General features: G+C 61.0%; 36 protein-coding genes and 1 tRNA gene. 15 read left to right on the plus strand and 22 right to left on the minus strand.

All coding sequences use genetic code 11. The annotated features are described in order from the left end of the window. Nucleotides 1–987: 987 nt before the first annotated feature. From VGI36_08505 to pgsA, 3 genes are all read right to left on the minus strand, one after another. Nucleotides 988–2,190 (minus strand): tyrosine-type recombinase/integrase, encoded by a 1,203-nt coding sequence (locus VGI36_08505; GenBank protein HEY2485177.1) that lies wholly within the window; start codon nucleotides 2,188–2,190, stop codon nucleotides 988–990. Between the two features lie 166 nt (nucleotides 2,191–2,356). Then, nucleotides 2,357–2,432 (minus strand) — tRNA-Gly (locus VGI36_08510). Between the two features lie 49 nt (nucleotides 2,433–2,481). Next, entirely contained in the window at nucleotides 2,482–3,069 is a 588-nt protein-coding gene (gene pgsA / locus VGI36_08515; protein HEY2485178.1) for a CDP-diacylglycerol--glycerol-3-phosphate 3-phosphatidyltransferase, read from the minus strand. Between the two features lie 185 nt (nucleotides 3,070–3,254). On the opposite strand from pgsA, the gene nadB reads away from it, so the two are divergent. Further along, nucleotides 3,255–4,856: an L-aspartate oxidase gene (gene nadB, locus VGI36_08520; protein HEY2485179.1), complete on the plus strand. Its 1,602-nt coding sequence runs from the start codon at nucleotides 3,255–3,257 to the stop codon at nucleotides 4,854–4,856. 88 nt (nucleotides 4,857–4,944) lie between these two features. Here the strand turns inward: nadB and clpA are convergent, their stop codons facing one another. Together clpA and clpS are read right to left on the minus strand one after the other, a co-directional pair. Further along, on the minus strand, nucleotides 4,945–7,317 hold the full coding sequence (gene clpA, locus VGI36_08525; GenBank protein ID HEY2485180.1) for an ATP-dependent Clp protease ATP-binding subunit ClpA: 2,373 nt from the start codon (nucleotides 7,315–7,317) through the stop codon (nucleotides 4,945–4,947). Beyond that, on the minus strand, nucleotides 7,296–7,676 hold the full coding sequence (clpS, locus tag VGI36_08530) for an ATP-dependent Clp protease adapter ClpS (protein HEY2485181.1): 381 nt from the start codon (nucleotides 7,674–7,676) through the stop codon (nucleotides 7,296–7,298). The genes clpA and clpS overlap by 22 nt, the downstream gene beginning before the upstream one ends. A 381-nt stretch (nucleotides 7,677–8,057) precedes the next feature. On the opposite strand from clpS, the gene VGI36_08535 reads away from it, so the two are divergent. After that, nucleotides 8,058–9,248, plus strand: coding sequence for a GNAT family N-acetyltransferase (locus tag VGI36_08535; protein HEY2485182.1), 1,191 nt, complete (start codon nucleotides 8,058–8,060; stop codon nucleotides 9,246–9,248). 103 nt (nucleotides 9,249–9,351) lie between these two features. Here VGI36_08535 and rmuC read toward each other — a convergent pair whose 3' ends face one another. Beyond that, entirely contained in the window at nucleotides 9,352–10,614 is a 1,263-nt protein-coding gene (gene rmuC, locus VGI36_08540; GenBank protein ID HEY2485183.1) for a DNA recombination protein RmuC, read from the minus strand. A gap of 105 nt (nucleotides 10,615–10,719) precedes the next feature. On the opposite strand from rmuC, the gene VGI36_08545 reads away from it, so the two are divergent. From VGI36_08545 to VGI36_08565, 5 genes are all read left to right on the plus strand, one after another. Further along, a complete protein-coding gene (locus VGI36_08545; protein HEY2485184.1) occupies nucleotides 10,720–11,961 on the plus strand; it encodes an ArsA-related P-loop ATPase in 1,242 nt (413 codons plus the stop codon). Between the two features lie 255 nt (nucleotides 11,962–12,216). After that, nucleotides 12,217–13,011, plus strand: coding sequence for an adenylate/guanylate cyclase domain-containing protein (locus VGI36_08550; GenBank protein ID HEY2485185.1), 795 nt, complete (start codon nucleotides 12,217–12,219; stop codon nucleotides 13,009–13,011). A 203-nt stretch (nucleotides 13,012–13,214) separates the two neighbouring features. Continuing rightward, nucleotides 13,215–13,751, plus strand: coding sequence for a dual specificity protein phosphatase family protein (locus VGI36_08555; GenBank protein ID HEY2485186.1), 537 nt, complete (start codon nucleotides 13,215–13,217; stop codon nucleotides 13,749–13,751). A gap of 1 nt (nucleotide 13,752) precedes the next feature. Beyond that, nucleotides 13,753–14,520 carry a CDP-alcohol phosphatidyltransferase family protein gene (locus VGI36_08560; GenBank protein ID HEY2485187.1) on the plus strand — a complete coding sequence of 256 codons (768 nt, stop codon included), beginning with the start codon at nucleotides 13,753–13,755 and terminating at the stop codon, nucleotides 14,518–14,520. Nucleotides 14,521–14,525: 5 nt separating this feature from the next. Further along, the gene (locus tag VGI36_08565; protein HEY2485188.1) at nucleotides 14,526–16,274 is read left to right on the plus strand and encodes a hypothetical protein; all 1,749 of its coding nucleotides are present in this window, start codon (nucleotides 14,526–14,528) and stop codon (nucleotides 16,272–16,274) included. A gap of 53 nt (nucleotides 16,275–16,327) precedes the next feature. On the opposite strand, the gene VGI36_08570 is transcribed toward VGI36_08565, so the two are convergent. The 6 genes from VGI36_08570 to VGI36_08595 all read right to left on the minus strand — a co-directional run bounded on the left by VGI36_08570 (nucleotide 16,328) and on the right by VGI36_08595 (nucleotide 23,977). Continuing rightward, complete coding sequence (locus VGI36_08570; GenBank protein HEY2485189.1) at nucleotides 16,328–17,233, minus strand: P-loop NTPase; 906 nt, start codon at nucleotides 17,231–17,233, stop codon at nucleotides 16,328–16,330. Between the two features lie 150 nt (nucleotides 17,234–17,383). Then, nucleotides 17,384–17,836, minus strand: a complete 453-nt coding sequence (locus VGI36_08575) for a TraR/DksA family transcriptional regulator (protein HEY2485190.1) — start codon at nucleotides 17,834–17,836, stop codon at nucleotides 17,384–17,386. A 24-nt stretch (nucleotides 17,837–17,860) separates the two neighbouring features. Continuing rightward, nucleotides 17,861–19,201: a 30S ribosomal protein S12 methylthiotransferase RimO gene (rimO, locus tag VGI36_08580; GenBank protein ID HEY2485191.1), complete on the minus strand. Its 1,341-nt coding sequence runs from the start codon at nucleotides 19,199–19,201 to the stop codon at nucleotides 17,861–17,863. Between the two features lie 107 nt (nucleotides 19,202–19,308). Continuing rightward, nucleotides 19,309–19,881 carry an outer-membrane lipoprotein carrier protein LolA gene (locus VGI36_08585; protein ID HEY2485192.1) on the minus strand — a complete coding sequence of 191 codons (573 nt, stop codon included), beginning with the start codon at nucleotides 19,879–19,881 and terminating at the stop codon, nucleotides 19,309–19,311. Between the two features lie 180 nt (nucleotides 19,882–20,061). After that, nucleotides 20,062–22,227 (minus strand): DNA translocase FtsK, encoded by a 2,166-nt coding sequence (locus VGI36_08590; GenBank protein ID HEY2485193.1) that lies wholly within the window; start codon nucleotides 22,225–22,227, stop codon nucleotides 20,062–20,064. Nucleotides 22,228–22,303: 76 nt separating this feature from the next. Further along, a complete protein-coding gene (locus tag VGI36_08595) occupies nucleotides 22,304–23,977 on the minus strand; it encodes a ribonuclease J (protein ID HEY2485194.1) in 1,674 nt (557 codons plus the stop codon). A 445-nt stretch (nucleotides 23,978–24,422) separates the two neighbouring features. On the opposite strand from VGI36_08595, the gene VGI36_08600 reads away from it, so the two are divergent. Then, on the plus strand, nucleotides 24,423–24,863 hold the full coding sequence (locus tag VGI36_08600; GenBank protein HEY2485195.1) for a single-stranded DNA-binding protein: 441 nt from the start codon (nucleotides 24,423–24,425) through the stop codon (nucleotides 24,861–24,863). Between the two features lie 816 nt (nucleotides 24,864–25,679). Here the strand turns inward: VGI36_08600 and VGI36_08605 are convergent. The 5 genes from VGI36_08605 to VGI36_08625 form a co-directional block, all read right to left on the minus strand. After that, the gene (locus VGI36_08605) at nucleotides 25,680–26,036 is read right to left on the minus strand and encodes a DUF309 domain-containing protein (protein HEY2485196.1); all 357 of its coding nucleotides are present in this window, start codon (nucleotides 26,034–26,036) and stop codon (nucleotides 25,680–25,682) included. Between the two features lie 268 nt (nucleotides 26,037–26,304). Then, nucleotides 26,305–28,002: an amidohydrolase family protein gene (locus tag VGI36_08610; GenBank protein HEY2485197.1), complete on the minus strand. Its 1,698-nt coding sequence runs from the start codon at nucleotides 28,000–28,002 to the stop codon at nucleotides 26,305–26,307. 121 nt (nucleotides 28,003–28,123) lie between these two features. Then, nucleotides 28,124–28,666: a carboxymuconolactone decarboxylase family protein gene (locus VGI36_08615; protein HEY2485198.1), complete on the minus strand. Its 543-nt coding sequence runs from the start codon at nucleotides 28,664–28,666 to the stop codon at nucleotides 28,124–28,126. Nucleotides 28,667–28,906: 240 nt separating this feature from the next. Beyond that, nucleotides 28,907–30,613, minus strand: a complete 1,707-nt coding sequence (ilvB, locus tag VGI36_08620) for a biosynthetic-type acetolactate synthase large subunit (GenBank protein ID HEY2485199.1) — start codon at nucleotides 30,611–30,613, stop codon at nucleotides 28,907–28,909. A gap of 102 nt (nucleotides 30,614–30,715) precedes the next feature. Next, nucleotides 30,716–31,165 carry a hypothetical protein gene (locus VGI36_08625; GenBank protein HEY2485200.1) on the minus strand — a complete coding sequence of 150 codons (450 nt, stop codon included), beginning with the start codon at nucleotides 31,163–31,165 and terminating at the stop codon, nucleotides 30,716–30,718. Between the two features lie 203 nt (nucleotides 31,166–31,368). Here VGI36_08625 and VGI36_08630 point away from each other — a divergent pair, with 203 nt between their 5' ends. Further along, nucleotides 31,369–32,727 (plus strand): DUF1329 domain-containing protein, encoded by a 1,359-nt coding sequence (locus VGI36_08630; GenBank protein ID HEY2485201.1) that lies wholly within the window; start codon nucleotides 31,369–31,371, stop codon nucleotides 32,725–32,727. Nucleotides 32,728–32,802: 75 nt separating this feature from the next. Here VGI36_08630 and VGI36_08635 read toward each other — a convergent pair whose 3' ends face one another. Next, nucleotides 32,803–34,434, minus strand: a complete 1,632-nt coding sequence (locus tag VGI36_08635) for an FHA domain-containing protein (GenBank protein HEY2485202.1) — start codon at nucleotides 34,432–34,434, stop codon at nucleotides 32,803–32,805. 145 nt (nucleotides 34,435–34,579) lie between these two features. Here VGI36_08635 and VGI36_08640 point away from each other — a divergent pair, with 145 nt between their 5' ends. From VGI36_08640 to VGI36_08655, 4 genes are all read left to right on the plus strand, one after another. Continuing rightward, nucleotides 34,580–36,682 (plus strand): hypothetical protein, encoded by a 2,103-nt coding sequence (locus VGI36_08640; GenBank protein ID HEY2485203.1) that lies wholly within the window; start codon nucleotides 34,580–34,582, stop codon nucleotides 36,680–36,682. A gap of 59 nt (nucleotides 36,683–36,741) precedes the next feature. Further along, nucleotides 36,742–37,398, plus strand: a complete 657-nt coding sequence (locus VGI36_08645) for a hypothetical protein (GenBank protein HEY2485204.1) — start codon at nucleotides 36,742–36,744, stop codon at nucleotides 37,396–37,398. A gap of 153 nt (nucleotides 37,399–37,551) precedes the next feature. Next, complete coding sequence (locus VGI36_08650) at nucleotides 37,552–38,757, plus strand: HlyD family secretion protein (protein ID HEY2485205.1); 1,206 nt, start codon at nucleotides 37,552–37,554, stop codon at nucleotides 38,755–38,757. A 55-nt stretch (nucleotides 38,758–38,812) separates the two neighbouring features. Next, complete coding sequence (locus VGI36_08655) at nucleotides 38,813–39,937, plus strand: phosphotransferase (protein ID HEY2485206.1); 1,125 nt, start codon at nucleotides 38,813–38,815, stop codon at nucleotides 39,935–39,937. 94 nt (nucleotides 39,938–40,031) lie between these two features. Here VGI36_08655 and acnA read toward each other — a convergent pair whose 3' ends face one another. The 4 genes from acnA to thiO form a co-directional block, all read right to left on the minus strand. After that, the gene (acnA, locus tag VGI36_08660) at nucleotides 40,032–42,788 is read right to left on the minus strand and encodes an aconitate hydratase AcnA (protein ID HEY2485207.1); all 2,757 of its coding nucleotides are present in this window, start codon (nucleotides 42,786–42,788) and stop codon (nucleotides 40,032–40,034) included. Between the two features lie 303 nt (nucleotides 42,789–43,091). After that, nucleotides 43,092–47,588 (minus strand): DEAD/DEAH box helicase, encoded by a 4,497-nt coding sequence (locus tag VGI36_08665; protein ID HEY2485208.1) that lies wholly within the window; start codon nucleotides 47,586–47,588, stop codon nucleotides 43,092–43,094. A gap of 251 nt (nucleotides 47,589–47,839) precedes the next feature. Further along, nucleotides 47,840–48,220, minus strand: a complete 381-nt coding sequence (locus VGI36_08670) for a hypothetical protein (protein HEY2485209.1) — start codon at nucleotides 48,218–48,220, stop codon at nucleotides 47,840–47,842. Next, the gene (gene thiO / locus VGI36_08675; protein ID HEY2485210.1) at nucleotides 48,217–49,362 is read right to left on the minus strand and encodes a glycine oxidase ThiO; all 1,146 of its coding nucleotides are present in this window, start codon (nucleotides 49,360–49,362) and stop codon (nucleotides 48,217–48,219) included. The genes VGI36_08670 and thiO overlap by 4 nt, the downstream gene beginning before the upstream one ends. Nucleotides 49,363–49,477: 115 nt before the next feature. Here thiO and VGI36_08680 point away from each other — a divergent pair, with 115 nt between their 5' ends. Both VGI36_08680 and VGI36_08685 read left to right on the plus strand, forming a co-directional pair. Then, a complete protein-coding gene (locus VGI36_08680; GenBank protein HEY2485211.1) occupies nucleotides 49,478–50,644 on the plus strand; it encodes an aminotransferase class I/II-fold pyridoxal phosphate-dependent enzyme in 1,167 nt (388 codons plus the stop codon). 393 nt (nucleotides 50,645–51,037) lie between these two features. After that, on the plus strand, nucleotides 51,038–52,255 hold the full coding sequence (locus VGI36_08685) for a DUF1329 domain-containing protein (GenBank protein HEY2485212.1): 1,218 nt from the start codon (nucleotides 51,038–51,040) through the stop codon (nucleotides 52,253–52,255). Nucleotides 52,256–52,670 lie beyond the last annotated feature (415 nt).

A 52,670-nucleotide genomic window follows, 5' to 3' on the forward strand; every position in this document is an offset into this window, starting at 1 on the left:
AACAACAACCTTACTGGCTTCCTCGATTAGTTGCACGATCTCATCGGGGTGAGTGGCCACGGAAGCATGGCTCGTTTGCAAGGTAATCGTCTTCCTCGGGCTGGATGCGCTGCGCCATCCACTCTTCGGTCTCCGGACGAATCAACCGGTCGTTGGCCGAGATCTGATACCAACTGGGCTTTACTTTCCACGCCGGTGCTCCCGACTTCTCTTCGAAGCAACGAGCCGCTGTTGGCTTCTGTGTAAGAGCCCATACTAGCGATTCTGTTTCGTCATCGAGATCGTGGCAGAAGGTTTCATGAAACTTCTCGGGTGCGATCCATAGAAACCCGTCCTTGTCTTTACGTACGTCAGATGTCCATTGGGGCGGCGACCAGCGCGCGAGAAGGCTCGTGAGGCTCTCTCCTCATCGAGAGCCGGTCCTGCCAGATAGACGAGGCCCACGACATTTGGCATGTGGCCAGCCCCCGTGATGACGGCGCAACCATAGGCATGGCCGACTAGCAGCGTAGGAGTCTCCTGTGCGGCTGCCAACCTGCTTGTTCTGTCGACATCGTCAGTCAACGAGGTGAGGGGGTTTTGCACGGCGAAAACCCGGTAGTTCTTCTTATGGAGCGGAGGAATGACATGACGCCAGTGCGAACCATCGCCCCAAGCGCCATGCACGAGTAGGATATTTGGTTTCTCAGGCATCGTCGAAATCTCCCTCGTTGTTGAGTTGCTTGGCTGGACTTCCGTTCAACATTTGCTGGCCAAAACATCTACTCGGCCACTTCGAAAATGACTTCCAGTTCAACGGCGCCGCCGAGCGGAAGACTTGCAGCGCCCTGGACCAGGCGGCATGGGTTTTTGTCTTTTCCGAAGACGTCTTGAAGCAACTCCAGGCTGTAGATAGGATGCACCTCCCCGCTTAAGGTTGCGCGCCCGCTGACAGAAAACGAGGCCCAAGAGGCACCTTCAGGAACTTGGCTCGGCGTGAGCGACTCTTCAACCGCTCTTTAGGAGACCCATGGATTGTTCGTACCGGGTCAGCGCCTGTCGAACTGGCTCGAGCTCGGCGCGTGTGTAGATCAGGGTCGCCCTACTATTGCCCGTGTGTCCAAGAGCACGGCCAATCACCGAGGTTGGAGCACCGAGCAAGCCCAAATGAGTTCCGAACGTCCGCCTCAAGTCATGGATGGTCAGATCGCGAATCTTTGCTCGCGCGAGAATCTCTCTCCACGCTTTTTTCGGTTCCTGCATGTGGCCACTCCCAGACCGTTGACGAGGCGCGGGAAAGAGAAATTCCGATTTTTCCAGGCTTGGCAGCTTCCGGAGCATCTCTATGACTCCTTCCGTCAAGGGAAGAACCTTCGGTTTCTCGCTCTTCCCACGGCCGCCGGGCAGAGTCCATATTGCCGTCTCGAAATCGAAATCCTCCCAACGAGCCGTAAGCAACTCTCCTTTTCGGCAACCCAGCGTCAGGACCAACGTGAAAAAGTCGCGCCAATGGCGACGCTGTTCTGCGCGGAGGGCCTCCAAGAGCGCCACAATCTCGTTCGGGCGTAGATATCTCTCCCGCGAATACTCACGGTTGCGCCTTACGGCGTCGGCCGGATTCTCTGTCACCGCGTGGTGGCGCATACTTCGAGTCCAGTTCCATGCGGTTCTGATCGCCTCAACCGTTCGATTGGCGGTGACCGGACCGTTGGAAGCGGTGATTTTGTTATGCAGCGCTACCAGATCGGCCGGGATGATCTCCGAAATCCTCCTCTTCCACAGGTCTTTGTATACGGCCCCCGCCAAATCGAACCGGGCCTTGTCTCGTTTCCAGGATCGCCGGTGCCTCTCTGCGTATTCAGAAATAAATCTTCCGCATAAAGTCTCGAGGGTCATCTCGCCAGAGGCTCTCTGCCGCAATTGGACTCGTTCTGCCGCGGGATCTCGCTGCGCGTAAGTGTCCCCTTTCGCCTTCTTCGCCAGAGTGCGTGCCGCATCGACACTCAAGTCGGGATACCTGCCAAGCTTGAGCCGACGGAAACGGCGATCGACAGGACTTCTGAATTCCAGGAAGAAAGTCTTCAAACCGGAACGCGCGACACGTAGTCCGAAACCCTTTAGCTCACCATCCCGCAAGAACTGCTCCCGGGAAGAGGGCTTTGCACCCTCTGCCAGCCGGTTGGTCAAACGGACCCAATCAGCGGAACGCATACGTGGACGATACTCCGCACCTCTCTATTTTGGAAGAATTTTGGAAGAATGATGCACCGAATTCGGGCGTAAAAAGCCGGATTTCAGCGTAACGTTTGCGGAGTGAAAAACAGCACTATTTCTTAGGAAAGAATGCCGATTTTATTGGATTTTCTGATGATTCTTATGGAGCGGGTGATCGGTTTCGAACCGACGACCTCGTGCTTGGCAAGCACGCGCTCTACCAACTGAGCTACACCCGCTCGCGAGGCCGGACTAAATCGTTTATCGGGCGTCTGGTCGCAAGTCAAATCAAACCGCCGCACGCTTGCCAGCCGTGCGCACGTCAGGCGGTCTCAACGCGCGGAGCACTTTCAAATAATAATCGATCCCGGACCAGACTGTGACCACCAGCGCGATCCACAGCACGAACATCCCGAATGCGAAGCAATCGACGTGAAAGTACGTGTAGTGAATGAGCAACCCGTGAATCGCGATGACCTGGAGCGCCATCTTGTACTTGCCCAGCTCGTCGGCGCCCATCACCATTCCTTCGGTCGCTGCAACTGCGCGTAGACCGGTCACCATGATCTCCCGGATCACCAGGACCACCACCATCCAGGCGGGGACATTGGGCGAGCGCGCCATCCCGGCGAGCATGATGAGGGCGGTCGTAACCACCAGCTTATCAGCCATCGGGTCGAGGAACTTCCCGATCGCGGTCACGGAGTTGTAGCTGCGCGCTATGTAGCCATCGAAGAAGTCGGTGATGGTCGCGAAGAAGAATACCGCCGCCGCGATCGCAGAGGGCAGCGGGCCGGTCTGCATCAGCAGCCAGACAAGAAGAGGCACACAGGCGATTCGGAGGAGAGTCAGGACATTTGGCGTCGTCAGTTCCACGCCTCGCTCCGCAGCGGTCTTCTTTTGAGAATAAGGCAATCGGATAACTGGCGCAAATTGGCTGTTTCCGTACCAGATCGGGATGAGACCCGCCGACATTGTTGTTGACTGCTAACAGTTCAGCAACGTAGCGTCACTTTAGCAGTCCCCGTGTCAGCAGCGGACCAAAGAGTGGACAGGGTTGGATGAAGCATCGTTTCCAAAGCGATTTTCTCGTCATCGGTGGCGGTATTGCAGGGCTGATGTTCGCGATTCGGGCCGCGGAATTCGGCACCGTCACGGTGCTGACCAAGGCCGAGAGCACTGAAGCCAATACCGCTTACGCGCAGGGCGGCATCGCCAGCGTCTGGAGCGTGCACGACTCGTTCGAATCACACATCGATGACACCTGGCGCGCGGGCGCCGGGCTGTGCGATCGCGCCGCCGTGGAGAGCATCGTCCGGGAAGGTCCGGACGTGGTGCGCGAGTTGATCCGGCTCGGTACCCAGTTCAGCAAGCTCGAACATGGCGACGAGGATGAATATGACCTCGGGCGTGAGGGTGGCCATAGCCATCGTAGGGTGCTGCACGCACAGGATTTGACCGGGCAGGAAATAATGCGCGCTCTAACGGAGGCGGCGCGCGCCAACAAGAATATCCGAACGCTGGAAAATCACGTCGCGGTCAACTTGCTGGTGGAAAGTTCGTTGGACGGTAAGCCGGGTGCGTGCTGGGGCGTTTACGCCTATGACCGGAAGGCGCAGACGGTAAACAGAATTCTGGCGCGCGCGACTCTGCTCGCTACCGGCGGCGCGGGCAAAGTCTATCTCTACACCACGAACCCGGACATCGCGTCGGGGGATGGCGTCGCGATGGCGTATCGCGCCGGTGCCACCATCGCGAACATGGAGTTCTACCAGTTCCATCCGACCTGCCTGTTCCATCCGGCGGCAAAATCTTTCCTGATCTCCGAAGCCCTACGCGGCGAAGGTGCTATCCTGCGGCTGCCCGACGGAACGCCCTTCATGAAGCACTACCACCCGGACGCGGAGTTGGCGCCGCGCGACGTGGTTGCACGTGCCATCGACTCCGAGATGAAGCGGCACGGCTTGGACAACGTTCTCCTCGATTTGAGTCATCGCGATGCCGACTTCATCCGCGGCCGCTTCCCGAATATCTACCGGCGATGTCTCAACTTCGGCTTCGATCTTACCAGAGGTCCGATTCCGGTGGTTCCGGCCGCGCACTACATGTGCGGCGGCGTGCAGACCGATTTGAATGCCTCGACGGAAATTCCTCGTCTCTACGCGGCCGGCGAAGTAGCCATGACCGGCTTACATGGAGCAAATCGTCTGGCATCGAACTCTCTCCTGGAAGCGGCGGTCATGGGGCGGCGCGGGGCGACTGCCGCAGTCGAGATGATCAAATCGGCGAAGGGCGCTCCGCCGGAGTTTCCGGAGTGGGACCCTGGCCGCGCGATTCGAAGCGAGGAGCGGGTGCTGATCACGCAGAGCTGGGACGAGATTCGCCGCCTGCTGTGGAACTACGTCGGAATAGTCCGCAGCGATCGGCGCCTGGAACGGGCGTTGCGGAGGATCGAGCTAATCAAGGAAGAGATTCACACTTACTACTGGTATCACACGATCGATTCCGACTTGATCGAGCTGCGCAACCTGGCAACCGTGGCCGAACTCATCGTCCGCTCGGCGAGGGCGCGCAAGGAATCGCGCGGGCTGCACTACAATATCGACCATCGCGACACCGGCGGAGACGAGTGGCTTCATCCGACCGTCCTTCGTAGAGAATAGAACCAAGGGCTTGATGCCGGATCTTGGAGTCGGTTGCCCGGCGCGGAAGGGATCCAGAAAAGAACCAGGGCTGGCCGAGAAACGCGAGCTAAGAGACAGACACCGGCTGGCGAGTCGGGGTTTCGGCGTAGGAGTATGACAGCCGGTCGCCGTCAAGATCCACCGTTACACGGCCACCCTTGGTGAGTCGGCCGAACAGGACTTCGTCCGCAAGGGTGCGGGCAATTTCGCTTTCGATAAGGCGTGCCAGCGGGCGCGCCCCGAAACGCGGTTCATAGCCGTGTTCTGCCAGCCACTTCTTTGCGGCAGCCGTTGTCGTCAGCACGACCTTTTGCTTGTCCAAGCGGTCCTGAAGCTCGCCCAGAAATTTGTCTACCACTTTCTCGACGACTGGAGCGCTCAGCGGAGCAAATTCAATCGTCGCCGACAACCGGTTGCGGAATTCTGGACTGAACATCCGCTCGATCACGGTTTTCGGCGTGCCGGCGCCTATCCCGCCGTGAAAGCCAATCATCGAACGAGCCAGTTCCTGGGCACCGGCATTAGTGGTCATAACCAGCACAACGTTGCGGAAATCCGCCTTGCGGCCGTTGTTGTCGGTGAGGGTCGCGTGATCCATCACCTGCAGCAGGATATTGAACAGGTCCGGATGGGCTTTTTCGACTTCATCGAGCAACAGCACGGAATGCGGGGTCTTGTTGATCGCATCGGTGAGCAGCCCGCCCTGATCGAAACCAACGTAGCCGGGAGGCGCACCGATCAGACGCGAAACCGTATGCCGCTCCATATATTCCGACATATCGAAGCGCAGAAACTCGACTCCCATGGTCTTGGCCAGCTGACGCGCGACTTCGGTCTTGCCAACCCCGGTTGGACCCGCGAACAGGAACGATCCCACTGGCTTGTCCGGATGACTGAGGCCCGAGCGCGCCAGCTTGATCGCGCGTGCGACCGCCTCGATGGCGGTGTCCTGACCGAAGACTGCCAGCTTGAGGTCTTCCTCGAGGCTCTGCAAACGTGTCCTATCCGTTGAGGAAACCGTGCGCTCAGGAATCTTCGCCATCCGCGCGACGGTGCGCTCGATGTCGCGGACGCCGACCGTGATGGGATCTGGTGAGCCTTTGCCACGCAGGTGCCCTGCGACTCCAGCCTCGTCCATCACGTCGATCGCTTTATCGGGGAGGAAGCGATCGTTGATATAGCGTCCTGACAACTCCACCGCCAGGCGGAGTGCTGGTGCGGTGTAGCGAACGTTATGATGTTTCTCGTAGTAAGACTTGAGTCCATCGAGGATCTGTACGGCTTCCTCTTGGCTCGGCTCGAGCACATCGATGCGTTGAAACCGGCGCGCGAGCGCTTTATCGCGATCGAACGACCGCTTGTATTCCTGGTAGGTCGTCGACCCGATGCATCGAAGATCGCCGGAGGCGAGTGCCGGCTTGAGCAGATTGGAGGCATCCATGGTCGAGCCGGAGGCCGCCCCTGCTCCAACGATGGTGTGAATCTCGTCGATGAATAAGATGCGCTTGGGGTTTCCCACCACCGCCTTGATAATCGCCTTCAGGCGCTGCTCGAAATCGCCGCGAAAGCGCGTGCCCGCGAGGAGAGCGCCCATGTCGACCGCATAGATCTCGACGCCCTTCAGCGCGGGCGGCACTTCGCCGTGATGTACCGCCAACGCCAGCCCTTCCGCGAGCGCGGTTTTGCCGACGCCCGCCTCACCCACGAACACCGGGTTATTCTTGCGGCGGCGGAGCAACACGTGAATCGCCCGCTCGAGCTCATTCTTGCGGCCAACCAGCGGATCGATTTTGCCCTGCGCGGCGCGTTCCGTCAGGTTGATGGTGTAAGTCTTGAGCGCCTTTGACGGCGATACCCTGCGCTCGCCTTCTTCGTCACCGCCGGCGTGCGCTTCGTGCCCCTCTTCGTCGTCGCCCTCTTCTTCAGTGCCGCCGACGTCATGGTCTTCATCGGGACCGGCCTTCGAGACGCCGTGCGAGATGAAATTGATCACGTCAAAGCGACTGACGCCATTCTCCTGGAGAAAGAGAATCGCGGGCGACTCGGTTTCGTGGAACATTGCAACCAGCACGCTCGCGCCGTTGATCTCGGTACGTCCCGCGGACTGCGAATGGACCGCGGCCCGCTGCAGTGCGCGTTGTACGCCAATCGCGTAGCGCGGCGCGACTTCCTCCCCTTTGGGCAGCCGCTCCATTTGCTCATCGAGATAACGCTCGAGCTTTCTCCTGAGGACCTCCAGGTTGGCGCCGCTGTGCTTGAGCACATTGCTGGTAGTGACGTCATGCAGCATCGCGTAGAGCAAATGCTCCAGGCAGACATATTCGTGGCGGCGATTGACCGCCTCGGTCATCGCCAGCTGCAGGGTTACCTGAAGCTCTCGGCTGATGTTTATAGAGGAAGGCATGATCGGCGAGGCCTTTACTCCTTCTCCATCGTGCACTTCAAGGGATACTCCGCCTGGCGGGCAAGTTCCTCGACGGTTCCTACCTTGGTCTCCGCGATTTCGAACGGGTAGACGCCGGCGACTCCCATGCCATTCTGGTGCACGTGGAGCATGATCCGGGTCGCTTCGGCGTGAGGCTTGTGAAAGACCGCTTTCAGCACCTCGACCACGAATTCCATCGGCGTGTAATCGTCGTTCAGCAAGATGACCTTGTAGAGCGGGGGCTTGGCGGTTTTGGCCCTGGTCTTGGTCCGCCGTTCAGTGACGGTGCCACCCTGCCCACCGTCGTCACCATCGCCGTCGCCGCCCGCGGTCTTGGCAAGCATGGTCCAGCGATATTTGCTGTCACCGTTCATAAACCTTCCTGACGTAATAAAGATAGCAGATCGGCGGCGATCAAGGAGCAGGCAAGACACCCTCACGGACTCCTAATCCGGTGTCTACTTCACTTGCTTCAAGCGGCCCGCGGTGCTCCGACGTGGTTTGACAATTCCGAAGCAGAACTAGGCGATCTCTCGCACGTCGCTATTTCGCCTGCGCATAGCAAATGGGAGCGCTCTCGCTGCTCCCATCGCCCGACGAGTGAACCGTGAGCCATGGTTTGTTGGGTGCGCTAGGATTGTTAATCTTCATTCCGCTCGAGGAGCGCTGCGTGGATCAGAATCATTACCAGCTTGGGTCGTGCCGGGTTCTTCGAGTGGGTTCGCGCTCCTAAATTCCTTGGCGAGACACGAAGAATGAACGACGCCGCACAACAATACGAAGCGCAGATCGTCGAAGGAATCGAGAAGGTCCCGCGCGACGATTGGGACGCGGTGCTGGCGCCCGATGACTCGCCGTTTGTGGAATGGGATTGGCTGCGCGCGATGGAGAAATCGGGTGCGGCGGCGCGCGACACCGGATGGGCGCCGTTTCATATCGTCATCCGCCCCCGCGGCGGGCGCAAAATCATCGCCGCGTGTCCGCTCTATCTTAAATCGCACAGCATGGGCGAATTCGTCTTTGACCACGGATGGGCCGACGCGGCCGAGCGCGCGGGGATTCGCTACTACCCCAAGGTGGTGGTTGCGGTGCCTTTCACACCCCACACCGGACGGCGACTGCTGACCGCGCCCGGGGCGGATCGCGTGACCCTCTGCGCGATCCTCGCAAACGCCCTGGTTAAACTGTGCGACGACAATAAGCTGTCTTCGGTGCACGTAAACTTCTGCGCCGAAGACGAGGCCGCGTTGCTAGCGCGCGCCGGGTTCCTGGAGCGGCACGGTTATCAGTATCATTGGCAGAATGCCGGGTTCGCGACTTTCGACGACTACCTGGCGCGCCTCAAGCACAAGCGGCGGACCGCGGTGCGCCACGAGCGCAGCCAGGTTCGCGACGCGGGCATCGAGGTGCGGGTATTGGCGGGAGAGGAAATCGCCGATGCGATGTTCCCGACCATGTTCAAGGTCTACCTGGCGACCATCGAAAAGTTGTACTGGGGGCGCCAATACCTGACGCAGGAATTTTTCGGCCTGCTTCGGCGACACTTCAAGCGACACTTGAGGTTTGTTACAGCCCGAGATCGACGCGAGATCATCGCGGGCGCGATCTGTCTGGAAAAGGCGGGCGTGCTCTACGGGCGGTACTGGGGCTGCTTCCGCGAGGTCCGATTTCTGCACTTCGAGGTCTGCTACTACGCAGGGATCGAACATGCGATCGCCAACGGACTCAAACGATTCGAGCCCGGTGCGGGAGGTGAATACAAGTGGCTGCGCGGGTTCGATCCGGCCCTGACGCGCAGCATGCACTACGTGTCGCCTCCGGGGTTGCGCAGGGCGGTGGGAGATTTTCTGCGGCGCGAGCGCCAGGAAGTTGCGCACTGGATTACCGCGGGAGGCGAGCGCAGTCAGTTGAAGCCGCCGCCACCAAGCGATGAAGAGCAGCAGTAGGCGGAAACGGCAGGACTTTGCTTACCAGGGTCAAGGACCGGGATACTCGGCTGCACGCTGGTTCCACTGAAAGCGCGGTCTTCCACCTGCCCGGTGGTCAGGTCTATTTGCCTTTGCCGCCGACCACTGCGATCGCCGGGGCTTCCGGTTCGGGCACCGGCTCACCGGTGAGGTTCACCACCTGATTTCGATACTTGGTTAAGTGCCCGCGCGCTACCTCGTAAGCTTGCTGTGCCCGACTGAGAGATTTGCCGATTTCCTCGAAGCGGTCCTCGAAATAGCCGAACGCGCTTTGCGCCTTCTTCAGTTCCTCGGTCGCGCGTTCGTAGCTCTTGGCGAACTCGTACATCTTGAAGACCATCTGGATGGACTGAAGTGTGATGATCAGCGTGTTGGGGGACACCGCGAACACCCGTAGTTTGTTGAGGTATTCGCTCAGGTCTCCGTTCAGGACCGTTTCCATGTAGAGCGTCTCGCTCGGCAGATACATTAGCGCCATATCCGTGGTGCCGCTTTCGGGCCGGATGTACGCAGCGATGCGGCGCGCCTGCTCCTTCATGACCCGAGCAAATTCGACTCGCGCGGCGTCCAATGACCGCGGATCGGAGTTGCTGAATAGCGGCAGCACCTGCTCGCGCGGAAACTTTGCATCGATGGGCAGATTGCGCTCGGGAAATTTTACGATCGCGTCGGGACGCCCGGAAATGTCGACTCCCGGCGAGGCCTGCAATTCGTACATGTGTGCGGGCAGGAAATCCTCGAGCAGACGCTCGAGGCTGGCCTCACCGAACTTGCCGCGCAGATGCGGCATCTTGAGCAGGTTGTTCAGGTCATTGATCGAAGCGCCGATCTCCCCGACGTTGCGCAGTTGCTCCTCCGCGGCCAGCAGGTGCTGCTGAACCTTCTCAAACTGCGCGAAGCCTTCTCTAATATTCTGGTCGAGCTTGCTTTGCACCTGGTTGGTGATCGCCAGCAGTTTTTGATCGATCTCGAAGCGTACCGATTCCAGTCCGTCGCGCATCTGCGAAGTCAGCGCCGCGATCTCCAATTTTAGACCGGCCGCCTGTTCCTCGCGTCCGGCCTTAAGCTGCTGTTCCAGGTCGTTTTTCAGAGCGAGAAAGCCTTGCGCGATTCGATCGGCGGTTTCTTGGCGCAAATCACCCTTGGTATCGCTCAGGCGCTCGGCCATGTCCGCGGTCGCGCGCACGAACTTGCCGTCCAAGTCGCGCGCGACCACGTCGAGCTGCTTCACTAGTCTGTCGAAGGAATTTGCCCCTGCGTACGAACGGACCCGGAAAATCGCCATTGCCGCGATCGCAACCAAGCCCGTTACTATCACCGCCGCGACCAGCGCCGCCTCCACCATGTCCACCCCTCACCAGTAATCTTATCGTCCCCCGATTCGGCGGTCTAATCGCGGCGATGCGGGTTTGCACAACGCCTGATATGTTGCCCTGCACGGACCGTGGGCGTGAAAGACCTGCTTAAAAAGGGCTCCATCCTCATCGTGCTTGGCACCGGGGGAGTAGGGAAAACCACCGTAACCGCGGCGCTTGGGATCGCCGGTGCAGAGCGGAATCTGGACACTGCGCTGATCACGGTCGATCCCGCGCGCAGACTGCGCGACGCGCTCGGCTTGAAGCGGCTCGGCGGGCGCCCCACGCGCCTCTCGCGCGGCCACCTCGCGGCCGGCGGACTTGATCCCGCGCTCAAGCTGTCCGCGATGATGCTCGACGTGAAGGGGGCGTGGGACATGATGGCGGAGCGGTTTGCACCCGATGCCGCCACGCGTCGTCGGATTCTGCAAAATCCCTTTTACGAGCGTCTCACCGCAGAATTCGCGGGGGCCGAGGCTTTCGCGGCTTTGCAGCAACTCTACGACTTGCATGAAGCGGGAAAATTTGAGCTTAAAGTCGTTGACACTCCCCCGGCGGCCCATGCATTTGAATTCCTGGAGGCGCCCGCGCGTTTCACACGCCTGCTCGACTCGCGCGCGGCGCGGTGGATTTTTACCCCGTCGCTTTCCGCCGGACGGCTTGCGGTCAAACTCGCCAGCCAGGCGGCGCGGTTCGTAGTACGCGAACTGGAGAGATTCGCGGGCGGCCGGGCACTTTCGAGTGTGTCGGATTTTTTCGCGGCGGCCTCGGAAAGCGTCGATGCGGTCGTCGATCAACTACGCAAGACTGAGGTCCTGATGCGTTCGGACGCGGTGCGGTTCGTGATGGTAACGACGCCGGAAGCGGATCGCCTAGTTCGAGCGCGGGAGCTGATCGAGGAAATGAAGGCGGATGGGTTAGCGCTATCGGCGATTGTGATCAATCGCTTCCTGGGCGAGCGATCCTTGCGTCAAGCTGCACGTGGTTCAGCTGGGGCGGGGTTGGAATATCTCGATGAAATTCGGAGCCTGGAAAGCGAACTCGCCGATGATATCGCGAAGAGAAACGGTACCGGCGCCGTGATGACACACCTGGTTCGTCATCGCGAACAGACCCGGGCTGCGGTGGTTCGGGTTGCCGAATTCGCAAGTCAGATACCGCCCCAGGTAAAGTTAGCAGTCGCGCCTGAACTCGCCATGGAAGCGATGCACGACCTCGGCGGGTTACACCGAATCGCGGGATTTATTACCAGCGGGATCGATATCGTGGAGGTCTTGGAGAACGCGGTTTCGGGTGGGAGCGCGACGCGGCGATCACGGCGCGCCGTGCAGCGATGAACATTCGAGGCGAAGAGTGTCTAGCGTGGGGGACTACAAAAACCGCGCGCAGCTCCTCTCCCCACCTCTCTTCCGAGCTCGGACCCCTCGGTCTGCCGCGGCTACAACTATTTCTGGTGGCGCTTTTGCAGATACACTGACCTTCAACCGAGCGAGCTTGGAAATAACGTCGGCGGTCCGTTGCATGGGGCGGCCGCGTGATCAACTTTACTTCTTCGTCGCTCGGACATTGGCTTCGACCCGCGACGGACGGCAATGGCGAAGTTTCTCCGCATCGGGGTCCATCATTCGAATGTGTCCGGATATACGTCCAAAGCATGGTCAGTCCGGCGGATCGGCAGCACCGTGCTGCTGAAATGGGGCGTGGTCGAGGTGCGCGGAGTAGGCCGTACCCGGCGGGTCTACTGGACGGTCCCACCTCGAGAAAAGACCGTCCGCTGCCGCACAGCGCAGAGCGCCCGAGCATACGTGAAAAAGGCTATCGCACGGAGGGTTAACCATCGGTACGAACGGCTAGCAGACAATGTGCCCATCCGGCGGCGACCTGCACGCGCGAGCGTCGAGTTCGCTCGGGCTCTCGCCACTATCTTGTTTGTCGACATCGTGGGTTCGACCGCGAAAGCCGCGCGGCTCGGCGACCGTCGCTGGACGGAAGTGCTTAATCACTACTACGCGGCAGTTCGCGGAGCGCTTCGCGCCAACCGCGGCACAGAAATAATCACCACCGGCGACGGGATGCTCGCCACCTTCGAGACGCCAACCGCGGCAATTCGATGCGCGTCCGCGATCCGTCATGCCGTCCGCACGCTGGGTCTGGAGATCCGAGCCGGGCTGCATACCGGCGAATACAAAATGATGGGGAACGACGTCGTCGGCATTGCTGTACATATCGGCGCACGAGTAGCTGCCATGGCGGGCGCCAGCGAAGTAATGGTCTCGAGCGCGGTGAGGGACCTGGTGGACGGGTCGGCAATCAGATTCAAGGACCGAGGTGTTCACAAGCTCAAGGGAGTGCCCACCGGGTGGCGGCTCTACCTGGTCGAGTCATAACCGGGTATTTTCACGCGCGGTGATGCCAATCTTTTCCCCGCCGAAGTCAGCAAGGGCACCCGGCCACGCTCAGCTCGTCACCTTTTGCTTCGAGTTCCAGGCGGTCGAAAACCCGCGTTACCAGGCGACCGCGGATTCTCTTTCCCGCGACTGGTCAGGGCCACGATGAGTGAGTAAATTTACTAGTGGATTAAGACCTTTCGATGGACTGGTTCAGTAAACGAGACGATCACGACCACCATCGCGCGACCCGCGGCGGACAGCGTCCCTCGGTCAGCGAAATATCCGATGAGTTGCTAGTCGGCGAATATCCCACCCGCGGCGACATCGAATGGCTCAAAGACACCTACAACATCGCTGCGGTACATAACCTTCAGGACGATGACGACCTACGCCACAACGGCCTCGACCTTAAGCAGCTGCGGGCCGAGTATGATGCTCGGGGCATCCGGTTTCGGCGCACACCGATTCAGGATGGCAGCGCTGACGCGATGGCGGACCGGCTCGCAGTCGCCCTCGCCGACCTACGCGAGCTGGTCGATGCGCATGGCCGGGTTTATCTGCATTGCAACGGTGGATTGAATCGGGCCCCTACCCTTGCCATCGCCTTCCTGCGCGCCCATCGGGGAATGTCTCTGGAGGAGGCGCTGGCGCTGGTCAAGGCGCGGCGGGCGTGCGGACCATTCATGACGGTGCTCGAGGACTATTTCGGGCCGCGGGATTTCAAGCCGGATCGATGAAATGAGCGCCGCGGCGGGAACCTTATCCGGACCGATACCGAGGCATAGACTTCTCACCGCCTTCGCTTGGGGTGTGCATCTGTACACCGCGCTCGGCGCCGCTGTCGGACTGCTAGCGATCTACTACGCTTCCGGGGGCGATTTTCGTGCCTCGTTTCTCGCGATGGCGGCCGCGACCCTTATCGATTCCAGCGACGGACCCTTGGCCCGCTGGATGAAGGTCAAGCAGCGCATACCCTCCTTCGATGGCACCCTCCTCGACAACATCGTCGACTACCTCACCTACACAGTCGCGCCGGTCTTTCTGATGATCGAAGCTGCCATCATTCCCTCTACCCATCTAGGCCTGTTGCTCGCGTGCTTCGTGATGCTCGCGAGCGTTTATGGTTTTTGCCAAACCAACGCCAAGACCCCGGACCATTATTTCCTGGGCTTTCCCAATTACTGGAACCTTGTGGCCTTCTATCTCTTCTGCCTGGATGGATCAGCGATTTTTAACTGGGCAGTCCTCGCGCTGCTCGCGGTGATGGTCTTCATTCCGATCCGTTATATATATCCAAACCGCACCATTCCGCTGCGGCCGGTGACTCTCACACTCGGAATAATCTGGGCGGTAGTGACCCTGGTGATGCTGTTCGAGCTGCCCGTGGTCAATCCAATCCTGCTTGCGGTTTCGCTCAGCTTTATCGCCTATTACCTGGTCGCCTCTTTCGTTCTGCACGCGCTCGCGCTGCGAGTTCGCCCGGCGGTAGTGCCGGTCGTCGAATGAGAGCGGTGACGGCATCGATCGCCGCGCCGGAGCCGTGGCTGGAAATAATCGAGGGGGGATCCCCCTTCCTTCTGATCGCTCCCCATGGCGGGCGTGCCGGAAAAGCTGCACAGGCAACCCTTCATCCCAAGGTCAACGACCTTCACACTGCTGAAATCACTCGCGAACTGGCGGCGCGCCTCGACGCATCCGCGCTTATCAATTCTGCGATGGACCGTAACCTCATCGACTGCAACCGCATCCCGCAGCTCGCGGAACGGGCTCCCTGGGTGTTGGAGATTATCGCCCAGCACCTGGCCGTGATGGTGGAGCGCTTTGGTCGCGCCACGGTGCTGCTCGTTCACGGATGGAACATCATCGAACCAAGGGTCGATTTTGGACTCGGCGTGCGCACCTATGGACGGGAGCTTCGACCGGCGGGTTCGGCACGGGTTTCCGCCAGCGACGATTTTATCAACGGTCCGCTGCTCTCACTTGCGAGGAACCTGCGCGCCGCCGGAATCACTCCGACTTTTGGGCTGCGCTACCCAGCCGGCGGCATCCACAACTTGGTCCAGGCCTTCACCGAACGGCATCGCGAAAGTCCGCTAACTCCGCTCAGCCGTATCTCCGCCATCGCGGCACAGGGACTGGTGGATGCGGTTCAGCTCGAGTTGTCGGTTTCGGTAAGATTGCTCGGCCCGCCTCGCCAACGATGTGTGGAAGCCATAGCCGACACTTTCTCCGGCCAGCCGCAAGCCACTGCCCCGTCCGATTCGAATCTCTCAGTCGTTCGCACGCCGCTCGCTTCACGCCGTGTTTCGACGACCGCGCCAGTGCGGGTCGGGATGGAATTCTTTGACGCCGCGTCAGGGATCGGCGCGATGGCCAGCTTTGATCTCGGTACGCCCGGCTTCGGCGCGCGAATCATGATGGTGCTGGGGGAGCGGCGCGTAATTCTTTGCACTTGCGAAGGCACCACCAGACGCGACGCCGACCGGCTTTCGCTCGGACCTCTTTCCCTGGTAATTCGCGGGAGCTCGCTGGTCCTGGAGTTCGCGGGCACCGCGGTGGTGGTCCCGGACGGCTCGACCTATTTGAGCATCGAGCGCGCGCTCGCGACCGGCATCCTGGATCCACACGCGCGCGTGACCCTGCAGCTGCCGCTCTCCGGCGACGGTCTAGATCCCTCAGCTCTGTTCGGCCACGGAGCGTTCGACAGCGCAGCGCGAAATATCCCGCCCGTGTTTTCCATCGCCACGGGCGAGGCTACCCTGGAAGGTCGGCGCTACAGCCTGCGAGCGAGCACGCGCGCCGGGGTTTCGTTTACCGGCCTCGGCTCCCAGAAGTTCAACGAGCGCAGGATGATCTGGGCACTATTCCACGGAGACGATCAGGCTCCGGATGCAATTGAGCTGCGTCGCGTCGATGGCGATAGCGAACAGCAGATCGCGCGATTGTTCTCCGATGGTAAATGGTCGACATTGACCCTGAGCAGTCTTGCAATCGAAGCCGGCGCGCCAGAGTTAATGCCGCACCGGCTCGAAGCCACAGTCGCCGCGAGCGCCGGAGATTCTTTTAATCTGCTCGGAACGCCGGTTGCTTTTGTTCCACTTTCACGCCCGGGATTGAATGGCAGCCGAATCTACACCTCGCTCGGATTCGGGACTTTCAAATTGGGTACCCGCTCCGCATCGGGCATGTTCGAGTATTCTCGCCGGGTGGAGCCAGCCTCGGCGAACGATGGAGACGGCGGCGACTCAGACAGCGATTAGTGGGGTGGCGGAGCGCTCAAAATCCTGCCCGGCTTAAAGGGCGCAGTTGGGCACTATGCTCGACGCTGTGCGGCGGCTAGACGCTCGATGGTCGTGGCAATCTCACTCAACAGCTTCGCCAACGGGCTGTCGGCGAATTCATGAATGAATAGCCTGCCGCGATCGGACGCTTCGGCAAGGCGCGGATCGAACGGAAGGCGTCCGATCACCGGCAGTTCCAGGTCACTCGCAGCGCCCGCGAGATTGCCCTCGGGCATCAGTGGGCGCACTGCACGGCATCCGTCGCAGTTGAAGCCCGCCATGTTCTCGATTAGTCCGACCACCGGGACGTCGATACGACGCGCCACCCGCACCGCCTGCTGAGTCGCTTTGACCGATTGCGCCGAGGAATGGCTCACCATCACGATCCCATGCGGCTGCACCATGCGCGCGACCGCGTACAAGTCCTCAATGCCGGGAGCAAGGTCGATCAGCACGAAATCGAGCGACCCCAACCGCGCCTGGGTTAGCATCTGAAACAGCGCATCCGACTCCCTGGTTGCGGTCGGCCGGGCCCGGGGCGTCGGCTGAGGCTCATTTTCGGGCTCGACAAACGCGACCGGCGGCGGCTCGGCGTTGGCGAGCAGATCGCTTGAAACCACGCGCAACCCGTGGGGTCCGGCCGCGGGTTCGATACCTTCCACCAGCGGCAACCCGCGCGGCTGCTTCATGCCCAGCATCCCGATGATACTGGGGGAGTTCAGGTCGGCGTCCACGATCGCAACCTTCTTGCCGCGACGCGCGAGCGCCGCCCCTACATTTGCCGTGATTATGCTCTTGCCCACGCCGCCCTTGGCGCTGGCAATGAGCAAAGTGGCTCCGATTTCGGCCAGGTTTTCCCGGATGCGATCGGAGCGGCTCTCGGGGCGGTACGTTTCGCCCGAATCCGCGCCGTCTGCGAACTCGCTGAAGATTCTCATCTCGGCCATCGGAAATCAGTGGCGTCAGACCGACCACCGCTTCCCCCCAAACTGCTTTGTCCAGAGTGATGCCCCACGATCATACGCGCGAGCACCGGCAGACGCATCCCAGCACGTAGGCAGCGGCTGCTGGGGGCCTTTGCCGCTCTCTCAAGCGCTCTCCTCGTCCGCATCGGTCGAGCCGATCTTGCGATAGGTATTGCGCTCGTCATCGTAGCGCCGCTGGCTCTTCGCCTCGCGCTCCTGATCCTGCTGGCAATCGCGGCACAGGCGGGTAAATGGCATCGCGTCGAGCCGTTCCTCGGCGATGTCGAGTCCGCAGGACTCGCACACCCCGTAGCTCCCATCATCCAGCCGTTCAAGTGCGTCGTCGATCTGCTTGATCTTGATACGCTCGCGATCGGAGAGGATGAAATTGATCTCACGGTCGCGCTCTTCGGACGCGAGATCGTAGGTATCCATTCCCTCGTCTTTGTTGCCCTCGCGTTCGGCACGGAGTTCCGAGTCGATTTCGCTGAGCAACTTGCTTTTCACGTCCTGGAGATGCTCACGCACCTTGGCCAGGAATTTCTTGCGGCTCGCGGGGGCTGCTTTTTTTGCCATGGCTTGCCACCCTTCTCCTATTGTTCACGCGAATGCTTCGGTTACCCGCGCGTGGAGGTCATAGCTGAGCGCCCGCTCGATTCGTGCGCGCACGAACTCGCCAGGCATGGCCTCTCCTTTCAGAAAGACCGCACCGTCGATTTCGGGCGCCTGCCCAGACGTTCGCCCGCGCATCCGCGTGGCGCGTCCGGGCAGCGGGCCCTCGACCAGCACTTCCATCTCGCGTCCCACCAGCTCGCGATTCTTCTTCAGTGATATTTGCGCCTGCGCCTCCATCAGTTCGGCCCGGCGGGCGCGCTTGACCCGCTCCGGGACCTGGCCGGAGTGCGAATACGCCGCGGTATCTTCCTCGCGCGAATAGGTGAATACACCGACCCGCTCGAACTCCACCTCGCGAACGAAACTCAGCAGGCGCGTAAACGCCGCATCGTCCTCACCCGGGAACCCGACGATGAACGATGTGCGTAGCGTCACGTTCGGAACCCGATAGCGGATGCGGTCCAGCAGTTTGCGCAGCGTCGCACCCGACCGCTCCCGTCGCATGGCTCGCAGCACATTGTCATCCGCATGTTGCAGGGGTATGTCGACGTACTTAACAACGTTGGGCAGGGTCGTAATTGCTTCCAGCAGATCGTCGGTAACGAAATTTGGATAGCAGTAGAGCAATCGCACCCACCGAATCCCGTCGACCGTCGCAAGCTTACGCAAGAGCTCCGCTAGCGATGACGGCGGATTCAGGTCACGCCCATAGGCAGTGAGGTCCTGGGCGATGAGGTTCAGTTCGCGCACGCCGGCGGCGGCGAGCGTTTGCGCCTCGGCGACCAGGTCCTCGACCGGCCGGCTTTCATGGAGGCCGCGAATCTTGGGGATGATGCAGAAGGCGCATCGATGGTTGCAGCCCTCGGAAATCTTCAGATACGAGGTAAAGAACTCGGGGGGACGTACTCGCGCCGAGTCCGCGCGCCCAAGCAGATGTGCGGCGCCGGAATAGGGAACCGAGCGCGTTTCCGGCAGTTCGGTGCGGCGGAGCAGATCCGCCAGTTCCAGGAAATTGCCCGTGCCCACGAAAACATCGACCTCCGGCAGCATTTCCCGCAGCTCTGCCCCGTACCGCTGGGAAAGACATCCCGCGACCACGAGCCGGCGTCCCGCAGCGTGTTTCTTCACCTCGACCGCTTCCATGATCGCGTCGAGTGATTCTTTCTTGGCGGCTTCGATGAACGCACAGGTGTTCACCACCAGAACCTGCGCGGTCTCCGGATCCAAGGTCACCTCAAACCCGGCCTGGGTGAGCGCACCTAGCATCAATTCGCTATCCGCGAGATTCTTAGGGCAACCCAGTGTGAGGAGATGAACCTTTTCCATGTAGCGCTCTACCCTTGAGGGGGCTTTATTTGTACTCGCCGTGTACGAGCGAAGCAATCTCTGAAAGCAAGCACGGTGCCAAACGCGCGATTTAGCTCTGAAACGCCTTATTTCAAGGATTCTGGCCGTACTATGTCGGCTCCTGGGGGTATCGCAAACTTGAAGAGCGAGTCTGAAACGGGCGTATTGTTCACGATGTCGGTGAACTTTAGGCTGGTAACATTGCCCAGCTGATCGATCACTCGAATCGTCTCCACATCATAGTTGTTTGAATCGAGTCCCAGCTCCACCGTGTTCCCTTCGCTCTTGGGCACCAGTTTGAGATTGGTAAGCCCATTGCTGGCGCCGTCCAACAGCGAGGCGTTGAAGTCTTTAGCAACATCGCCCGCGCCCAGTAAAAATTCCGTGGCCCCGGGCGAACGCAGCGCCTGGGCGAGTGGAGCCTCCACAACCTGATTTAGCTCCGGGTCATAGTTGTAGAGCTGGGTGCCGTCGCTGACGATCAGTTCCTTGGACGGCTCATCGAAGTCCCACCGCATCCGTCCGGGCTTGAGGAAGTACACGGTGCCCGTCCGTATGCGCTTGGGTGCACCGACCGGGGCAATTTCCTCGAAAAACTTGGCGCTGAAAGATCGGGTTTCGCGATAGTGTCGTTGCAGGCCGTCAAGGGCTTTCGCCAAGGTCTCGCCTCGGGCATAGGCCAGGCGAGGAGCGTACACCGAAAGCCCTGCTACCGAGAGCGCGAACGCTAGCCCGGCTAACTGGGGCAGGTTGAGTTTTCTGACGCCGCGCGCCTTTGATGCTCCAACCGTCACTGTATAAGGAGACGAACTTTGAACGCGCGCGCTTCACGCGCGTCGTTAGTTGGCGCTGCGAAGGCGTACCTCACGCGGCCGCGCGCCGTCCGCCGGCATGACGATACCCTCGCGTTCCATTTGCTCCACCATCCGCGCCGCACGATTGTAACCGATTCTCAGGCGCCGCTGGATCATGGAGATCGAAGCCTGGTTGGTTTCCATCACGATGCGGACCGCGTCATCGTACATTTCGTCGTGTTCCTGATCGCCCTCGGGGCTGCCATCCTCGCCGGGCGCGGTAGTTTCCAGAATTTCCATTCTATACTCGGGCGCCCCCTGCTCGCGCAGAAAATCCGTCAGCCTGCGGATTTCGTGCTCCGAAACGAAAGGTCCGTGCAGGCGGCGAAGCTTCGCGGTACCCGGTGGCAAGAACAACATGTCGCCCGCGCCGAGCAACCGCTCGGCGCCGATCGAATCCAGGATGGTGCGCGAGTCCACCCGGGAAGTCACCTGGAATGAGATGCGCGCCGGAAGATTCGCCTTTATCAGTCCGGTAATTACATCGACCGAGGGCCGCTGCGTGGCGAGAATCAGGTGAATTCCGGCAGCGCGCGCCTTGGCCGCGAGCCGCGAGATATCGCGCTCGATGGTCTTACCCTCGCTCAGCAGCAGATCGGCCAGCTCGTCGATTACGATCACGATTTTCGAAAGTTTCCGATGCTCGAAGGGCTGCGCGGTCACTCCCTGCCCTTCGCTGGGGGCTGGGGGCTTCAACTCGACCGGCTTGGCTCCGGTCGCGAGCGCCTGGTTGTAGCTGTCGACATTTCGCACCCCGAACTCCCGCATCATCAGGTAACGGGTTTCCATCTCCTGCGTCGCCCACAACAGCGCGGCCGCCGCTTTAGCCGGATCAACTACCACCGGCACCAGCATGTGCGGGATATTCTCGTATACCGAAAGCTCGAGCATCTTGGGATCAATCAGGATAAATCGCACGTCGTCGGCGGTCGTATTGAACAAAATCGCCGCGATCATCGTGTGAATCGACACCGATTTACCGGTTCCGGTCGCCCCCGCGATCAACAGATGCGGCATCCGCGCCAGGTCGGCAGCCACCGGCCGCCCGGCAATATCTTTTCCCAGGGCAATGGTGAGCTGACTGTTCTCGGCGGAGAATTCCTCCGCTTCGAGAATTTCCCGCAGATAGACTCGCTCGCGCTTGCGGTTGGGAACCTCGATTCCGACCACCGCTTCGCCCGGCACCGGCGCCTGAATTCTCACGGCGGCGGCTCGTAGGGCCATCGAGAGATCGTCCGAGAGATTCACGATCTGGCTGACTTTGATTCCCGACCCTGGTTCGAACTTATACATCGTGACGACCGGACCCGGTTGAACCTCTACCACCCTCCCCACGACGCCAAAGTCTGCGAGCTTCTGTTCCAGCACGCGTGCGCTGCGCTCCAGCGTGGATTCATCAACCTGGGTGTGTTCGGCCGGCGGCATGTCGAGCAGCGACGGCGGGGGGATCTTGTATGCGCCGCGGATGCGCGGTTTCGATGCCAGCGCATCTCTGCGCTTATCCCGCGAGGACAGTTCGCGGGTTTCGATCTTGCGTACCTTGAGCGGCGGTCGCTTTCCGTCAGGCTCCGCGCCCTCGTCCACGATCTCATCAGCGAGTTCGAAGATCCGCGGCGACCTGGGAAATTCATCATCGACCCCGCTTCCAGGCCGGACCTGCCCCCCATGCATTTTCGCCCAAGCCGCGGCCGCCAGTTCGGTCGGAGCGCGCTTGAGCATGAGCGCGAGCCCACACACCATCGCGAGCACCGCGACCAGATAACCTCCCGCCAGGTTCAGGGAAGCGGTCAACACACCCGCCGCCCACGCACCCGTCAGCCCCCCGATTCGTGGTTCACTCGGCTCGAAGAGACCCCCGGCGGTCGCCAACGCCGCCAGCAGGATCGCACCACCGAGCGCCTCACGGGCCAGGGTCAGCATTGGCGTACGGGTCCACACGCGGGCCGCCAGCGCCACCGCCAGTGCCAAACCGGCGTAGGCCGGATAACCGAGAACCGCACTAAGCGCGAAAGCGAGTGCCTCCCCTACCGGTCCGCCGAGATTGGGAACCCGTCCGACGTCGAGGCAGACAAGGCTAACCGTCGCGAATGCAACCAGCGCGATCAGGGCGAGCGCGCTCAGCTCTTCGACGATTCTGCTGCGGGGCGCCACCGTCTCTTCGAGCGCTGCCAGCGTGGGCGGCGGAGGAGTCTCGGAAGAAGATTTGGCGCTCTGGCGGGCGATCTTCCTACACCTCCACCACGTGCGGAACGACCAGCGGCCGCTTACCCAGTTCCTCGCTGAAGTAGCCGCGAATCGTCCGAACCACTTCGTCCTTCAGCGAGATCGCGTCGGCGCGGTAAGGTCCGCCGATGTCGCGCAGCCGCGCCGCCAATTCATCGCGCGCGCGCCGCATATGCGCTGAGGTTCCGTCGCCACTCACCAGGCCCCGCGATACCAGGTCCGGTCCGGCGATTATTTGACCAGTCTTCGCGGAAACGATCAGGATCGCGGTGACAGTTCCTTCCTGAGCCAGTACCTTGCGCTCGCCCAGCACTGCGACATCGCCGCGCGCACCGCCCTCGTCGATCATCACGCGGCCTGCATCCACGCTCTGACCACGGTGAGCTTGCGCGCCATTCAGAACCAGAGTGTCTCCGTCTTCAAGCAAGAAGCAATTGCGCTCCGCAATTCCCGCCTCGATCGCGAGCGCCACATGACGCGCGAGATGGCGAAATTCTCCGTGAATCGGCACGAAGTACTTGGGGCGCGTAAGCAAGAGCATCTCCGCCAGTTCGTCCCGGCTCGCGTGGCCGGATACGTGCACCGGCGCGACCGCGTCATAGAATACTTCGGCGCCGAGTTTGTACAGGCGATTGACGAGCGTGTTGATGGCGCGCTCGTTGCCGGGAATGAAGCGCGAGGAAAGCACCACCACGTCTTCGGGTTCGATCTGTACCCGCGGATGGGTGCCCCTTGAGAGTTTGGCCAGCGCCGAGAGCGGCTCGCCCTGGCTGCCGCTGGTCAGATAAGCAACTTTCCGCGGCTCCAGAAACTGGGCTTCGGCGGCTTCGACAAAGGCTCCCGGGTGAAGCGGCAGCTGTCCGCTTTCGAGACCCAGGCGGACACTTTCGCTTATCCGGCGCCCAAGCGGGGCTACGTGGCGTCCCATCTCCGCCGCCACTTCGGCGACCTGACGAAAGCGATGGAGATGCGAGGAGAACGCCGAGAGGAAAAACCGCTGGCGCGATCGCGACATGATTTCGCGCAAGACCGGTTTGAGCGAACTCTCGGAAGGGGAGCGCCCGGCGCGTTCCACGTTGGTCGAGTCGGAAAGCAACAGGACAACTCCCTCGCGTCCCAGTTCCACGAACCGTTCGCGGTCGAAGACTCGACCGTCCACCGGGGCTTCATCGATTTTGAAATCTCCGGTGTGGACGATCGTTCCAGCCGGAGTGCGAATCGCAAGGGCGACGGAATCGGGCGTCGAATGGGTGACGCGAATCGGCTCGACTTCAAAAGGACCGGCGCGAAAAGGTCGCCGCGGCCAGATAGACACCAGCGAGACTTCCTCCGCAACTGAAGCCTCCGCAAAGCGGCGCCGAACAAACGCCAGGGTCAGATCAGTCCCATAGACGGGCACCTTGATGCGCCGAAGCAGATGCGGCAGCGCCCCGATATGATCCTCGTGCGCGTGGGTGAGGACGATTCCCTCAATCTTCACCCGGGTCCGCTCGAGCCAGGAGAATTCAGGGATAAGGACCCCGCCACCAAACTCAGGCTGGTCGGGAAACATCACCCCGCAATCGATGATAATCGCGCTGCCCGAGCACTCGATCGCCATCAAGTTGAGGCCGATCTCGCCCAACCCGCCGAGCGCAACCAATCTGACCGGAATGCCTATTGGAGAGCTCCCCGCCATCACCCTTGCCCGCCCTGCCGCTGCACCAAATGAAATTATATAGCGCGTCGGACAGAGCCGAAAGTCGCGACTGGCGGGGTCACGGCCCGCTCTCGGCGGTCAGAAAGACGCAGTGAGTCTTCGATACGACACCGAATAGGCCCCGGGGCGAGCTTCAAGCAGCGATCGTCCGAGGGCTCGATGCGGTCGATGAGGCGAATCGGGTCGAAGATCAGAGTGCGCTGCAGCGCATCACTGTTCTACGCGATCTTGCGCACTTCGATCGTCCCCAGTTCAACCAGGGGTCGCGTATCGGGCCAGGTTCTCCGGCATAGTTCACCTTTTGCCCCAGTCTGCACGTGGTCCTTTAGGTTTCCACCTGATGCGACGCCTGTGCAAAGGCTCGCAGTGACTCGCTTGCCTATGCATAAACCTGAGAATAGCTTCAGCCGAGGAGGTGGCGCGCATGTCCGTAAACAAGGTTCTTTTGATCGGCAATCTCGGACGAGATCCCGAAGTCCGCTACCTACCGTCCGGCAACCCCGTGGCAAACTTTTCCATCGCGACCAGCGAAAATTACACCGATCGCAACGGCACCAAGCAGGAGCGCACCGACTGGCACAACATCGTTGTCTACGGCAAGCAGGCGGAGCTCTGCGGACAATACCTCAAAAAAGGCCGCCAGGTTTTTGTGGAGGGGCGAATTTCATATCGAAACTATGAAGCCAAAGACGGGACCGGCAAACGCTACGTAACCGACATCGTGGCTCAACGCGTGCAGTTCTTGGGTGGACGGGCCGGCGCGGGAGCCGATGACCTCGGGGACTTGGGCGGCGGCCGCGGTGGCGTGGGCCAACCGGGTGGCGGCGACCTGCCACCGATGGACGACGAGGATATCCCGTTCTGACCTCGCAGTAGCGGTTTTCAGATCGCAGCGGCGGTAAATTGCGCCACGATCGACTGGTCGTGCGGATAAGAGCCATCGCAGGTGAACTGCCCGCCAACTCTCGGCACACCAACAGCTGGCCGCTGGCCAACAAGCTTAAGGGCTTGATTAACGCCGGATTGGACACCTGCTGATCTCGAATTGTTCGAGCACGAAATGCAAGCGCGTCAAACTCCATCTGGCGGCCACGATTACCTTCTCTACATAGAGAAGATGAAGTGAGTAGTGGAGCTGAAGGGGACACGATTGGGCGCATAGCCACAATCGTAACGACTCCGTTGTTTACAGGAGCAGCACCTGGCGTACATCTGCCGTCACAGTTGCGATCTCGACGGATAACCGGATTGGCTTGATTATTGTTGGCTGCATGAAGGTGTTGGCGAAGGAGCGGATGGACCCTACGCAGGGGCTTGATCCATTCCGAGGAACGCTGCGTGTCCCAAGGTCAGGGTTTGGGACCGAGGGCTGGCCCCTCACGAGTCAGGCGTATCGACAAATGATCGCATGGAAGTGAGGTCGCATGTTCGGGACGGAAGAACTCGGTCCTGACGAATTAAACCGGAGTGCCGAGACGGGGCCACTAATCAGACTGGCTTCGATCATGCAGCGCGCCCAAGGCGATAACTCGGTCAGCTGCGGAGCGGGCGCCGAGAGGAGGAGCGGTGCGGGAGCGACAGCTGGGGCAGCGATGGGCGCGACTAGCAACGCTATTGACGGTAATACCGAAAAGGGAGGTGCCGTCGCAGGCGAGTTAGTCGGAGCCCCGCCTCACAACGATCAAGGTCGAATTCTACGGATCCGCGGGCGCGCGGCGGCTGCGTTGGCTGCGCGCGCAGACATGAAGAACTCTTCAAGCGATTGACGCAGTTCAGCGATTGCAACTTGCCTGAAATTGTCCGGCAACGGATCCAGCTTGGCGCGAGCCTTCGCGTAAAGGGACTCGGCACCTTCGTGATTTCCGCGCTCGAGGTGGAGGATCGCTACCGCGGCTTGAATCAGCCCCTGGATCGCGAGCTTTTCGTCGCCTTCGGATCGATTCCACACGTACTCCCACGCTTCATGGCATTTGAAGAACTGACCGGCGTTGAAGAGATCGATCCCTTCCTGAAAGTAGTCACGCGGCTTACCAGCCATCGTGAAGATGATCGGTCATTTTCCGTTCTCTGAGAAGGGGCTGTTCGAAGCCTGGCAACGGCGGAATTCACTATCTCGGCAGGCAACGCTGGCTGGCGCGGGACTTTCAGGAATGGCGCTGAGATCCTCACCCGCAACCGACGCGCGCCCTCACACGCGCCGGCGATTTTACAGTGGCGCGATGCGGAAATCGATCTAGCGAGAAAACCACAACGGCAGAGACTTCAAGGCCGCCGACTTCGGAAGCTTGTGATTTCTGCCCGACCGCCTACGCAGCGCCATGACGAAGCAGGCGGCCGGGATAGGCTCCCGACTCCCGATCGTTCTCGATCGTCACCTGACCGTTGACCATTATCGAACGGAACCCCTCGGCCTTTCGCACACGTCTCCATTCTCCACCCGGCAGATCATGCACGATCTCCATGGGTCGTACGTGGAGCTTCGCGAAGTCGTAAACTACCACGTCCGCCGGCGCGCCTTCGCGCAGGAAGCCGCGATCGCGGAACCCAGCGCACAGCGCGGGCAGCGCGCTCAAGCGCCAATGTGCTTCCTCAAGGCTCAACATTTCGCGTTCGCGGACCATCCGCTCCAGCATGTCGGTCGGATACTGGCCGCCGGTGAAGAACTTCGTGTGCGCGCCCCCGTCCGATACGCCGGGAATCAACCACGGGTAGTCGAGCATCTCTTTTAGGAAGTCCATGTTCTGGTTCGGGCCTGGGGCGTAGAACTCGGTGCGCAGATCGTCGGCAACCGCAACGTCGAGCATGGCGTCCACCGGGTGCTTGCCGGTGCGCTCTGCCAGCTCGCGCAAGGTTAAGCCTTCGTACTCCTTGAGTTCAGCTCGCTCGGCGGTAGTAATGAAAATCGAATCGAATTGATCAGTGATAACGCGCGGCATGGGCGCGCGCAGCGCCTCGCGTCGTGCAGGATCGGAAAGCTTGTTCTTGCGTTGCTCGACGTTGCCGGTGGTCGCCTCAGCCCACGCTGCACATTCATCGAACAGGTTCCAGTTCTCGAAGGTGAACGCCATACCGGTGTCGACCGTGACCCCCTGGCCGTAGACGCGGAGCCCGCGCTTGCGGCAGCTGTCGAGCCACGCGATGTTTGCGCGATGCACGAAGGGCAGGCTGTCACGCGGCTGCACGACGTTGAACAAGACTGGGCGCCCGCTCACTGCAGCCAGCTGCTCGAAGTGACGCAGGTCGTGCTCCGGGTTCCCACTTGCCAGGGTCATCTGGATGAACCCTTCGTTGCGTCGTCCCAACACGCGGGCAAGCGCGAGGCAGGTGTCATCCGACATCAGGTCCGACACCATCGGGGTTCCGTCGAAGTCGCGCTGCACGCAGGCGGGTCCGTTCGGATCGAGCCGCTGCGCTGACCATCCGCAGGCTCCGGCATCCATCGCTTCATCGAGGAGCCGGCAGATTTCCCGTTCCTCTTTTTCGGTCGGCGGGCGCGACTTGGCTTCGTCGAGCCCCATCACCCAGGTAAGTAGAGGTGACACCGCCATGTAAGGGAGAATATTCAACGCTTTCGGATGGCGCTCGATACTGTCGAGAAATTCGGGGAAGGTGGTCCAATCCCAGGGCATGCCGGTCTTCATCGATGCGTACGGGATCGCCTCCACGCGCGTCATGGTGAGCATCGCGCGCTCGCGTCCATCCGCACGCACGGGGGCGAAGCCGAAGCCGCAGTTGCCGATGACGATCGACGTCACTCCGTGCCAGCTTGAGATCGAGCAGTACGGATCCCAGAAGAGCTGCGCGTCATAATGAGTGTGCAGATCCACAAAACCAGGCGCGACAACCATCCCGGAAGCGTCGACAATCCGGGTGGCTTCGGAAGGACGAATCCGGCCGATCCTGGCAATACGACCATTCTTGATTCCGACGTCGCCGCGAAAGCGCGGCATCCGGGTCCCGTCAATGATCATTCCGTCGCGTATTAGGGTGTCGTACTCGGCCATCGAATGGCACCTCCCCTGATGCGTAAGCGCAATGCGCCTGTGGCGACTTTTCGCACCTGAACGATCGGAATGTCAAATGGGGGTCAACGATTAGCAAGCTGCGTTGACCGAAGGCTTTCGCTCAGAGCTTCTTGACGCCCGGTTCCAGCTCGACGCGGGCCGGAACCAGTACGCGCACGACCATGTTGTAAAACGCCACGTTCTGCACCAACTCCATAATCGTGCGGGTGTCCATGAATGATTTTAACGCGTTCCAGGTAGCGTCCCGGATTTGTACGTCGGTGGTCGCTTCTGCAGCGTAGCGTATAACGGCGCGCTCCTGGTCGCTGTAGACCGCGGACCGTTCCCAATCCGCGAGCGCTTCCAGCTTTTCGCGGCTGACCCCAACCCGGCGCGCGAGATTCCAATGATGGACGAACTCATACTCCGCACTGGCTATTCGGCCAACGGTCAGGAGGGCAAGCTCGCGCAGCTTTGGGTCGATCGCGGTCTGGTTGCGTAGTTCGCCACCCAGCGCGAGGAACCGGCGGAGCAATCCCGGGGTGTGCGCGAGGGTGCGGAAGATATTCCCGACCGGCTGGCCGCGCTCCGCGACCAGATTGTCGAAAATGTCACGGTCCGCTTCGGAGAGGTCTTCGCGATTCAGATATGGAACGCGCGCCATGATTTTCTCCTGTTCCAGCCGAGCCGATAGCGCCCCGTGCTGCCTGCTCGCGCGATGCTTTGATTTTCGCCCCGGGGTGAGACTGGCGCGCAACGGCGATCAAGCCGAGATTCCTGGCGCTTCCTGCCAGCTTATCGAACACCGCGCCGCTGGCGCCGAAGTATCCAATCGCCCCCTAGGGCACTACCTCTACCTGCGTCTCGAAAAAGCTTGCGTTCCTCGAAAGCGGGCCTCACGCTCTCAGGCAAACAGCATTTCGGACATCGAGCCTCCCGGAGGGATCATCGGCATCACGGCCTCATCCTTGGGAATCGCGATGTCAATCAGCACCGGGCCGGGAGTCGCGAAGGCTTCCTTCATCGTCTTCGGCAGATCGACCGCCTTTTCAATCCGAAAGCCATTCGCCCCGTAAGCCTCGGCCAGCTTCACGAAGTTCGGCACCGACATGGCGGAGTACGAATAACGTTCGTGGTAGAACTTTTCCTGCCACTGACGAACCATCCCGAGGAAGTAGTTGTTCAGGATGATCACCTTGATATCCACGCCGTACTGCACCGCAGTCCCGAGCTCTTGGATATTCATCTGGATCGAGCCGTCGCCCGAGACGACAACCACGGTCTTGTCGGGCGCGGCGAACTTCGCGCCGATTCCGGCAGGAAGTCCGTAGCCCATCGTACCTAGTCCGCCCGAGGTCAGCCACGAACGCGGGTTTTCAAACGGAAACATCTGCGCGACCCACATCTGATGCTGCCCGACATCGGTCGCAATAATGCAATCGCTCTTCGTGATCGTGTGCAGTTCGTCGATGACCTGGACCGGCGAGACCAAGCCATCCTTGCGTCCGCCTTTGCCATTTTCGTAAAGCGGCTTCTCGCGTTTCCACTGAAGGATTTGCTGATGCCACTTCTGCCATTCCGACCGCCGGCGCGCGATACTCTCGCGCCCCTTGATCGTGCGCAGCATGTCCTCGAGCACGGTCTTGATGTCACCGACGATTGGCACGTCCACCCGCACATTCTTCGAAATCGAAGACGGATCGATGTCGAGATGTATAATGGTCTCGGCCTTGGGCGCGAAATCCGCGATGCGTCCGGTAACCCGGTCGTCGAAGCGAGCGCCGATTGCGACCAGACAGTCGGTATTGGTGACCGCCGTGTTGGTGCCGTACGAACCGTGCATGCCGAGCATTCCGAGGCGCAGCGAATCCGACGCGGGCATCGAGCCGAGTCCCATCAAGGTCTCAGTTACCGGAATGCCAAGACCCTTGGCGAGCTCGCGCAGCTCGGCGGCCGCACCCGACCACTGCACTCCGCCACCGACGTAGAGCAGTGGCCGCGCGCTCTTTTCGATCGCCTCGACCGCGCGTTCTATCTGCCGCGGGTTACCTCGCATGGTCGGCTTGTAACTGCGAAGTTCCACTTTGTCGGGGTACTTGAAGGTATGCTCGGCCTGTTGAACGTCCTTGGGCAGGTCGACCACGACCGGACCCGGACGCCCGGTGCCGGCGATGTAGAAGGCTTCCTTGATCATGCGCGCGACGTCGCGGACGTCCTTCACCAGGTAGTTGTGCTTGGTGCAGGGACGCGTAATCCCGACGAAATCGGCCTCCTGGAACGCATCATTTCCGATGAGCGAGGTCGACACCTGCCCGGAGAGCACCACGAGCGGAGTGGAGTCCATATACGCATCCGCAATTCCGGTGACGGTGTTGGTGGCGCCGGGGCCAGAGGTGACGATGACCACCCCGGGGCGCCCACTCACTCGGGCGTAGCCCTCGGCCATATGGGTCGCGCCCTGCTCGTGCCGAACCAGGACGTGCTTTATCTTGGAATCGAGCAACGCATCGTAGGTTGGCAGGATAGCGCCGCCCGGATAACCGAAAATTACGTCCACGCCCTCCGCGATGAGGCTTTCGATGACGATTTGAGCTCCAGTCAGCTTCTTCATTGTGAATTGTAGAGACCCTGATTTCGTCAGGGTATATCAGCGGCGACGCGTGGCACAACGCGGCGCCTGGGCGAATGGCCACGAATTGGGTGTCCACGAAGCTTAGTAGGTCTTTTTCTCCTCGAACGCACCCTTTCCGGGCTGGATGAACATGACCTCAAAGGTCCGATCGAGCGGCGCATACATCCCCTTGACGGTAACGATGTCGCCAGGGTTGAGATTCTCGATCATGCTGACGTTGGGCCCCTGCATCACGAAATTCGGCCGGTAGACTCGCACCTGCTGCCAGACGTCCGGCCACTGGATCCGGCCGCCGGGATCGTCGATGTAGGCGTCGTTAAGCAAGAATTTGTATTCCTTGGTACCAACTCCCAAGGTGATGATCTGTTTGTTGCCAAACAGCTCGTCCGGTGCGGGTTTGGCGATGACCAGGGTCGTGGTCAGCGGTATACCCATCGGCGGCATCTGCGCATGCGCCGCGGTCGCCCCTACAATTGCCGCCAGGGCGACGATCATCGTGAATCTGGCGCCCGTCGCCAACGTCTGTTTCATAGTTGATATTTCTCGCTGTAGTTTGTACGTTATCGCTATACAAAAACAGGGACGTTTCGAAAACAGGTACAGTAGAGATTAAGAGTTGAGTGGCGACTCGATCAATGGGGCGCCTGGGAAATCTGAGCCCGACGGTCGTAGGCTGAATGGCTAGCGCCGCAATACTTGCCGGAGATTGCCCTGAAGCAAGGAGAAGAAAACTGATGCGATTGGCCCGATTCGCGATTCTGCTGGGATTGATTGCTGTGCTCACCGCACCTGCGGCGCTTCGCGCCGAAGTAAAACCCGGCGACGTAATTACCAAGCAAAACGCTACCAAAGTCCAAGGTTTGGTCAGCCCTGGCAACTATATCCTGGTCCAGCAGGGCATGGAGATGGACATCATCCCGAGCGAAAAGCTGGAGTGGCCGCCGCCCTACACCGCGGCGACAGAAAAGTATCAGGCGCAGGTTAGGTTGATGCCCGACGGTTCCCTGCAAAACTATGTTGCCGGACAACCTTTTCCCCTGCTCGATCCCAATGACCCGCAGATGGCCACCAAGATCATGTGGGACTTCTCTTTCCGGCCTCTGTACAGCGACGATGCCGACCTCCGTTTTCCCGAAATCGCGGCTTACAAACCGGAATCAAAAGGGGAGCCCATAGGCTTCTTCACCACCGGCCACTTCGCTTTCTACAACAATGTCGGACGTATCGAGGTCCCTCCGATTCCCACCGATCCCGACGGTCCCCGTAGCGGTATCAGGTATCGGTTCGGTTTCTACCCTTTCCTGGAGCCCGCCACGATGCGCGGGTATGGGTTGCTCAGATATCGCCATATCGATCCTAAGGAGGAAGACAACACCTGGGTCTTCAATCCCCTGAACCGGCGCATCAGGCGGCAGTCGGTAGACACACTGACCGATGCCATCGGGATGATCGGTGGCTTCGGCGGTGGCGGCGGTGGAACCGGAGGTGGGGGACAGGCCGGGGGTGCTGGCCCGGGGGCGGGGGGCGGGGCCAGCTCGCTCGTTAGCACCATGGATCCCGATTCGTTTTTCGGTTTCTCTGGCAAGGAGGGAGACTACACGTATAAGTATCTGGGCGACAAAAACATGCTCGCTTGCGTGCATGCCAAGAACTCGCCCGAGAAAGTATGCGAAAGCGATGGCGGAAGAACCATATGCCCGGAGAATTGGGAGATGCGCCACCTCTACGTGGTAGAGGCCGATGCCAAGCCCGGTCAGAATTTTAGTATTTCGAAGCGAATCCTGTATCTCGATTCGGAGGGATGGTTCGTCACCGCCTCCGACCAGTACGACCGGCAGGGGAAGCTCTGGAAAACCCTCGCTGCCTACAACACCTATCGCGATCGGCCGATACCCGATGCGAAGGTCGCTGTGTACCCGTACAAGCGAATCTTCCAGCTCGGGCTCGTGGATGAAGATTTGACGACCTCTCTCAGTTCGGTGGCCTATATGCCCGGTCCGACTGCTCCGGACCGCGAGTGCTGGTACATCGACATGGGCGTCGTAGACAACGCGTTCTTTACGCCGGTGGCGCTGGAGAACGCGGGCCACTAGTCGGGGGCCGCGGGACTACTAAAGATGCGCGGCGGCGCAAACTTCTGCACCGCCACTGCGCGCTCTCGGAGGCGATCAATAACGCAGCACGAAGCAGATGTCTCCGAGCCGGACCTGGCTCCCATTTGAAACCACAGTGGAGCTGCGAATTTGCTGATCGTCGACGAAACTCCCGTTGGTCGAATTCAAATCGGTTAGCTCGTACGCTCCGTTGCGCTTGAGCAAGCGCGCATGGATGCGCGACACGCTTGCGTGGGGGATGACAATGTCGTTGTCCTCTCCGCGTCCCAATGAAACCTCGTCCTTGAGCACGGCATATTCGGATGCGATCGGAGCGATCGGGTTCAGGGTCTGGAGACGAGGCCCAAAGCCGCCCCCGCCGGCCATTGGGATGGGCGGAGCGGCGCGTGGCGGTGGTGCGGCGGGCGCGGAGCGCGGTACTGCCCGAGGGACCGCGGGTGGCGGCGGCGCGGCTTGTGCGTCCACGATCGCCTTGAGTTCCTCCTGCGATACTCCAAACCGCAACTGCGAGAGGCCTAACAGAGCGAGGATCGCGATGAGCGGAACCACCCCGTTCCACAGCTTGAAGGAAACTTGGTTTAGCGCGACTCCCTCGGCCGGCTGCCCCGGCGCGCCCTCCTCCTCGGGAACATTGATTGCCGCCCCCCCGATTCCGCGTACCTGGTAGGATGTCGACGCGGTCGCGCTCTGGCCATTATAGTCGATTTGCAGCTCCACCGACCGGTTGGTGCCGTCTTCGATGGGCCGCGGTGTCCGATAGGTCAGCGAATACTGGGTTGCGATTGAATGTCCAATTTGCCGCACCAGTTCCGCGAAATGCCCTTCTTCTGTGATGATGTTGTAGGAGCGGCCGTGCGTCTCATCGACGATTTTCTGATATTCGGGGGCGATGAACGGCGGCGGCGCCACCGCGTACAAGGTGAGGCCATTCTTCTTGAGAAGGGCCGCGGTAGCGTCGCCGGTTAGATCGGTTACTTGAGTATTGCCCGGGTGATGATCGTGATACGCCTGATCGTGCTGGGTGTATTCCGAACCGTCACCCGCGTGATGCGGCGGTGCATCAGTAACCAGAATTATGATGCCCTCCGCTTCGGGGCGGAACGGAAACGACGCGGCATAGGCGAGCGCATCCAGCTGGTCCTCGGGAATGTCTCCGCCGCCGCCCGCGTGTAGTCCGCTGATCCAATCAATGAACTGGTGCACGTCCGAAGTCATCGCGCTGCGATAGGGGCAGTTGCAGTCCGGATACTTGGAGATGACGTAGTCCTCAAAGGTGACCAGGCCGAGGCGATAGTCGCGATTGTTGGCGGCCAGGTCCTGCGCGAACGAAATAATGTTCTGCTTGACCGCGTCGATGTAGGGTTGCATCGACTCGGTAACGTCCATCACGAACACGATGTCGACCGGACGGCCCTGCCCGACTCCGCGAAAATCGAGAATCTTGGCTTGCTTGCCGTCCTCGAAGACCTTGACGTTGTCGGGTCGCAAGTTACCGACCGGGTTACCGTTGGAATCGGTCAGTCCGAAATCGAGTTGCACTCCGCCATCGGAATCGAAGTGTTCCAGTCCGGGATTGCCGATCGAGATTTGCAGACTCGCAAGTGCGCCGGTAGGAGACGCCAGGAATGCGACTAGGATGGCAAAGAAGAGCGCCGGCGCGGCCGGAACTTTAGCGATCCCGTTCATCGGTAGACTGATTCTCCGGATCAAGACCTTATGCAGTCAATAGTTCACCGCGAGCGAACCATCCAAAGAAAAGGCTTTCTTGCCTTCGCGTGCCGCTTAGGTTATCCCAAATCCCTGACTTTGGTTGTGTGCTGATGGTCTCCACGTGAAAAAGCTGTCTCTGTCGTGGGCGGCGCTGTCGCTCATACCGCCGCTCGTGATCCTGTCGTTTTTCGTGTTCGGTTCGGTTCTTCATTCGTATCGGCGGACCAGTTTCGCTGCGAGTTCAACGCCGACGGCTGGCCCCACCAGCGCCAACGTCCAGGTCGGATTTGTCACCACGATAAGCGGAGAACCGCCTTCAGGCCTGCAAAACGTCTTCCTTAATGTGAGTGCGGTGCGGCTTAATCCCATGCCCCACCCGGGCGCCAAGAATCAGGGTATCCCGATCGACAGTGATCTCAATTGGCGCGCGATTCCGGTGCCGGCGGGCGTAGGAATCGGGATCAATGGCAAGCCGGGCGATCTCCAAATCGATATGATTGCCGGCCAGGGGAGGTTCCAGACTTTCAACACCTCTCGCATCCGCCCCGACCGATACTCCTCAGTCGAGGTCGTTCTCGATACAAGCGTCCCCGGGACTATCGTTCCGATATGTTCGTCGGGCGGCGGCGCGATCGAAGGATGCGTGGCGTATCCTATGGTACTGCAGAATCCGAGTCTCTCAATCTCGTTCGTCTCGCCGAGCCAGATCGCTACCGCCCAGAATACCCTCACTCAGCTGCCCCTGCAGTTGAATCTGCAGATCATCGCCAAGCCCACCGTCCCCAACGGGTCGTACGTCGTGGCGGTAACCACCGCTCCACCCCCCGGGAGCGCCTCGCAGTTTCTCGCGCAGGTGTCAGGCAATGTTGGCCCGGCCGCCAGCAATGCCACGGTCAAGAACACCATCCGTCACCTGCAGGTCTCCGCCGAACTGGCGGGCACCAATACCATCGTGGGAACCTCGGTCGTCAATCTCAACGGGCAGTACTCGCTATTCCTGCCCGCCGCAGCGGATCTGGGTACCTTGTATGATTTCTTCGTTTCGGGCGGGCAGGCGACCTACGAAGCAGCCCGCGGCGTCCCCAGCTCCACCGGCGGGCTGGTCTTTCCCGGTCACTCCTATACGTTGAATTTCAACAATGCTATCGGCAATCAGAATGTCGGGACCATCGGGGGACAAATAACCGACATCTGCACCAAAAAACCAATTTCGGGCGCGACGCTGGAGATTCTGCAGGCGCCCGACGGATCGTCCGCAGACTGCGCAACCTCTCCGTCACAGTGCGTGAGCGTCGGATTCGCGAACTCCGACAACGGCGGAAGGTATCCGCTGCCCGGCACTTTCCAGTCGCCGAACTACTTCAACAACGTTCCGATCGGCGCGCCCACCAACTATACCGTGCAGATTAGCGCGTCCGGCTATGACAGCACGATCGTGCAAGCGCAGGCCTCGGGAGGAACTTCGGGAACCAACAACGGGGTCTGTGACGACAGCAACGTAGACGCACCCTCATGCGATTTTGCCCTGACAACTTCCTACATAGCGGGCACCGTTGCGCTGACCGGAGCTCCGCCTCCGTCCGACAGCACCGACGTGCAGGTGCTTGCAGAGCAGGCGGGCACTAACAATCTGGTCGCTGCTTTGGGGGTACCGCTCTTGTTCCAGACCGGCCAGAGCACGATGAATTTTTCGCTGAACGTGCCATCAAAGATTTCCAGCTTCGACCTGTTCGCGATAGCTGCGGATCTCTACTTGGGCGAACCCGCCCCCTATCCCGGGCATACCATCATCACCCAGTCCGCCGTGCCGGCGGCTCCTACCGCGTGCGCGACCTCGACGGTCGCGCCATTTTCGGAGGCAATGGACTGCACCGGTCACGGCAGCATCGCGGGTACCGCGGCTAACCCCGACAGCGGCACCACGGTGGAACTCTCGAAAGGCGGCGTCCAGTTGATGCAGGCTGCAGTCGGCCCCGCCACCCCTGCGCCCTCGGTAGGCAATACCTATTCGTTGTGTGCGCCGCCCGATCCCAACTACTTCCTGCAACGCCTGGAGCAAGGATCACCAATCGGCACAATGGCGCCAGTCGGGGTAATGCCGACTCCCATACCGACCGCGGCGATTCCCACGGCGACCAACTCGCCGTGTCCGACCACCTGCTTCAACGTCGGCAACGCAACCTGCCCGGGTCTGTGTGGCACGACAATCCAGCCGTCACTCTAAAGATGGGCCACACGATCATGCGAATTCTCGATTCAGTGGGTAAAACGATTTCGCGCACCATGCTTCGGTCGCTGGCGGCAGTGCTGTGCATGGCCGCGGCGGCCTGCAATAACAGCCTGGGCGGCTTCGGGGGATTTGTGGGCAACACTCCCCCGGTTCCTCCCTCCACGGGTTTCAAGGTACTCGGCAACGTCGGTACTCAATTCACGCTGACTATCTCCAACGCAAACTCATCGTGGATCGTGCCGGGCGTGATTCCGCTCAACGTGTGGATCGTAAACAACGCGACCCCGGTGCGGATGATCGCGACCAAACTTGCCAACGACAACAGCTTGATGAGCCTCGAGATCGATAACGGCGGCGTCATCCTCAGCCTGCAGTCCACGACCGCTCCATATGGTGTGGTTTCGGTGCAAACCGGTGGCATCCTCACCACGCTGGCACCCCAGGCGGTTCCCGATCTGCGGATCTACGTCAACGGCCCACTCGGACAGCGCTTTCAGGCGCTGGTGGAAGACAGGACGATCGGCTTCGTAACCAACACGCGCGCCCCCGCGGTGTTTCTGTTCGATGGGCCCAACGGCACCGTGGACGGACAGTTTCAACAGACCCAGAACTTCGGTGTCTTTTCCATCGCGATGACTAGTGGGGTCGGGGGCAGTGCCGTAATAGCGACCGCCAGCGGAGGTCCCTTCGTCGTTATTAAACAGCCCTAGGCGCTTTCGCACCGCGCCCCCGGCCGCACTGACCGGCCGTCCAGCGTGGTCGATTGACAGCCTTCGCCGTTCAGCATACTTAGCCGGACGGGACCACTTGAACGGATGGTTTGTTTCCTCGAACCCGAGTTTGCCCTGGTCTCCTGACAGAAAATGAGTTCGCAGTTTTTCCGCCGGGCCGTGTTGGTGCTGGCTGTTGCCGTGATCGTAGCGGGAATCGTACCTGCGCTGCACTTCTACCGGAACGTCGTCTCCCACGTTTCCACCGATGATGCCTATGTCGATGGGACCGTGGCGCTGGTTTCGTCGCGCGTCTCGGGGACCGTGATCGACGTTTATGTGGAGGACAACTGGACCGTCAAACAGGGCCAGCTCCTGCTCAATCTCGACCCGCGCGATTCCCAGGTCCGCGTCGCCCAAGCGGAAGCTCAACTCGAACGCGCTCGACAATCAGTGGACGAAATGTACTCCGGAGTCGATGCGGCGTCGGCGGGCGTTCACCTGGCTGACAGCCAACTCACTATGGCACAAGTCGATTACGACCGCGCCAAAACCCTCAAGGACCAGGGAGTCGCATCGCTCGAGTCTTACGATCAGGCGGAGACGGCTCTCAAGGTCGCGGATGCGAATAAAGCCCTCGCCGCCCATCAGCTCGAGCAAGCGCGTGCCGCTTTGGGTCAGGAGGTCGGCAAGGATCACTCGCGCTACAATCGGCCGATAGTCCAGCAGGCCGAGGCAGCCCTCGCCGCGGCCAAGCTTGATCTCACCTACACACAGATAGTCGCACCGTTCGATGGGATCGTAACCCACAAGACCGCGCACGTGGGACATCGTGTGCAGGTGGGCGAGCCGCTGCTGGCAATTGTGCCGGTAAAGCATCTCTACGTGACCGCCAACTTCAAGGAGACGCAACTGACAAACGTGCGCGTGGGTCAGAAAGCCGAAATCGAAGCCGACATCTATCCCGGCTACACCTATCAGGGCCACGTCGATTCGATCAGCATGGGCACGGGAGCGGCCTTCTCCCTGCTGCCCCCGGAAAACGCCACCGGAAACTGGGTCAAGGTGGTGCAGCGCGTGCCGGTCAAGGTAGTGTTCGACCAGGCCATTCCCGAAGACAAACCCCTGCGTCTGGGTCTCTCGGTGGAAGTGGCCATCAACGTCTCCAACACCCGGGGACCCCTCCTGTCCTCTCTCGTGCAGAGGACCTTTGAACACGGCGGCATCGTTACACCCAACGAGAGCCTCAAAGAAGCGCCGATTCCGGAACTGGAGCAACCTTCGACAAGTCCGGAAACCGTACCGTCGCAGCACGGCCAATTCCTCCCGCAAGCGACCCCGCCGCCCGGACAACACTGATAGTGCTCGCCCTCCCGAGCGGTAATGACACCGATGTCAGTCTCGTTGCGCCAGGATGTCGCTCTATATTACCTTTTCGAACATCGCATCCGCACCAAACGTCATGCTGGAAACCGAAACTGCTCATCGCCTGAACCGCTACCTCGACGCGCCCATCGGAGGTCTGCGAATACTCGCGAGCGGGTGGGAGACGACGGTCTTCGAGTTTGAGCTGGAGAGTTGCTCGGCTCGTTTCCCCGAATTGCCACCCCAGCGCCCACTGGTGTTGCGCTTCTACCAAGGCATTCTGGCCGACGACAAAGGCTCGCGCGAATCCCGGGTCATCGAGCGGCTTTACTCGGTGCGCTACCTAGTGCCGCGTCCGTATATCTATGAGGCTGCACACGAGGCACTCGGCGCGCCCTTTCTGATCATGGAGAAAATTTGGGGCGGGCCGCTGTTTTCCGCAACCAGCTTCGCGCATGCGGTCAAGACCTTTTCGCTGGGGTTCTTCGGCTTTGTAAGAGCGCAGGTGAAACTTCACCGAATCAATCCCCGACTCTACGAGGTTCGGGATATTCCTCGTTCGCTGCAGGCCTCAGCCACTCCCCCGGGAACCTCGCTTCTCGATCGCGCGCTTGCAGTAATTACAGAACGGGTGGAGAAGGGACCTTTGCCCGGGCTCAAGGACGCGCTTCGCCGCCTGGCCGGGCGCGCGGGAGTATATCGTGTCGCGGACCCTTCCATCGTTCACATGGACTATCATCCGCTGAACGTCCTGGTGGACGGCGTACACGTCAAAGGCGTGATCGATTGGGTGAACACCGATGTCGGCGACCGCCATCTGGACGCGGCGATGACCGCGGCCATCCTCTCCTCTTCCGCCTTCGAACACCCCCGGTGGATGCGCGACAACTTGATCGGCAATTCGCTCCGTTCCACGTTCGCGTCCACCTACGTTCCGCTCTACCACGCGATGGCGCGGCTTGATTTCGAGCGGTTCCGGTACTGCCAGGCCGTCGCCGCGCTGCTGCGACTCTCGATGCTCGGGATGATGAAGACGCGAGGGCCGGAAACGGTCGGATTCCGCTCAGAAGCGATCGGCGAGGTGACCCCGGCCGTGGTCCGACTCCTCACGCGCTATGCGGAGCGAAAGACCGGCGCCAGCGTCCGTCTCGACCTTGCTCCGGTTCCAGCGTAACTGGGAGGCCCGCTCGGTCCCCCTTACCGTCTTGGAGGGATCAAGGTTTTAGCAGTCTGCGGTGGACGCAACTCAAGTCCCACGAGGTTGTGGACTAAGCGCGCGCCAGTTCCCGCAGCACAAACGGCAAAATTCCCCCGTGGCGGATGTACTCAACTTCTTCGGGCGTATCGACCCGCGCGACAACCTCAAACTGTTTGGCCTGGCCGCGTTCCTCAGCTCGCACCGTGAGCCGTTGGTGGCGCTTGAGCCCGGCCCCCAATCCACTGATTGAATAAACCTCGCGGCCGGTAAGCCCCAGCGTCTTACGACTTTGACCCGGCAGGAACTCCAGCGCCAGCACGCCCATCCCGACGAGGTTGCTTCGATGGATTCGTTCGAAGCTCTCCGCGATCACCGCCCGCACACCGAGCAGCAGCGGTCCTTTCGCGGCCCAATCGCGCGACGATCCCGAGCCGTACTCCTTGCCCGCAATCACGACCAGCGGAACCCCGTCCTTTCGATATTGCTCGGATGCTTCGAAGATCGTGGTCTGCCTTCCCTCCGGCAGGTGGACCGTGAATCCACCCTCGACACCGGGGACCATCTCGTTGCGTAACCGGATGTTCGCGAAAGTCCCCCGTACCATGACTTCGTGATTGCCGCGGCGCGCACCGTATGAATTGAAATCGGTGGGCTTGATCCCGCGCGCGATCAAGTACTTGCCTGCCGGCGCGTCTGCGCCGATCGATCCCGCGGGTGAGATGTGGTCGGTGGTGACGCTGTCGCCGAGCACGGCGAGCGCGAAGGCCCCGGAGATGTCAGAGAACTTGCCGGGCTCGCGCCCGATTCCGTCAAAAAACGGGGGCGCCTTAACGTACTCCGATTTTTCGTCCCAACTGAAAAGTTCCCCCTTGGGCACCGCGAGCGTACGCCATCGCTCGTCGCCATCAAATACCTGAGCGTACTCCGAACGGAACATCTCGGTGGTAACCGACTTGGCCACAAGCTCGGCGACTTCGTCGGAGGACGGCCATATATCCCGCAGATACACGGGCTCGCCGTCGCGCCCCGGGCCCAGTGGCTGGCTCTCGACATCGAGATTCATCGTGCCCGCCAGTGCGTATGCTACTACCAGCGGCGGTGAGGCGAGGTAGTTGAACCGTACCACGGGGTTGATCCGACCTTCGAAATTGCGATTACCGCTTAAGATTGCGCACGCGACCAGGTTCCCCCGCTTGACCGCGGCCGCAAGACCCTCATCGATTGGACCGCTGTTTCCGATACAGGTGGTACATCCGTAGCCGACCAGGTTGAACTTGAGCTTCTCTAGATCTTCTAGGAGCCCCGCACTCCTGAGGTATCGCGTCACCACTCGTGAGCCGGGTGCCAGACTTGTCTTGACCCACGGCTTCACGGTCAGTCCACGCGCTACCGCTTTCTTTGCTAACAAACCCGCACCGATGAGCACGGAGGGGTTGGACGTATTGGTGCAGCTGGTGATGGCGGCGATCAAGATCGAGCCGTGACCGAGCTCGAACTTTCCGTCCGGATGATCGACATCCACCACCCGCGTGAGGCTGCTTAAGTCGGCCGACACCTGCTGGTGGGGAGCCTCGGCAGCGTTCCCGCTTTCTTCTATCCAGGTTTCGATGCGTTTCGGATCGATGCCCTCATGGTCTGTTACTTCCTTGGCCAACTCGCGCCGGAAACTGCTTCGCGATCCGCGCAACGGGACTCGATCCTGCGGACGGCGCGGTCCGGCAAGGCTGGCCTCGACCGCGCCGAGGTCGAGGTCGAGCACGTCGGAAAACTGCGGTTCGTGCCCCTGGGCGGAGTGAAACAGCCCCTGTTCCTTGCAGTACGCCTCGATCAGACGGACCTGTTCCGGCGCGCGACCCGTCAATTTCAGATATTCAAGCGTTTTATGATCGACTGGAAAAAACCCGATGGTGGCGCCGTACTCGGGCGACATGTTTCCCAACGTCGCGCGATCGGCGACCGAGAGCGAAGCAAGACCAGGCCCGAAATATTCGACGAACTTTCCAACCACGCCCTTCTTGCGAAGCATCTGGGTCGCAGTCAGAACCAGGTCGGTGGCGGTGGCGCCCGGCCGCAATTCTCCGTGGAGCCGAACTCCGAGTACTTCAGGAATCAGCATGGGGCTCGATCGTCCGAGCATCGCCGCCTCCGCCTCGATCCCGCCCACCCCCCATCCAACCACCCCAAGCCCGTTGATCATGGTGGTGTGGGAATCAGTCCCGATCACGGTATCGGGGTAGGCTTCATCGCCCGAGGTCATCACCACCGGCGCCAGGTATTCGAGATTCACCTGGTGTACGATTCCGGTGTCGGGCGGCACCACGCGAAAATTATCGAAGGCGCCCTGCCCCCAGCGCAGGAAAAGATAGCGTTCCTGGTTGCGCTCGAACTCGAACCGCGCATTGGTCGCGAAGGCTTGGGAAGTGCCGAAAGCGTCGACCTGAACCGAGTGGTCGATTACCAGGTCGACCGGCTTAAGGGGATTGATTTTCTTGGGCGAGCCTCCCAGTCGCGCTATCGCATCGCGCATCACCGCCAGGTCGGCGACCACCGGCACTCCCGTCAAGTCCTGCAACAGGACCCGCGCCGGCATGAACGAAATCTCGCGGTTCGAGGGCTTTCCGTCCCATTTGGCCAGCGCTTCTACCTGTTCCGGTGTAACCACCACCCCGTCTTCGCGCCGAATAAGATTTTCGATCAGTACCTTGATCGACACCGGCAGACGATCGAGCGCGAAACCACGCTTCTCGAGCGCGTCGAGCCGACAGATGGCGTAGTTCCGCTCGCCGGCTTGCAGGCTGCCGTGCGCACCACAGGTATTGTTGGCCATGGGAAGAGCCTCGGATCCTTTTGAAGTGGGGGCGCGTTCCGATCACCGAGACGCGCGCCATACAATTCCACGCTCCGCGACCACAATAGCGCGCGGGTGGGTGCGAGCAAACGCAAAGGGCCGGCACGAGCTCTAAGCGGATTCGACCCACCAGGTCCCGCCGCTCAAAAAGCAGCACCAAATGTCCGCGCATCCTATCCGCCTTCACCAGGCACGCGGAAAAATTGCAACCGCCCAGGTCAGTGACGCGTCCCGCCGACGCAAAATTTTTCGCAAAGAGGTCGCGACCAAGGCCCGAGGCGACTATGCGCGGAGGGTTGCGCGCAGCGGGACCGGTCCGGGCAAACCATCGTAGATCAGCGCGCGGCCGTCGGAATGAAACCGCATCGAGGCCAACAAACCCACGCGTACCGATGCCAGCGCTGGTACGCCGTCGATGGTGTCGATCACAACCTTGGTGCGCAGCGCAAGAATCGCCGCGATTGCGGCGCTGAATGACGCGTCATCGATCTCACCCGCGGTGAGCAACACTCGCCCTGAGAGCCCGAGCACAACTGTGCCGGCGCGCACGACCACGAGGTTTCCCGCGTCGCGCGTCACCGCGCATCCCGGCAGCAGCGCTCCGAAAGGATTGGCCGGATCGGCGGCACTCAGAGCCAGCGGCCGCTCGCGCGCCGAAATCAGCTTGCGCGCCGCGCGCAGCATCTCCACCGCCGCGGGGAGCGCATATTGTTCCGCCGAGAGCGAGCGTACGAACCATCCACGCCGAATGGTGCCAGCATATTCCAGCCGCCGCAGCGCGAACGAGAGCTCATGCCATGACGCTTGAAGCGATTCGAGCGCGAGCATCTCGCGGGACAAGATACCGTTGCGGTTCAGGAGCAACATGGCGAGCTCACGTGCGAGATCTACCTCCTCATCGGTGTTCTTGCGCAGCGCGCCCAGCGCCGACCATCGCCCCGACACGCTCGACTTAAGGCGGGCGCGCAGCATCGCGTCGTGTTTCGTGAACTCACGTCGCGGAGCGCTCGCGATGGCATCGACCGCGTCGCGGTCGGCCGCGATGAGCCGCAGCGGCGCGAAGCTGTCGTTGGTTGCAAGGCCGAGTGCGGCCAGCCGCCACAGACTTGCCAGCGTGTCGCGCTCGGAAAGGTCCACTCGCTCCGAAAGCTCGTCGAGGTACTGAGCGCCTGAGCCGCGCAATGCAGCGAGCACGCCGCGATCCCGCAAGTCTTCCGGGTCACTGATCTCGGGGCGCAACGTCACCGCCCAGCGGCGCGGCACAAACGTCACCCGCGAAGGCACCTCGCGTACACCGGGTTCGTCGGGGACCGAAGTCCACCTCGTTTGCCCGCCGAGGCAAACCAGGTCCAGCATCTCGCGCCGATACCCAGGTACGCGCGCGGGCAAGATGGAGGTTTCCCAGAACTCAGCTGCGAATGGCATTCCCGCGAGCTGTTCGAGCACCTGCGCGACTCCATTTGCATCCGCCGAGAGGTCGGCCCCGGCTATATGCATCCAACGAAGACGAAAGGCCGCGTACTCTTGATCGCTGCACGGCGCGACCTCGGCGCGAACCCGCGCCAGAGTGATGCGATGAATTCGTTCCAGATTGTATCGATCGCACCATTGCATGGTAGCCGCGGAGGTAAAGTGCCCGCGAAAGATCGTGCCCTTGGCTTCGAGCGCTGGCAGGATTTCCGCAACTTCACGCTCGGACAAAACCAGTCGCGCTGCGAGTTCCAAAGTGGTCACCGGTCCCGAGGTCTTAAGCGCGCGCCGCACTAGCTCCGCCCGCGCGAAATCCCCATCGGCTGGGGTCGCTTTCATGCCGGCGTCGGAAAACTCCAGGTTCGGATATGCTCCGGCAAACAGCCCCGCGTCCTCTTTTGCAAAGACGATCTCTCGCGACTCTTCCGGCAGGCGGGTACGTACGATACGTCGTTCGCTCTCAAGCTCGTTGAAGAACTCGCGACACTCCGCACCGCGTTCGAATAGCGCCGCAATTTCAAGCGAACCATGGGCACGGATCAGTTCATAAAGCTCGTCGCGATTGCGGGGCGATCGTCCGGCCGCCAACCCCGATACCTCGGCGACCACACTTTGCACCGCTTCCACGGCGAGCATTTGCGAAAGATCCTCGGTGCGAAATACATCTTCCGCCATGCCCCGATTCATCGTAACGGTGCGGCTGCGCCGGTTGGCGCGCTCACCATCGTCGAGGAACGAGTAGTCCCACGCCAGCAGCAGGCGATGGGCAAATACCGAGGGCGATACGGAGTCGACGTACACGGCGCGGATCGAGCCGTTCTCGATTCCACGCAGCACCTTCTCCATCCGATCCGCGTCGGCCGATTCGGTCAGGCATTCGCGCATGGTTTCCGTAACGATGAAGTGATCGGGGATGGGAATCGCCGGCGGCCGATTTTCAAGGCACGCCTGCTGGCCTGGAAACAAGGCCGCAACCAGTTCCTGCGACCGCAAGCGCTGAATCCACGCGGGAATCTTCGTTCCGTGCGCCGAGCGCATCACCGCCAGCGCGCGCGACGCGACATGACGGAACCTCACCTCGAACATGGGCGCGGCAAGGAAGGCCTGCTCGAGCACGCCACGCGCCTGTCGTGCCGGAAGCATCGCGAAGATCTCTTGCAGGGCAAAGCTGTGCCGCGAGTTCAACGCGAGCAGTGCACCGTCATCTATCGCAGAAGCCTGGATTTCGAAGTCGAACGATTGACAGAGCCGCTTGCGCAGTGCCAGCCCGAGAGCGCGATTGAAGCGAATTCCGTGCGGCGTGTGGATTACCAGTTGGGTGCCGCCGAGCCCATCGAAGAAGCGCTCTACGACTACGGTGTTTTCATCGGGAATCGCGCCCAACGCCGCGACGCCCCTGCGGACGTAGTCGATGGCCTGCATCGCCGCGCGTTCCGAAAGCGCGCATTCCCCAGTCAGCCATCCTGCGGTGCTCTCCGCTCCGTCGCGCTCGAGTCGTGTGGCGATCTCGCGGCGGAGGTCCGCAATTTCCTGTGACAGTGCGTAGGAACGCCCGGCGGCTTCCGTCTGCCAAAAGGGCAGCGAGGGGGCCATCCCCGGCGCGGGCTCGACCATCAGTCGACCGCGCGAGATGCGCTGGATCTGCCACGGCATGGAACCCAGCGAGAACACGTCGCCGCGCACCGATTCCTGAGCGAAGTCCTCTTCCACATCGCCGATCTTGCGTCCTTCGGACTCGATTACCACGTCATAGTTGCCCGCTTCCGGGATGGTTCCGCCCGAAACTATCGCGGCCAGCCGTGCGCCACGGCGCGGACGCACCCTGCGGTTGGCTGCATCGAAATGGATTTTCGGCTGCGCGCCTTGGATGCGCTGGGGAAACTCGGTCGCCATCTGTTCAAGAAGGTGGTTCAGGGCGCCGTCCCCGAGATCGACAAAGTTATAGGCGCCACGAATGATCTTGAGCAGATCACCGGTCGAAATGTCCTGCTCCTCGGCGGCGATCGCGATGATCTGCTGTGCCGCCACGTCGAGGCATCCCACGGGAATTTCAACTGCATCGAGGTGGCGGTGGCGAATCGCCCGCACCGCCGCTGCACATTCCAGCAGGTCGTCGATCGTCATCGCGAAGAAACGACCTTTCGGGGTCCCGTCCAGGCTGTGGCCCGATCGGCCGATGCGCTGGATCGCGGCAGAAATGGTTTTGGGCGAGTCGAGTTGGCAGACCAGCTCCACCGCGCCGACGTCGATACCGAGCTCGAGCGAGGAAGTGGCCACGAGCGCGCGCAGCTCGCCACGCTTGAGCTTTTGCTCTGCGACCAGGCGCTCCTTGCGCGCCAGGCTCCCGTGGTGCGCCATCACCGCGCGCGCACCGACACGCTTCTGTAAATTTAACGCAACCCGCTCCGCCCATCGGCGGCTCAAAGTGAAGACCAGCGTGGTACGATGTGCTTTTACGAGCTCCGCGACCGCGTCGTACATCGCATCCCAATTTTCATGGGTGGCCAGCGGGCCGAGGTCGGGTCCGGGCGCTTCGATTTTAAGATCCATCGCGCGGACCTGGTCGTCGGCGCGCGCGATCCGTATCGCGCGCGGACTCCGGGCGCCGTCGCTTCCCACCTCGAACCCGGCGAGAAATTCGGCCAACGTTTCGATCGGGCTCAGGGTTGCCGAGAGACCGATCCGTGCGGGCCGCACCCCGCGCCGCGCGCGCACCATCCGCTCTAGGCGCTCCAGGGTGATGGCCAAATGGGCCCCGCGCTTATTCCCCGCCAACGCATGAAGCTCATCAACCACCACGTAGCGAACCGAGGCCAGTTTCTCGCGAAATTTCGGGGAAGTGAGCAGCAGAAAGAACGATTCGGGCGTGGTAACCAGAATGTGTGGAGGTCGACGCAGCATCGCGCTGCGCTCATGCGCGGGGGTGTCACCAGTGCGCAAGCCGGCGCGGATGCCGCTCAGGTCGAGCCCAGCCGCGTGTCCCGCTTCGCGGACGCCCGCGAGTGGCTCCTCGAGGTTTAGTCGAATGTCGTTGGCAAGCGCTTTAAGCGGCGAAACGTAAAGGACTGCGACCTCATCGCGAAGCTCAGCGCGCTCTGCCTCGCGCACCAGGCCGTCGATCGCCCACATGAAAGCCGCCAGCGTCTTGCCGCTCCCGGTCGGCGCGCACAAAAGCACGTCATGGCCACGGGCGCCCTGTGCCTGCGCGATGAGCGGCCACCCGATTTCCTGGGCGCGCGAGGGGCCCCCAAAACGACCTTCAAACCATGCACGAACCGCAGGATGAAACCCGGCCAGCACGGACGCCATGCTGCGGAATATATCATCGCCGTGTCGCGGAGTTGAGCGCGAAAGCAGGCAAGCCTGCTTTCTTGAGCGAGCGGGCCGCCAACCAATCGCGACGCCCGTGCGACACTCCGATTCCACCAGAAGACGCCGCGCGGGCAAGGAACCGCTTTATCCTAACTCCCCATCAAGTCGTTTTCTTTGCAGAATGGTGTCCGAGATCGCCGCCCACTTCGCTCGCGGACTCTTCGCCGCAAAGCGCGGTACCGACTTGCTCAAGGCGGGTTTTTGCGGGCTTGAAATCCTTCCTTGAACAGCTCCGGCAGCCGGGCCGTGAACTCGCTGCGCGACAAGGCCAAGACGAAGCCCGCGTCGTGGGCGGCACGTAGCGGTTTCAAGTCGACGTGCGACGCAAACCCTACGATTTGAGAATCCGGAAGCGCACCGCGCACGCGCGCAGCCGTTGCCGCGGCAGGAAACGCCGCATCTGAGAGATCGACCAGAACCAGCTCAGGATGCTTATCGCGGCATTGCCGTGCGGCCGCATCCAGGTCGGAGGCGTAGCACAGGTTCACGCCGGCAGATTCCGCGACCGCGTCCAGCTTGGAGCGAAAAAACAGATCACGAACCAGGCCAAGAACGACGCGCGCGCTCATATGTGTTTCATGTCCAGCGCCACTCGCTTGACGGTGCCATTCTTGAAACGCGCCGGAGAAAATGCCGCGAGGTCGATTAGCGGTTTTCTCCCGGATACGAGATCCGCGATTACCTGGCCGGTGAGCGCGGAGAGCAAGATGCCGCTGCGGAAGTGGCCGGCCGCGTAGAATACCCCCGCCACCGAGGGCGACTCACCGAGTACCGGCATCAGATCATCCGACGCAGGCCGCAACCCCGCCCAGGTTTCGCGGAACGCTGCGCCGCCCAGCCCCGGAACCATGGCGGCGACCGCGCTGGTGATGGTTGCGATTCCGGCGAGCGTCACGCTCTTGTTGAACCCCGCGTCTTCGAAAATCGAGCCCGCGATGAGCCGGCCGTCGCGCCGCGGCACCAGGATTCCGTCGGGTGAAAACAGCGACGGCCCGAGCAGCCCCGGCGGCCCCTCAAAGCAGATGATCTGACCGCGCACCGGATAGAAGCGCAGCTGGTCCGCCTCGAGGCCGCGAATTTCTCCCGCCCATGCACCGGCCGCGTCGATGACGACATCGCTTTCTTCCTTGGAGCCGTCGTCGAACCGCACCCCGGTCACACGTCCGCCGCGGCTTAAAATTTCAGCGACTCGCGTGCTCTCCTGAAACACCGCACCCGCCCTCTGAGCCGCACGAATATAGGCCATGGTGAGTTTGCGATTCTCGGTGCGCCGGTTGGTCGGCAGGTGCAGCGCGAAGATGATGTCGGGCGACAAGGCCGGTGCGAACTGGAGCGCCTGGGCGGGCGTCAACTCCTCGACCTGCGCACCGAGTTCGCGCTGCCATCGCGCGCGACTTTTCAGGCGCGCCGCGCTTTCTTCCTCGAATGCGACATACAAGGCGCCCGGTTCATCGTATTCCGGATCGATTCCGCTCTCGCGGGTAAGCCGCTCGACTATCGCGTCGAACGCATTTTTTCCCGCCATGCACAGATCGAAGAAAGTCCCCGGCTCTTGAGCCTCGACCTGGGGACCGATCAGGCCGGCCGCCGCCCACGATGCCTCTTGGCCCAGGCGTCCGCGCTCGAAAACCTTTACCGCAACGCCCTCCTGCGCAAGGCGCCACGCTACCGCTCCGCCGATTATACCGCCGCCGACTATGAGAGCTTTCATCGTTTGTCATAAGCATAGCGGCAGCCGCTCAGGCATTGAACACCCGCCGCACCTCGGCCAGCGTCGCACGCTCCTGCCCCGCCAATCGGTTATGATGATGCGGGAGGGAATCCGCATGGCAAAGCTGATGAAGGGGCTCGACACCAAGCTGGTTCACGGCGGCGAACCCGAGCAACGGATCGGCGGAGCAGTTACGCTGCCAATCTTTCAGTCGTCCACTTACGAATACAGCGGCCAGACCAGCTACCACGACCTTCGCTACATCCGGCTCAACAACACGCCCAACCATCTGGCCCTGCATACCAAGCTGGCGATGCTGGAGAACGCGGATGCAGCCCTGGTTGCCGGTAGCGGAATGGCCGCAATTTCAGCGACGCTGCTTACCGTCGTCGGCGGCGGAGGCCATCTGCTTGCACAGGATTGTCTTTATGGTGGCACCCACGACCTGCTGACCCAGGAATTCCCATCGATCGGGATCGAGGTCGATTTCATTGATGGCGACGACCCGACCTCGTGGCGCGAAATGATTCGGCCGCAAACCAAGGCGATCTATGTCGAAACGCTTTCCAACCCGCTGGTGCAGGTCAGCGATTTGCAAGCTGCCAGCGAGTTTGCATCCGAGCATGGGCTGCTCTCGATTATCGACAACACCTTCGCAAGCCCGGTGAATTTCCGACCCGCCGAAATCGGTTTCGATCTTTCCCTGCACAGCGCGACCAAGTACCTAAACGGACATACCGACATCGTCGCCGGCGCGGTGATCGGACGCGGCGAACTGATCGGCGAAATTACGCACAAGCTGAATCACCTGGGCGGGGTGCTGGATCCGCACGCCTGCTTCCTGCTCCAGCGGGGCCTCAAAACTCTGGGCGTGCGGGTGCGACATCAGAACGAAAGCGCGCTGCGGATTGCGCGCTTTCTCGAAGAGCATCCGCGGGTAACCCGGGTCAACTATCCCGGCCTGGACAGTCACTCCAATCATCTCCGCGCCTGTGAATTGTTCGATGGTTTCGGTGGCGTGCTCAGCTTCGAACTGGAGGGCGACGCACGTGCCGCCGACCGCTTCATCGCCAACGTGACCATCCCCATCTGCGCGCCGAGCCTCGGCGGAGTAGAGACCCTGATAACCCGCCCGGCGACCACGTCGCACTCGGGTATGACGGCAAACGATCGTGCACGCGCAGGAATTGGCGATGGACTGGTGCGCCTGTCGGTAGGACTGGAGAGCAGCGACGATCTGATCGAAGATTTCGAAATCGCGTTGCACACAACTTACGACTAGCCGCGCGCCGCCAGCATTAGATCGACTTAAATCGTTTCCGGCGTTTTTCATCTCCAGCGCGTGAACAATCTAAGGCGCCCCCTCGTCGCTAGAATCAGATGCCTCCGCAGGGACCGCGATTGACCGCGGCTCTCTGTTCGGTTTTCTCACGCGGGGCGGCCCGTGGCGGTTCGCTGCGGCATCTGGTGCCCGATCGTTTCTACCCGAACCGACCGAAGGAGGTTACCTATGCCCCGAGAAGCCGTCCCTTGTTGTTGGCGAGCGGCTATATTCACGCTTGCCGTCGCCTTGGCAATCGCTTTGGTGCCATTGCCAGGATTTTCACAGACCAGCTCAAACGCTCCCCCAGTAACCCAGACCCGGCCCGCGGCCAGCGCAGAGAATCCTTACGGCGTGAAGCCCGGGGACTTCATCAGGTATGAGAATTCGTACAAGGTGAAACCCCTCGTTTCGCCAGGGGTCTACTACAAAGTCACTCAAGGGATGACGATGAAGATCGTTCCCACCGAACACATCGAGTGGCCGCCGCCCTATCGCGACGCGACCGAGAAGTACTCGCAGCAGGTCAGGCTCTCTCCCGACGGCCGTACCATGGTGAACTACGTGGCGGGGCAACCATTTCCATTTCTGGATCCGAACGATCCCAAGATTGCGACCAAGATCATGTGGAATAACGCTTTCCGGCCGATCACCAGCGATGACTATGACCTGCGCTTTTACGATTGCGGCGACATGTACACGGGACGCAATCGTTCGATCGGCCTGCTCGACTATTTTCAGATCGGTCACTACGCCGGTTATGACGAGGTGGGGCGAACCGAAGTCGAGCCGATGCCAATCGATCCCGACTTCAAAAAAACCGACCGCTACTGGCTGTTCGCGCTCTACCCGATCCTGGCTCCCGAAAACCTGCGCGGCGGCGGTTTTATCCGTTACCGCTATGAAAATCCGAAGAAGGCCGACGACATTTGGGAGTGGGCCACGGGAGCGCGCCGAGTCCGGCGCCTGAACGAAGGGATTATGAGTGATTCGGTGGCCGCAGGTTCCAATCCGACCACCTGGGATCCTGATCACTACTCGGGATTCAACGCGAAAATCGAAGAGTACGACTACAAGTTCCTCGGCCAGAAAACCCTGCTCGCGTCGGTCAACGCGGCGCACTCGCCGGAGATAACCTGCCAGACCGATGGCGGAGCGAGCGCCTGTCCGGAAAACTGGGAGTTGCGCCCCATGTACATTGTAGAGACGACGCCGCGATGGAGTGCGAACAATCGACAGGCGCTACATGCCAAGTCGCTGCTCTACATCGATAACGAAATGTGGTTTGAACCCTACGTCGACGAATACGATGCGCGGGGCGAACTCTGGCAGAATCACATCTACTGGCTAACCTATCGCGACCGCCCGGTTCCTGATGCCCGCGTGGCAATCTACCCCTTCAAGCGCGAATTCGTAGTAGGCGCCGCCTCTACCGACGTTCAATCCGGGTTGTCGACGATGTGCTATCTGCCCGGCAAGGACACTCCGGAACGCGAATGCTGGTACATTAACATGGGCGCCGTGGGACGCGATTTCTTCACCACTGACGCAATGGTGAGAGCAGCACCATAGCTCCGCAGTCGCGTCCTCACGACGGGTGAGCCGGTATTTTCGACCGGCTCACCCTCCTGTCCGCTTAAAAACCCTGAACCGCTTGAGGCTGCGCACTCTCGTCCAGGTCACCGTGCAGAGGGCGATTGGGGCCCTCAGGATTTACGCCTGCACGACCGAAACGCACGGAGCATCGAGGCAGAACTTCGGGCCGGCCCTTGCGCATGGGACAACCGGCATTAAACCACGGCGGCACATGCAACGTCGTGAATGCCTTCCCGACTCGCCAATCGCGCCGAAGACGTGACCGGGCGGCCAAAAGGCGGAGTGCGACAGGTAGATCTGCTTTTTTGCGACTCCAGGCGAGACACTGCGTTCAGGGATGGAGAATCCCTCTCTGCGAATGGCCGATCGCTTATGCTGAAAGGTCGCGGCC

Source organism: Candidatus Binataceae bacterium, assembly GCA_036495685.1.
In the GTDB taxonomy this organism is placed as follows: domain Bacteria; phylum Desulfobacterota; class Binatia; order Binatales; family Binataceae; genus JAFAHS01.

What these genes read in the sequence shown, in the direction of transcription:
- VGI36_08650 (HEY2485205.1), top strand. Translation starts at nt 37,552, where the DNA reads ATGAGTTCGCAGTTTTTCCGCCGGGCCGTGTTGGTGCTGGCTGTTGCC.
- rmuC (HEY2485183.1), bottom strand. Translation starts at nt 10,614, where the DNA reads ATGGTGGAGGCGGCGCTGGTCGCGGCGGTGATAGTAACGGGCTTGGTT.
- acnA (HEY2485207.1), bottom strand. Translation starts at nt 42,788, where the DNA reads ATGGCCAACAATACCTGTGGTGCGCACGGCAGCCTGCAAGCCGGCGAG.
- VGI36_08635 (HEY2485202.1), bottom strand. Translation starts at nt 34,434, where the DNA reads ATGAACGGGATCGCTAAAGTTCCGGCCGCGCCGGCGCTCTTCTTTGCC.
- VGI36_08505 (HEY2485177.1), bottom strand. Translation starts at nt 2,190, where the DNA reads ATGCGTTCCGCTGATTGGGTCCGTTTGACCAACCGGCTGGCAGAGGGT.
- VGI36_08595 (HEY2485194.1), bottom strand. Translation starts at nt 23,977, where the DNA reads ATGGCGGGGAGCTCTCCAATAGGCATTCCGGTCAGATTGGTTGCGCTC.
- VGI36_08670 (HEY2485209.1), bottom strand. Translation starts at nt 48,220, where the DNA reads ATGAGCGCGCGCGTCGTTCTTGGCCTGGTTCGTGATCTGTTTTTTCGC.
- ilvB (HEY2485199.1), bottom strand. Translation starts at nt 30,613, where the DNA reads ATGAAGAAGCTGACTGGAGCTCAAATCGTCATCGAAAGCCTCATCGCG.
- VGI36_08570 (HEY2485189.1), bottom strand. Translation starts at nt 17,233, where the DNA reads ATGAGAATCTTCAGCGAGTTCGCAGACGGCGCGGATTCGGGCGAAACG.
- VGI36_08615 (HEY2485198.1), bottom strand. Translation starts at nt 28,666, where the DNA reads ATGGCGCGCGTTCCATATCTGAATCGCGAAGACCTCTCCGAAGCGGAC.
- VGI36_08535 (HEY2485182.1), top strand. Translation starts at nt 8,058, where the DNA reads ATGAACGACGCCGCACAACAATACGAAGCGCAGATCGTCGAAGGAATC.
- thiO (HEY2485210.1), bottom strand. Translation starts at nt 49,362, where the DNA reads ATGAAAGCTCTCATAGTCGGCGGCGGTATAATCGGCGGAGCGGTAGCG.
- VGI36_08560 (HEY2485187.1), top strand. Translation starts at nt 13,753, where the DNA reads ATGAGCGCCGCGGCGGGAACCTTATCCGGACCGATACCGAGGCATAGA.
- rimO (HEY2485191.1), bottom strand. Translation starts at nt 19,201, where the DNA reads ATGGAAAAGGTTCATCTCCTCACACTGGGTTGCCCTAAGAATCTCGCG.
- VGI36_08645 (HEY2485204.1), top strand. Translation starts at nt 36,742, where the DNA reads ATGCTTCGGTCGCTGGCGGCAGTGCTGTGCATGGCCGCGGCGGCCTGC.
- clpS (HEY2485181.1), bottom strand. Translation starts at nt 7,676, where the DNA reads ATGAACGGTGACAGCAAATATCGCTGGACCATGCTTGCCAAGACCGCG.
- VGI36_08625 (HEY2485200.1), bottom strand. Translation starts at nt 31,165, where the DNA reads ATGAAACAGACGTTGGCGACGGGCGCCAGATTCACGATGATCGTCGCC.
- VGI36_08555 (HEY2485186.1), top strand. Translation starts at nt 13,215, where the DNA reads ATGGACTGGTTCAGTAAACGAGACGATCACGACCACCATCGCGCGACC.
- VGI36_08630 (HEY2485201.1), top strand. Translation starts at nt 31,369, where the DNA reads ATGCGATTGGCCCGATTCGCGATTCTGCTGGGATTGATTGCTGTGCTC.
- VGI36_08605 (HEY2485196.1), bottom strand. Translation starts at nt 26,036, where the DNA reads ATGGCTGGTAAGCCGCGTGACTACTTTCAGGAAGGGATCGATCTCTTC.
- VGI36_08665 (HEY2485208.1), bottom strand. Translation starts at nt 47,588, where the DNA reads ATGGCGTCCGTGCTGGCCGGGTTTCATCCTGCGGTTCGTGCATGGTTT.
- VGI36_08610 (HEY2485197.1), bottom strand. Translation starts at nt 28,002, where the DNA reads ATGGCCGAGTACGACACCCTAATACGCGACGGAATGATCATTGACGGG.
- VGI36_08655 (HEY2485206.1), top strand. Translation starts at nt 38,813, where the DNA reads ATGTCGCTCTATATTACCTTTTCGAACATCGCATCCGCACCAAACGTC.
- VGI36_08600 (HEY2485195.1), top strand. Translation starts at nt 24,423, where the DNA reads ATGTCCGTAAACAAGGTTCTTTTGATCGGCAATCTCGGACGAGATCCC.
- VGI36_08575 (HEY2485190.1), bottom strand. Translation starts at nt 17,836, where the DNA reads ATGGCAAAAAAAGCAGCCCCCGCGAGCCGCAAGAAATTCCTGGCCAAG.
- VGI36_08680 (HEY2485211.1), top strand. Translation starts at nt 49,478, where the DNA reads ATGGCAAAGCTGATGAAGGGGCTCGACACCAAGCTGGTTCACGGCGGC.
- nadB (HEY2485179.1), top strand. Translation starts at nt 3,255, where the DNA reads ATGAAGCATCGTTTCCAAAGCGATTTTCTCGTCATCGGTGGCGGTATT.
- VGI36_08550 (HEY2485185.1), top strand. Translation starts at nt 12,217, where the DNA reads ATGGCGAAGTTTCTCCGCATCGGGGTCCATCATTCGAATGTGTCCGGA.